Source organism: Stenotrophomonas sp. Bg11-02 (assembly GCF_002836635.1).
GTDB classification, from domain to species: Bacteria; Pseudomonadota; Gammaproteobacteria; order Xanthomonadales; family Xanthomonadaceae; genus Stenotrophomonas; species Stenotrophomonas lacuserhaii.
Window position 1 is genome coordinate 284432 of the sequence record NZ_PJAY01000060.1, and the last position, 50358, is coordinate 334789.

The window sequence follows — 50358 nt, forward strand, 5'->3', positions numbered from 1 at the left end:
GTTGCCCGGCAGCATCTCGCGCTCGCCGAGTTCCAGCTTCAGGTAGTCGCGCAGGCCGTCTTCGTAATGCCAGGTGTCCACTTCGCCGGTGGCTTCGTCGGTCAGCTTGACCGTCAGCCCGGGGCACAGCACGGCCTTGGCGCGCAGCAGGTGCTTGAGCGCGCGCACCGCGAATTTGGGCGTATCGAAGTACTTCGGATCCGGCCAGAAGCGCAGGCGGGTGCCGGTGTTCTTCTTGCCCACGCTGCCGACCACTTCCAGCGGCGAGGCGAGGTCGCCATTGCGGAAGGTGATGCGGTGCTCGGCGCCTTCGCGCTTGATGTGCAGTTCCACCAGGGTGGACAGCGCGTTGACCACGCTCACGCCCACGCCATGCAGGCCGCCGGAGAAGGTGTAGTTGTTGTTGTTGAACTTGCCGCCCGCGTGCAGGCGGGTCAGGATCAGTTCCACGCCGGGGATCTTCTCTTCCGGGTGGATGTCCACCGGCATGCCGCGGCCGTCATCGCTGACTTCCACGCTGCCGTCCTTGTACAGCGTGATCTCGATGGAGCGCGCGTGGCCGGCCAGCGCTTCGTCCACCGAGTTGTCGATCACTTCCTGCGCCAGGTGGTTCGGGCGGGTGGTGTCGGTATACATGCCGGGGCGGCGCTTGACCGGGTCAAGGCCGGACAGGACTTCGATATCGGCGGCGTTATAGCGGGTGTTCATCTATGTTTCAAAGCGTTGGAGCGACGCGCAAGTGTGCGGTCTGGGCAGGGATTTTGCACGCCTGCGGTTCATCTGCCGGGCCAGCGGGGGCGCTAAAATGGCCATAGCTGGGAAACCGACCCCAGCGGCCCCATGTTCAGGGTCGTTACCGCGAGGAGGACTCCATGAAGAAGCTGCTCACTATCGCCATCGTTGCCGCTGCCGTGGTCGCCGTGCCGCTGGCGCTGGCCCAGAATGCCGGCCAGCCGACGCCGCAGCAGGGCGACCAGGTCAATCCGGCGCAGGCCGAAGCCGATGCGAAGGCCAAGCGCCGCGCGCAGGCCAACGCCGAGCTGAAGGCCAACGGCCAGCAGGCGCCGCAGAGCGAGGAAGAAGAGGAAGAAGCCCGCAAGAAGCGCTGATCTGCCGCGCTTGCGTGCCCGGGCCCCGGTTCTGCCGGGGCCTTCTTTTTGCCCGGTTGCCGGCTGCCCCTTGGGCTTGAGGCCTTCAATCTGTAAACTATCGCTTTCCGGGAGTAGTGCGTGTCCACCATCAGCGATTGGACTGGCAAGGCCATGCGTGGCAGCCAGCAAGGCTGGGCGCAGGTGACGGTCTCCACGACCGGCACGGCCAAGCTGACCTCGCTCGCTGGCCACCCCCTTACCTCCCTGCTCGCCGGCCCGGCGAGTCGCCAATCCCCCTTTCTGCCTACCCCCCGCCCGTTGGGCCGGAGGGGCGTGGCCGTTCCTCAATTCAATACAGGATGCTTGCAGCCATGACTCCCTTGATTTTCGTAACCGGCGGCGTGGTGTCCTCGCTCGGCAAAGGCATTGCCGCCGCGTCACTGGCCGCAATCCTCGAAGCCCGTGGCCTGAAGGTCACGATGATGAAGCTCGACCCGTACATCAACGTCGACCCGGGCACCATGAGCCCGTTCCAGCACGGCGAGGTGTACGTCACCGATGACGGCGCCGAGACCGACCTGGACCTGGGCCACTACGAGCGTTTCGTGCGCACCCGCTTGAGCCGCAAGAACTCGGTCACCACCGGGCGCATCTACGAGAACGTGATCCGCAAGGAGCGTCGCGGCGACTACCTCGGCGCCACCGTGCAGGTGATTCCGCACATCACCGATGAGATCCGCCGCTGCATCGACGAAGCCACCGAGGGCTTCGACGTGGCGCTGGTGGAAATCGGCGGCACTGTCGGCGACATCGAGTCGCTGCCGTTCCTGGAGGCTATCCGCCAGGTGCGTACCGAGCGCGGCCCGGAGAAGGCGTTGTTCATGCATCTCACCCTGGTGCCGTACATCAGTGCGGCCGGCGAGCTGAAGACCAAGCCGACCCAGCATTCGGTCAAGGAGCTGCGATCGATCGGCATCCAGCCCGACGTGCTGCTGTGCCGTTCCGAACAGGCAGTGCCGGACTCGGAGCGTCGCAAGATCGCCCAGTTCACCAACGTCTCCGAGCGCGCGGTGATCAGCGTGCCGGACGTGGACGTGCTGTACAGCATCCCGATGGGGCTGCACGCACAGGGCCTGGATGACATCGTGGTGAACCAGTTCAAGCTGGCCGACAAGGCCGGTCCGGTCGACCTGTCGATGTGGGAAGACGCGGTGGACGCCACCCTCAACCCGCTCGATGCGGTGACCATCGCGGTGGTGGGCAAGTACGTGGACCACCAGGATGCGTACAAGTCGGTTGGCGAGGCGCTCAAGCATGGCGGCCTGCGCCAGCGCACCAAGGTCACCCTGAAGTGGCTGGAAGCGCAGGAGCTGGAAGGCAGCGACATGTCCGCCCTGGCCGATGTCGATGGCATCCTGGTGCCCGGTGGCTTCGGTGACCGCGGCTTCGAAGGCAAGGTGCTGACCTCGCAGTACGCCCGCGAGCACAAGGTGCCGTACTTCGGCATCTGCTACGGCATGCAGGCTGCGGTGGTGGATTACGCCCGCCACGTGGCCGGCCTGGAAGGCGCCAACAGCACCGAGAACGACCGCCAGTCGCCGGACCCGGTGATCGGCCTGATCACCGAATGGCGCACCGCCACCGGCGACGTGGAGAAGCGTGACGACAAGAGTGACCTCGGCGGTACCATGCGCCTGGGCCTGCAGGAGCAGCGCCTGAAGCCGGGCACGCTGGCCCGCGAGCTGTACGGCAAGGACGTGGTGGAAGAGCGCCACCGCCATCGTTATGAGTTCAACAACCGCTACCGCACCCAGCTGGAAGATGCCGGCCTGGTGATCGCGGGCAAGTCGATGGACGACACCCTGGTGGAAGTGATCGAACTGCCGCGCAGTGCGCATCCGTGGTTCCTGGCCTGCCAGGCGCATCCGGAGTTCCTGTCCACCCCGCGTGCCGGCCACCCGTTGTTCATCGGCTTCATCCGTGCCGCGCGCGAGCGCAAGGCGGCGGGCCAGCCGCTGGCCGACGCCGTTGCCTGACTTGCAGTGGGGGCGTGCAGCCCCCATGTTCCGCGCTTGAACCCCTGATGCCTGCCGGCCCGTGCCGGCGCCGCGCCACAACAAGGAAACGCCATGAAACTGTGTGGATTCGAGGTCGGGCTGGACCAGCCCCTGTTCCTGATCGCCGGCCCCTGCGTGATCGAGTCGATGCAGCTGCAGCTCGACGTCGCTGGCCGCCTGAAGGAAATCACCGGCCGGCTCGGGGTGAATTTCATCTTCAAGTCCAGCTTCGACAAGGCCAACCGCACCTCCGGTACCGCCTTCCGTGGCCCGGGCATGGAAGAAGGCCTGAAGGTACTGGCCGAAGTGAAGAAGCAGATCGGCGTGCCGGTGCTGACCGACGTGCATGAATACACCCCGATGGACGAAGTGGCCTCGGTGGTCGATGTGCTGCAGACGCCTGCGTTCCTGGTCCGGCAGACCGATTTCATCACCAAGGTCTGTGCCGCCGGCAAGCCGGTGAACATCAAGAAGGGCCAGTTCCTGTCCCCATGGGACATGAAGCCGGTGGTGGAGAAGGCCAAGGCGACCGGCAACGAGCAGATCATGGTCTGCGAGCGCGGCGCCAGCTTCGGCTACAACAACCTGGTCAGCGACATGCGCTCGCTCTCGGTGATGCGCGATACCGGCTGCCCGGTGGTGTTCGATGCCACCCATTCGGTGCAGCTGCCGGGCGGGCAGGGCACCAGCTCCGGTGGCCAGCGCGAATTCGTGCCGGTGCTGTCGCGTGCTGCGGTCGCGGTCGGTGTGTCCGGCCTGTTTGCCGAAACCCATCCCGACCCGTCCAAGGCGCTGTCCGATGGCCCCAATGCCTGGCCGCTGGATCGGATGGAAGAACTGCTGGAGACCCTGATGGAGCTCGATGCGGTGACCAAGAAGCACGGTTTCTCGCGCTTCGCATGAGTCTTGATCCGTGGGCGGCGCTCGCTGCGCGCCGCCAGCGGCGGCAGTGGCGCCACTGGCCATGGGGCTGGACGGCCCTTGGCCTGTCTCTGGCGGCTTGGGCCAGCGTGTTCATGCTGGCCTTCCTGGTGCTCGCCAGTGTCGGCATGCCCGGCGATGGCGACCATGCCCTGCGGGCGACCCGCATTCCCCTGCTGATCACACTTTGCATCGGCGTGCTGGTGACGCTCGGCTGCCTGGTGGCCAGTGTGCTGTCGCTGCGCCTGCCGCAACGGCCGGCCGCAGGCATCGCAGCGCTCGCGCTGCTGGCCCTGCTGGTGGCCTGCCTGCTGTTGCCGCGCCTGTTCTAGATAGCCGCGCTGCAGGCGTGTCGGTACGGGATTCAGCGACCGATTTGGCAATGGGCGGCCGTGCGGGGATAATCACGCGGCATTCGTTTTTGTCGCCTTCCTCTACAGACAGGTAACCGGCCAGCCCATGAGTACGATCCGCAGCATCCACGCCCGTGAAATCCTCGACAGCCGTGGCAACCCCACGCTGGAAGCCGACGTCATCCTGGAGGACGGTTCGTTCGGTCGCGCCGCAGTCCCCTCCGGCGCCTCGACCGGCACCAAGGAAGCGGTGGAACTGCGTGACGGTGACAAGACCCGTTACCTCGGCAAAGGCGTGCGCAAGGCCGTGGAGAACATCAACGGCGCCATTGCCGGCGCACTGACCGGCTTCGATGCCGCCGACCAGGAAGGCCTTGACCGCCGCCTGATCGACCTCGATGGCACCGAGAACAAGGGCCGCCTGGGCGCCAACGCGCTGCTGGGTGTTTCGATGGCCGCCGCGCACGCCGCCGCCGCATCGAACAAGCAGGCGCTGTGGCAGTACCTGGCTGGCAAGACCGGTGTTTCACCGTCGCTGCCGGTGCCGATGATGAACATCATCAACGGTGGTGCGCACGCCGACAACAACGTGGACTTCCAGGAGTTCATGGTGCTGCCGGTGGGCTTCAGCTCGTTCTCCGAAAGCCTGCGCGCCGGTACCGAGATCTTCCATTCGCTGAAGTCGGTGCTGAAGGGCCATGGCCTGAGCACCGCCGTGGGCGACGAAGGCGGCTTCGCGCCGGACTTCCGCAGCAACGTCGAAGCGCTCGACACCATCTTGGAAGCGATCGGCAAGGCCGGTTACACCGCCGGTGACGACGTGCTGCTGGGCCTGGACGTGGCCTCCAGCGAGTTCTACGAAAACGGCAAGTACAACCTGGTCGGCGAGAACAAGCGCCTGACCTCCGAGCAGTTCGTCGACTTCCTCGCTGACTGGTCGAACCAGTACCCGATCATCACCATCGAAGACGGCCTGGCCGAGAACGACTGGGCCGGCTGGAAGCTGCTGACCGACCGCATCGGCAAGAAGGTGCAGCTGGTCGGCGACGATCTGTTCGTCACCAACCCGAAGATCTTCAAGGAAGGCATCGATTCGGGCACCGCCAACGCGATCCTGATCAAGGTCAACCAGATCGGCACCCTGAGCGAAACGCTGGAAGCGATCGCCATGGCCGACCGCGCCGGTTACGCGGCCATCGTGTCGCACCGTTCGGGCGAGACCGAAGACACCACCATCGCCGACATCGCCGTTGCTACCACGGCAACCCAGATCAAGACCGGTTCGCTGTGCCGCAGTGATCGCGTGGCCAAGTACAACCAGCTGCTGCGCATCGAAGAAGCGCTGGGTGCCGGCGCGCGTTACGCCGGTCGTGATGCCTTCGTTTCGTTGAAGCGCTGATCCCATGCGCAACTGGCGGTGGGCGCTGTTGGCCTTGGCCCTGCTGCTGGCATGGTTGCAGTACCGTTTCTGGTTCGGCCCGGGCAATTCAGGCGAAGTGATGACCCTGGAAGCCCAGGTCGAGCACCAGAACCGTGACAACGATGGCCTGCAGCAGCGCAACGATGCGCTGGCTGCCGAAGTCCAGGATCTGAAGGAAGGGCAGGCGGCCATCGAAGAGCGCGCGCGCAGCGAGCTGGGCATGATCAAGCCCGGCGAGAAGTTCTACCGCGTGGTCGAAGATGCGCCGGTGGCCCCGGTGCGTGCCCCTGTGGCCGCGCCGACGCCAGCCGATCACCCGGCCGACGTGCCATGAGCGCGGCGATCTGGGTAATAGTGCCCGCTGCCGGTCGTGGCAGTCGTTTCGGCGCTCCGGTGCCCAAGCAGTACCTGCAGGCAGGCGGCCGGACCCTGCTGGCCCACACCCTGGATGCCCTGCTGGTGCACCCTGCGGTGGCCGGTGCGATGGTGGTGATCAGTGCCGACGATGCGGATTGGCCGGGCTGGACCGAATGGTCCGGCAAGCCCGTCCTGACCTGCCACGGCGGCGAGACGCGGGCGGCGTCGGTGCTGGCCGGGCTGCTCGCCTTGCCCGACAGCGTGCGCGCCGATGAATTCGTGCTGGTGCATGACGCGGCGCGGCCCAACCTGGCGCTGGCCGATCTCAGCCGGCTGCTGGAAGTGGGGCGCGCTGATCCGGTGGGTGCGATCCTGGCCGCCCCGGTGCGCGACACGCTGAAACGCGCCGGCGACGATGGCGGCATCGACGGCACCGAGCCGCGCGCGCGGCTGTGGCGGGCACTGACCCCGCAGCTGTTCCGTCGCCACCAGTTGGCGCGGGCACTGACCGAGGCGGCTGCCGCTGGCATCGAGGTTACCGACGATGCCATGGCCATGGAATGCCAGGGCCAGCGTCCGGTGCTTGTGGAAGGCAGCGAGGACAACTTCAAGGTCACCACGCCCGCGGACCTGGACCGCTTCGAATTCGTACTTTCCCGTCGCGCCGAATGACCGGCGCGCGCGCTGCATAGCAAAGGCTGTTCCGATGACCACGCTTCCTTTCCCGCCTGTCCGCATTGGCCAGGGTTACGACGTCCATGCCTTCGGCCCGGGCGACCACATCATGTTGGGGGGAGTGCGCGTTGCGCATACCGCCGGCGTGCTGGCGCACAGCGACGGCGATGTGATCCTGCACGCGCTGTGCGATGCGATGCTCGGTGCGCTGGCGCTGGGCGATATCGGCCAGCATTTTCCGCCCAGCGATGACCGCTGGAAGGATGCCGACAGCAGCGATTTCCTTCTCCACTGCGACGTGTTGCTGCGCTCGCGTGGCTGGCAGGTCGGCAACACCGACATCACCGTGATCTGCGAACGTCCCAAGGTCGGGCCGCATGCCGCGGCCATGCGCGAGCGCATTGCCGAGCTGCTGCAGCTGCCGGTCGATGCGGTCAGCATCAAGGCGACCACGTCGGAAAAGCTGGGCTTCACCGGTCGCGAGGAAGGCATTGCAGCGCAGGCCATCGTGCTGCTGGTGGCGGCATGATGCCGTTGCCGCTGGCCTTTGGTGAGCCACTGTTCGCACGTGCACTTGTCCGCAGCACGCCCGATGATTTCCAGGTCGATGAACTGCCGTCCTTCGAACCCACCGGCGAAGGCGAACACCTGCTGCTGGAGATCCGCAAGCGCGGCGCCAATACGGTGCACGTGGCCAAGCTGCTGGCGCAGTGGGCCGGCCTGCCGGAGATGGCGGTGAGCTTTGCCGGGATGAAGGATCGGCACGCGGTCACCACCCAGCGCTTCAGCGTGCACCTGCCCAAGCGCGTGGCGCCGGACCTGGGCCTGCTGGCCAGCGACGAAGTGGAGGTGGTGTCCTCGACCTGGCACAACCGCAAGCTGCAGCGCGGGGCGCTGGCCGGCAACCGCTTCAAGCTGGTGCTGCGCGAAGTGGACGGTGATGCCGCAGCGATCGACGCACGCCTGCAACAGATCGCCGAACGCGGCATTCCCAACTGGTTCGGTGAGCAGCGCTTCGGCCGCGACGGTGGCAACGTGCCCGCCGCGCTGGCGATGTTCGGCGGCCGCCGCATGCGCAAGGACCAGCGTTCGCTGCTGCTGTCGGCCGCCCGTTCGGCCCTGTTCAACCGCGTGCTCGCCGCGCGCGTGGAGCAGGGCAGCTGGGACCAGCCGATCGACGGCGAGGTCTGGATGCTGGATGGCAGCCGCAGCGTGTTCGGTCCCGAGCCGTGGAGCGAGGTGCTGGCTGAACGCCTGGCCCGTTTCGACATCCATCCCAGCGGCCCGTTGTGGGGCGTCGGCGACCTGCGCAGCAGCGATGCCGCGCGTGCGCTGGAGCTGGCTGCGATCGACGATGAGCAGTCGCAGGCGCTGCGTGCCGGGCTGGAAGCCGAAGGCCTGAAGCACGAGCGCCGTTCGCTGCGCCTGCGTCCGGCGCTGCTGCAGCACCAATGGCTGCAGGAAGGCGTGCTGGAACTGTCCTTCGCGCTGCCGCCGGGCTGCTACGCCACCGCCGTACTGCACGAACTCGGGCCGGTCACCGACGCTTCGTGACAGAGAGAAGGCGGGGCCAGCACCCCGCCTTTTGCATGCTCTCAGCAGAGCAGGCCGTCACAGTTGCGTAGGGAAGATACCTGCGGGAGTGGCACCGTTCTGCGATTGCCGATGGTCGTGCCGTCGTTGCGCAGGCAATCCACGTAGATCGTACAGTTGGTCTGATCCCAGACTTCCATCCTGGCATTGCTGCAGCTGCTCGCGGCGGATGACGCGTTGAAGGCGTTATGGCATTGCTGCGGGGTTGGACGTGCCAACATCGTCACCGCGTCGATGTCCTGGCCCGATGCGGTAGTGCTTGCCAGAAGGCAGGCGAACAGTGAAGCGTAGGCGAACGTGTTCATTGGCAATTCTCCAGTTGGAAAGATGCCCGTCGCGGACGTGCTTGACGGGCATCGCCATTGAAGGAGTTCGATCGGGGCTGAAACGTGACGTCGTTGGCGGCCCCTCGTATGCGAGCGTGTAACGTCAAAGGGTGGCGTCGTTGGGCAGAAGACGGCGGCACCCCACCTAAAGCGTCGATCTATTTGATACCGCTGGCTTATCACCCAGGGCCTGGGCCGGCCGAAAGCGGCAGCTATCTCGCCAGCAGCACGAGCACGGCGCCGGTGCCGCCCTGGGCGGTGGGCGCGGAGTGGAAGGCCAGCACGTCGTTGCGCAGGCGCAGGTGGCGGTCGACCAGGTTCTTCAGCACCGGCGCACCGCCATCGGACTGCAGGCCCTTGCCGTGGATGATGCGCACGCAGCCATGCTCGTGGTCATGCGCCTCCAGCAGGAACTGACGCAGCAGCTGTTCGGCCTGGCTGGCCGTGGCACCGTGCAGGTCCAGTTCGTCCTGTACCGAATACTGGCCCTTCTTCAGCCGCTGGAACATGCGCGGGGGCAGGTTGTCGCGGCGGTAGCTGAGGGCATCACCGGCATCCAGCGGAGCACCGTCGCGCAGCAGCCGGGCGAACTCTCCCAGCGCTTCCTGTTCATCACGTTCGGCCATCCGGGCACGCGGGCGCGGCTTGGGCCCAGCCGGGGCCGGGCCGCTGCCCTTGCGCAGCGGGGTAACCTGCCCGATGGCTGACCGGAACAGTTCGGCGGGATCTTCGTCATGCGGATGCGACATGCCGACAGGTTAACGCATGCCGCCACCGTCATGAGGATGCCCAATGACCCATGGCAGGGTAGGCCCTGCGAGCCGCATGCGGCACAATACAAGACGCACCTGCGAGGTCGCCGCCGCCGGGGGAGCGCCGTGACCACGTCCATGTCAGCAGTGATTGGAAGCGAAGTCTTGAACGATGAAGTGGTGAAAACCCAGATGCGGGTCCTGGTCAGCAATGACGATGGTGTCGATGCCCCGGGCATCGCCATGCTGGCGGCGGTCCTGCGCCAGGCCGGGCATGAGGTCACCGTGGTCGCCCCTGACCGGGACAGGTCCGGCGCCAGCAACTCGCTGACCCTGGACCTGCCGATCCGCCTCAAGCGCCTGGATCACCACACCGTCTCCGTCGCCGGCACCCCGACCGACTGCGTGCACCTGGCGTTGACCGGATTGCTGGACCAGGAGCCGGACATCGTCGTGTCGGGCATCAACAACGTGGCCAACCTGGGCGATGACGTGATCTATTCCGGCACCGTCTCGGCGGCGATGGAAGGGCGGCATCTGGGCCTGCCTGCGGTCGCCATGTCGCTGGTCAGCCACAACCATGAGCCGAAGCATTTCCAGACCGCCGCGCGCGCGGCGGTGGAGATCGTGGCGCAGCTGAAGGCCGATCCGCTGCCTGCCGACACGATCCTCAACGTCAACGTGCCGGACCTGCCGTGGAGCGAGGTCAAGGGCTTTGAAGTGACCCGGCTGGGCAACCGCCACCGCGCCGAAGGCTGCATCGCGCAGAAGGACCCGCGCGGCAATGCGGTCTACTGGATCGGCCCGGCAGGGCGCGAGCAGGATTCCGGCCCGGGCACGGATTTCCATGCGGTGCGCACCGGCTTTATTTCCATCACCCCGATCCAGGTCGACCTGACGCGCTACCAGGCGCTGGAAAAAGTGGCCAGCTGGGTCGGCGGGCTGAGCGCCGCACTGGGCCGCCCGGCATGACCGCGCGCCTGCGACTGCAGCCCGAAGCGGTAGGCATCGGCATGACCTCCCAGCGCGTGCGCGACCGCCTGGTCGAGCGCCTGCGCGAAGCCGGCATCGTCGATGAGGCCACCCTCAATGCCATCCGCGTGGTGCCGCGCCATCTTTTCATCGATGAAGCGCTGGCCTCGCGTGCCTACGAAGATACTGCCCTGCCGATCGGCCACGGCCAGACGATTTCCCAGCCGTGGGTGGTCGCGCGGATGACCGAGGCGATCGTGCAGGTTGCGCCGAAGACCGTGCTCGAAGTGGGCACCGGTTCCGGTTACCAGGCCGCCGTACTGGCCGCGGTGGGCCTGGAGGTGTTCACTGTCGAACGCATCGGCGACCTGCTGCGGCAGGCGCGCAAGCGGTTCCGCTCGCTGGCCATGAACATCCGCACCAAGCACGACGATGGCCGGGTCGGCTGGCCCGAACATGGGCCGTACGATGCCATCGTGGTCACCGCCGCGGCGCCGGCGCTGGTGGATGCATTGATCGAGCAGCTGGCCCCCGGCGGGCGGCTGGTGGCGCCGGTCGGCGGGCCGGGTGCGCAGTCGCTGGTGCAGCTTGACCGCCAGCCCGACGGCAGCATCACGCAGTCCGTGTTGGCGCCGGTCACCTTCGTCCCGTTGCTGTCTGGCATGCTGGACTGATTTTTCACGGAGCAGGGCATTCATGAAGATTTTCGGGCCGCTGTACGAGCGCGCATTGAAGTGGGCCAACCATGAGCGGGCACCGACCTACCTGACGGTGCTGAGCTTCATCGAAGCGATCATTTTCCCGGTGATGCCGGAAGTGATGCTGGCCCCGATGTGCGTGGCCCAGCCCAAGCGCGGCTGGTGGTTCGCCACGCTCAGCCTGTCCGGTTCGATGGTGGGTGCGGCGGTCGGCTACGCGCTGGGCCATTTTGCGTTCGAGGCGGTCAAGCCGCTGCTGGATACGATGGGCATGCTGCCCGGCATCGAGCGCGGCATTGCGATCGTGCAGGCCAAGATGGCCGAGTCGCCGTGGGCGGTGTTCACCTTCCTGGTGCTGGGCGGCTTCATGCCGATCCCGATGAAGGTCTTCACATGGGCGTCGGGTATCGTCGGCGTACCGATGCCGCAGTATCTGCTGAGCATGCTGATCGGTCGCGGCAAGCGCGTATTCGTGCTGGCTGCGGTGATCCGCATCGGTGGACCGCGCGCCGAGGCGGCGCTGCGTCGCTGGATTGAACCGCTGGGCTGGATCGCCACCGCGATGGTGGTGGCCCTGGTTGCCTGGCTTGTATGGAGGTCGAAGTTCGCATGAGTGCTGATCGTTTCAACAGGGGGCTGCGCCTGGGCGCGCTGGCCATCACGCTGACCGCGTTGACTGCCTGCGGTACCGCCACCGTGGTGCGTCCCTCCGGTTCGGGCGGCAGCGGTGCGTCGGCCACGCCGAAGGCCTCCGTCGCCCAGCCGGGCAAGACAGTGCGCGTGCAGAAGGGCGACACCATCTACGCCCTGGCACGCATCCACAGCATCACCCCGGCGGACCTGATCGCCTGGAACAGCCTGTCCAACCCGTCCACGATCTACCCCGGCCAGGTGATCCGCCTGTATCCGCAGGGAGCGGGCGGTGGCCGCGTGCCGACCACCGTGGTGACCGCGCCGCGGGCGTCCGGTGGCACCGCCACCACGACCCGGCCGGTGGCAACTACACCACCGGTGCGCAGCGGCATCAGCTGGCGCTCGCCTGCTGATGGCGCGGTCGTGGGTCGCTTCGTGGCCGGTGAGACGACCAAGCAGGGCGTGGACATCGCCGGCACCAGTGGCCAGGCGGTCAAAGCTGCCGCCGACGGCGTGGTGGTGTACTCCGGCGCCGGGCTGGTGGGCTACGGCGAGCTGATCATCGTCAAGCATAACGAGCAGTGGCTGTCGGCCTACGGGCACAACCGCAAGCGCCTGGTCAACGAAGGCCAGAGCGTGAAGGCCGGCCAGCAGATCGCGGAAATGGGCCGCACCGGCGCGAACCGGGACATGCTGCATTTCGAGATCCGCTACAACGGCAAGCCGGTGGACCCGCAGCAGTACCTGCCGGCGCGGTGAGCGCGGCTGCCGCCTAGAGCGGTTGCCTTGTTGTCTGCCTGCCTGGCGGGTGGCGGTGGGCCTATCCGGGACACGCCGTGAATCCGTCCCTGGAGGCTCGTCGCCGCATCCATGCGGCTCTAACGGTCCCGGCTAGCCCACCGCCACCCGCCTTCGACACGGTCGCCTCGGCGGGGGGAGAAAGAAAAAAGCAAAGGCAAACGCAAAGCAGCCGATCCTTGGATCGGCTGTCTGCTTTTGCTTTTTTCTTTTCCCCCCGGCCATCGGGGATTGTCGGGGGGCGGGGTAGGGGGCGTTGGCAGGACCGTCTTTTCGCATGGATGCGAAAAGCGAGCCCCCATGGACGGGTTCACGGCGTGTCCTGCCAATGCCCCCTATCCCGCCCCAACACACAAACCCCAGCGGCCGAAGTCGCCCTCAGCGACCAGAATTCACCGTTCGAGAATGAACGCCGCGGCGACCTTGCGGCCCTCGCCGGCGAGGATGTTGAAGGTGCGCGCCGCAGCAGGATTGTTCATCACTTCCAGCCCGATCCCACGTGACAGGCACGCGGCCATCAGCTGCTGCGAAGGAAACACCTGCGTGGCGCCGGTGCCGAGGATGATCAACACCGGTTCCAGCGCCAGGATCGCCTCCAGATGGGCCGGCTGCAGCTCGGCCACCGAACCCACCGGCCAGTCTTCCACCAGCACCTGCGGGGTGACGATGAAGCTCGCGGTCAGTTCGCGGTCGTTGATCCGTGCCGAGCGACCATCCGCACCGCGCAGCGTGTAGGCGTAATCAGGGGCTTGGTGGCTCAGTTGCATGGCAGGACCGGGTTATCAGCCGCGCGGCAGCACGATCTGGCGGTTTTCCTTGCTCGGCCGGTACAGCACGGCCACGTGGCCGATGCGCTGGACCAGCGCCGCCCCGGTGGTACCGACCAGCTCGGCGACCATGGCGTCGCGGGCTTCGCGATCCTCAGCCGCCACCTTCACCTTGATCAGTTCATGGCGCTCCAGCACCTCTTCCAGCTCGGCCAGGAAGGCCGGGGTCACGCCCTTGCCGCCAATCTGGAGCAGGGCTTTGAGGTCGTGGGCTTGGCCGCGAAGGAAACGGGTCTGGGATGCGGTCAGGGCAGTGGACATGCAGGAAAGCGCTGTGACTTGGGGGGTTCAGGGTATCATGGCCACCCCATCCGGCTGTATTTACCATGGTTTCCCGCAGCAAGAGCAGCCAGCGCTGGCTGAAAGAACACTTTTCCGACCCCTACGTGAAGAAAGCGCAGGCTGAAGGCATGCGCTCGCGCGCGGCCTACAAGCTGGAAGAGCTGCTCGAACGTGACCGGCTGCTGAAGCCGCACATGGTGGTGGTGGACCTCGGCGCCGCCCCGGGTGGCTGGTCGCAGCAGGTCCGCCGGCAGATGGGCGACACCGGCCGGGTGTTCGCACTGGACATCCTTGAGATGCCCGCGCTGGCCGGCGTGGACTTCCTTCACGGAGACTTCAGGGAAGAAGCCGTCCTATCGCAGTTCGAGGCCATGGTCGGGGACCAGCCGGTAGACCTTGTACTGTCCGATATGGCCCCCAATAAGAGTGGAATGGACGCGGTGGACCAGCCGCGGATGATGCACCTGGCAGAGCTGGCCATGGATTTCGCCGACAACCACCTCAAGACCGGTGGGGCGTTCCTGATCAAGCTGTTCCAGGGTGTGGGTTTTGACGACTACGTGCGTGAAATGCGCAGGCGGTACGACAAGGTCTCCATCCGCAAGCCGGACGCCTCGCGCAAGCGCTCCCCCGAGGTCTATGCCCTCGGACAGGGCAAGCGCGCCGTGATGAAGTAAGCTCGACAAGCAAGCCCGACCCATGCACCAGCCCGCACAAGAGGAATACCGGAGCCAATGAGGATGAACGACTTGACCAAGAACCTCCTGCTATGGGTGGTCGTCGCCGTTGTGCTGATGGTGGTATTCCAGAGCTTCTCGCCAAAGACGAGCGGCGCCGGTGCGCCGGGCGCGACCTATTCGCAGTTCCTGGACCAGGTAGACAGCGGCGCGGTGCAGAAGGTGACCTTCGCCGGCGACATGCGCGGCGGCACCAACGAAATCACCTACACCACGCGTGGTGGCCAGACCTCCACCATCACCGCACCGTTCGATCGCGACCTGATCAACGTGCTGCGCACCAAGAATGTTGAAATCGTCCAGCAGGAGCCGTCCAGCGGTATCTCGCTGGGCGCGATCCTGATGAACTTCCTGCCGGTGATCCTGATCATCGGCTTCTGGCTGTTCATCATGCGCCAGATGCAGGGTGGCGGTGGCGGGGCCAAGGGCGCGATGTCCTTCGGCAAGTCGCGGGCCAAGCTGCAGGGCGAGGACCAGGTCAAGGTGACCTTTGCCGACGTGGCCGGCTGTGACGAGGCCAAGGAAGAAGTCGGCGAGCTGGTCGATTTCCTGCGCGACCCGTCCAAGTTCACCAAGCTCGGCGGCAAGATTCCGCGCGGCGTGCTGATGGTCGGCCCGCCGGGCACCGGCAAGACCCTGCTGGCCAAGGCCATCGCCGGCGAAGCCAAGGTGCCGTTCTTCTCGATCTCCGGTTCGGACTTCGTGGAAATGTTCGTCGGCGTCGGCGCCAGCCGCGTGCGCGACATGTTCGAGCAGGCCAAGAAGCACGCGCCGTGCATCATCTTCATCGACGAAATCGACGCCGTCGGTCGTCACCGTGGTGCCGGTCTGGGCGGCGGTCATGACGAACGCGAGCAGACCCTCAACCAGTTGCTGGTGGAGATGGACGGTTTCGAAGGCGGCGAAGGGGTGATCGTCATCGCCGCGACCAACCGTCCGGACGTGCTGGATCCGGCGCTGCTGCGTCCGGGCCGTTTCGACCGCCAGGTGGTGGTCGGCCTGCCGGACGTGAAGGGTCGTGAGCACATCCTCAAGGTGCACATGCGCAAGCTGCCGCTGGCCGACGATGTCGAGCCGATGGTGATCGCGCGCGGTACCCCGGGCTTCTCCGGTGCCGACCTGGCCAACCTGTGCAACGAGGCCGCGTTGTTCGCCGCGCGCAGCAACGAGAAGGAAGTCCGCATGGACCACTTCGACCGTGCGCGCGACAAGATCCTGATGGGTGCCGAGCGCCGCTCGATGGCCATGAGCGAAGAAGAGAAGACCCTGACGGCGTACCACGAAGCCGGCCATGCCATCGTCGGCCGCCTGGTGCCCGAGCATGACCCGGTCTACAAGGTCACCATCATTCCGCGCGGTCGTGCGCTGGGTGTGACCATGTACCTGCCGGAAGGTGACAAGTACTCGATCAACCGCGTGGCGATCAATTCGCAGCTGTGCTCGCTGTACGGTGGCCGCGTCGCCGAAGAGCTGATCTTCGGCGCCGACAAGGTCACCACCGGTGCCTCCAACGACATCGAGCGTGCGACCAAGATGGCGCGCAACATGGTCACCAAGTGGGGTCTTTCCGAAACGCTCGGCCCGATCGCCTACGGTGAAGAGGACGACGAGGTCTTCCTTGGCCGTTCGGTGACCCAGCACAAGAGCGTGTCCAACGACACCGCGCGCCGTATCGACGAAGAAGTCCGCAGCATCCTGGACAAGGCGTATGCCCGGACCACTGAACTGCTGACCGCCAACGTCGACAAGCTGCATGCGATGACCCAGCTGCTGCTGCAGTACGAAACCATCGATGCGCCGCAGATCGACGCGATCATGGAAGGCCGCGATCCGCCGCCGCCGATGGGCTGGGGCAAGTCGAATACCGATGGCAAGAATGGCGGTGGCAACGACAAGGGCGGCGATGCCCGTCCGGTGCCGCCGATCAGTGGCCCGGCCGAGCAGATCTGATCACTGCTGCTGCGCGTTGAGGGAAAGGCCGGGGAAACCCGGCCTTTTCCGTTCAGCCAGCCCGTGCATGCAGGGGGCGGCTGCGGGACAATAGGGACTACGTTTGGTTACTGACCGGAAACTGCATGTCGACGCCCCCGCCCGAACCGATTTCCCATACCGCTGAAATGGTCATTGCCACGGTGGTCGGCGTGGCCGTCGGCCTGGGCCTGGACAATCTGCTGCTCGGCTGCGTGGTCGGCATCGCGCTGGGCGTGGTGCTCAGCATCGGCAAGACGCTGTATCTGGATCGCAAGCGTCGCAGACGCTGACCATCACGGCGGGTCGCGCCGCGGCATGCCCGGCGGATCGGTTGAATTTCCTGTTGACGGCCAGCGGCCGTCACTACCTTGAGGGACCGCCATGTTCGACATTTCTCCCCAGCTCGATTGTGCCGGCCGCGTACTGCGCCTTGATCGTGCGCGGGTGATGGGCATCGTCAACGTCACTCCGGATTCGTTTTCCGATGGCGGCCAGCACGACAGTGCCGAGGCTGCAGTTGCGCACGGCCTGAAGCTGGTGGAAGAGGGCGCCGACCTGCTGGACATCGGCGGTGAATCGACCCGCCCCGGCAGTGCGCCGGTGCCGCTGGACGAAGAGCTGCGCCGCGTCCTGCCGGTCATCGAGCAGCTCGCCGCACGCACTACGGTGCCGATCAGCATCGATACCTTCAAGCCGGAGGTGATGCGCGCGGCAGTGGCGGCCGGCGCCGGGATGATCAATGACATCCACGCGCTGCGGCAGCCCGGCGCACTGGACGCTGCGGCCGACGCCGGCGTGCCGGTGGTGCTGATGCACATGCAGGGCGAGCCCGGCAGCATGCAGGCCGATCCGCAGTACGACGACGTGGTGGCCGAAGTACATCGCTTCCTGGTCCAGCGTCTGTTCGCCGCGGAAATGGCCGGCATCGCGAAGAAGAACCTGGTGGTCGACCTCGGCTTCGGTTTCGGCAAACGCGTGGACCACAACATGACCCTGCTCGCGCGTTCGGAACGCTTCCTCGAACTCGGCGTGCCGATGCTGGCCGGCCTGTCACGCAAGCGCACGCTGGGGGAGCTGACCGGCCGCCAGCTGCCTGCCGAACGCGTGGCGGCATCGGTCGCAGCGCACCTGGTAGCGGTGCAGCGCGGCGCGCGTATCGTGCGCGTGCACGACGTGGCCGCCACCGTGGATGCCCTGAAAGTGTGGGCGGCCGTGGAGGCGGTGCCGTCGCCGCGCAAAGACGCCGCGCCTGCGATCCGCTGGCCGGACGAAGGCTGATGGCGGAAGACCGTCGACCCGTTGCGATCGCGGTCATGGGCCCGACCGCCAGCGGCAAGACCGCGCTGGCGATCGATCTGGCGCGGCGGCTGGACGGTGAGATCGTCAGCGTCGATTCGGCGCTGGTCTATCGCCATCTGGACATAGGATCGGCCAAGCCGGATGCCGCCGAGCGCGCGCAGGCGCCGCACCACCTGCTGGACCTGTGCGATCCATGGCAGTCGTTTTCCGCTGCCGAATTCGCACGCGCCGCACGTGCTGCCGTGGATGACATCATCGCGCGCGGCAAGCGGCCCATTCTTGCCGGCGGGACCGGCCTATATTTTCGCGCCCTGCTGGAAGGGTTGTCGCCGATGCCGCCGGCAGACGAAGCCACCCGGCTGCAGCTGTCGGCCGAGGCGGCCGAGCGTGGCTGGCCGGCGCTGCATGCCGAGCTGGCCACGGTGGACCCGGCAGCCGCCGCGCGGATCCATGCCACCGACCCGCAGCGGATACAGCGGGCGCTGGAGGTCTACCGGATGACCGGCCGGCCGATCAGCGAATGGCAGCGGGTGCCGGGCGAAGGCCGGCTGCCGGTACGGACCCTCAAGCTGGTGCTCGCACCGCGTGATCGCGCCGTGCTGCACCAGCGCATCGAGCGGCGCTTCGATGCGATGCTGGCCGGCGGCTTCCTGGATGAAGTGCGGGCCCTGCGGGCGCTGCCCGCGATGGCCACAGTGGCATCACCACTGGACCTGCCGGCAGTGCGCGCGGTCGGCTACCGACAGGCCTGGGAGTATCTGGACGGCAACCAGGACGCCGCCACGTTCCGCGATAAAGCGATCTTCGCCACGCGCCAGTTGGCCAAACGGCAACTGACCTGGCTGCGTGGCGAGCTTGATGCGCGCTGGTTCGATCCCCATGTAGACCAGCAGCGGTTGACGGCGGCGGTTTCCGCGTTCGTCCCGCCCTGACAGCGTGCCGGGCGCCTGCCGTGTACCATCGACCTGTCGGTGGGCGGCTGGGGGGCCGTGGCATCTGCCGACACCCATAAAAACAATAATCAGGAGTTAGCAATGTCCAAGGGGCAATCGCTGCAGGACCCGTTTCTGAATGCACTTCGGCGCGAGCGCGTGCCGGTTTCGGTGTATCTGGTCAACGGCATCAAGCTGCAGGGCACGATCGAGTCGTTCGACCAGTTCGTGGTGCTGCTGCGCAATACCGTCAGCCAGATGGTCTACAAGCACGCCATCTCCACCGTGGTCCCGGCGCGCAACGTCAAGCTCGGTCCGGGCGGTGGTTTCGTGCAGGCCAACGAAGATGGCCAACCAGCGGGTGATGAATCCATTGAATAATCCTGGAGTGGTACGTGTTTGATCGCTCGAAAAAGGGTGAAAACGCCCTGTTGATCCAGCCCCATTTCGGCAAGCTGGAAGAGGACGTGCTCGAAGAGTTCGGCGACCTGGCACGCTCGGCCGGTGCCAGCATCGCGGCTACCATCACCGCGCGCATCGACCGCCCCAATCCCTCCACCCTGATCGGCAGCGGCAAGCTGGACGAGGTGAAGGCGGCTGCCGACGCAACCGGTGCGGACCTGATCCTGGTCAACCATGCGCTGTCGCCCGGCCAGGAGCGCAACCTGGAAAAGTTCCTGGAGCGGCGGGTGATCGACCGCACCGGGCTGATCCTGGACATCTTCGCCCAGCGTGCGCGCAGCCACGATGGCAAGCTGCAGGTCGAGCTGGCGCAGCTGCGCCACATGTCGACCCGGCTGATCCGCGGCTGGACCCACCTGGAGCGCCAGCGTGGTGGCTCCATCGGCCTGCGCGGCCCGGGTGAGACCCAGCTGGAAACCGATCGCCGCCTGCTGCAGAAGCGCGTGGAGCAGCTGCAGAAGCGGCTGGAAAAGGTGGAAGTGCAGCGCACCCAGATGCGCCGTGCCCGCCTGCGCAGCGAGCTGCCGCGCGTGGCGCTGGTCGGCTACACCAACGCCGGCAAGTCAACGCTGTTCAATTCGCTGACCGGCGCGGAGGCGTACGCCGCCGACCAGCTGTTCGCGACCCTGGACCCGACCGTGCGTCGCATCGCGCTGCCCGGTGGCAATGTGGTGCTGGCCGACACGGTGGGCTTCGTGCGCGACCTGCCGCATGACCTGGTGGCTGCGTTCCGCTCCACCCTGTCCGAAGCGCGCGAGGCTGATTTCCTGCTGCATATCGTCGACGCCGCCGATCCACACCGCGAAGAGCGCATCGCCCAGGTCGACGAAGTACTGGCGGCCATCGGTGCGGGCGACCTGCCGCAGCTGCTGGTGTTCAACAAGATCGACCGCATTGAAGGGGCCGAGGTGCGCCACGATGGCCACGACGGCGTGCCCGATGAATCGCGCCGCGAGCGGGTCTGGATCTCCGCGCGCGACGGCCGCGGGCTGGACGTGCTGGAAGCGGCACTGGGCAAGCGCCTGGGGCTGCAGCATGTGACCGGCGAGCTGCGCCTGCCCGCTTCGCAGGGGCGCCTGCGCGCGCGCTTGCACCAGCTGGAAGTGGTCCGCGCCGAAACCGTGGACGAAGAAGGCTGGCTGCTGCAGGTGGAAATCCCGATCGCGGAGGCGGAGAAGCTGGCCGCCGGCGAGGACGGGGCCGCGATCCAGGCACTGCTGCCGGAAAAGCTGCCTGAGTGGTGATTTCACCTGCGGTTGGGGTCAGCGTGCCTTTTCGTAGTAAAAGGACGCTGACCCCGCGTTCCAGGAATGTTCCATGACCCTCCCCACCGACGACATGCTGGCCGGCCTGGCCAGCGAGCTGGGCCGCACGCTGCAGGCAGCGAGCCTGCAGCTGGTTACCGCTGAAAGCTGCAGTGGCGGCTGGATCGCCAAGGCGATGACCGATATCGCCGGCTCATCGGCGTTCTTCGATTGCGGCATGGTGGTGTACAGCTACGAAGCCAAGCAGCGGCTGCTGGGCGTACGCGCGCAGACGCTGGAGGCGTTCGGCGCGGTCAGCCGCGAAACCGTGCTGGAGATGGTATCCGGTGCACTGGTCAACTCCGGCGCGGGCATCGCGGTGGCGGTGACCGGCATCGCCGGCCCTGGCGGCGGCAGCGACGATAAGCCGGTGGGCAGTGTATGGATCGGCTGGAAACGCCGTGGCGGGTATGCGCAGGCACAACTGTTCCACTTCCATGGCGACCGCGATGCGATCCGCCGGCAGACCGTTTCGGCGGCATTGAACGGACTGCTCGCCCAGCTGTGAGATGCTGCGCGCTCGCACAGCCTGGAGCATGCATCGATGTGGGAAACGCTCGGCACCGTCCGTGATCTCGGCCGGCTGCAGGAAATCGCATCGGTATTGATCCGCAACGGCTTCGGCGACTTGGTGCGGCGGATCGGCCTGGCCGACGTGCTAGAGCGGGCGGGGCGCCTGCTGCACTGGGGCGACGACACCCAGCGCACGCCGCTGACCGCCCCGATGCGCGTGCGCCGGGCGATGGAAGAACTGGGGCCCACCTTCGTCAAGCTGGGCCAGGTGTTGGCCACCCGCGTGGACCTGTTCCCGCCCGACTGGATCGCCGAATTCTCCGAATTGCAGAACGCGGTGCCGGCACTGCCGTACGCGCAGATCCGCGAACAGCTGGAGCGGGATGTCGGCGGCGATCCGGCGCAGGTATTTGCCTGGCTGGATGAGGTGCCGATGGCGGCGGCCTCATTGGCGCAGGCGCATCGTGCGCGCCTGCACGACGGCCGCGAGGTGGTATTGAAGGTGCGCCGCCCCGGTATCCGCGACGTGGTGGAAGCGGACCTGCGGCTGCTGGCGCGGCTGGCGGAGATCATCGAGGCGCGGTTGCCCGACCTGCGCCGTTACCGGCCAGCAGAGGTCGTTCAACAGTTCACCGGCTCACTGCGACGTGAGCTGGATTTTGCCGCCGAATGCCGCAATGCCGAGCGCATCGCGCGCGACTTCGGCGGCCGCACCGACATCCTGATTCCTTCCGTGCACTGGCAGTGGACGTGCGAAAGCCTGAACGTGCAGGACTTCGTCGATGGCATCGCCGGGCGGGACCTGGCGGCGGTGGACGCGGCCGGACTGGATCGCCGCCAACTGGCAGCGCGGGGTGCCGACATCGTGCTGAAGATGGTGCTGCAGGACGGCTGTTTCCACGCCGATCCGCACCCGGGCAACATCATCTACCTGCGCGATGGCCGGATCGGCGTGATCGATTTCGGCATGATCGGCACGTTGTCCGAGTCGCGTCGCTTCCAGGTGGCGCAGCTGCTGCACGGGCTGGTGGAGCAGGAACCCGAAGCGGTTGCCGACATCCTGCTGGACTGGGCGGGCGGGGTGGCGGTGGACGAAGGGCGGTTGCAGCAGGACATCAGCCAGTTCGTCGACCGCTATCGCGGCGTGCCACTGAAGGACCTGCGCATCGGCCTGATGCTGAGCGACATCACCCTGTTGCTGCGCAGCTACAACCTGATGCTGCCGGCCGACCTGGCCTTGATGATCAAGGCGTTCCTGACGCTGGAGGGCATGGGCCGCCAGCTCGATCCCGAGTTCGACATGGCCAGCGCGGCACGCCCGTTCCTGGAGCAGGTGGTGCTTCAGCGCTATGCACCCCGGGCGCTGCTCAAGCGTGGCCGCCGCAGCCTGTTGGGGATGATCGAGCTGGCCGGCGAACTGCCGCGCGACCTGCGCCGACTGGTGCAGGCCGCACGCCGCGGGCGCCTGCAGATCAAGGTCGAAACCAATGCGCTGAAAGGCTTCGGCGACCAGGTGAACCAGGCGGCCAACCGCATGGTGGTGGGTATCGTTACGGCCGCGCTGATCATCGGCTCATCGATCGTGATGCACAGCGTAGGCGGGCTCTCCAGCCGATGGCTGCTGGTATTGGGCGTGGGTGGTTTCATCGGGGCCGGGTTGTGCGGGGTGTGGATCCTGTTCTCGATCTGGCGCAGCGGCCACAGGCGCTGAGGCGGCTGGTTTGGAGCTGCAGCTGGGGGCGGGCGGGGAGGCTATGCGGGGCACGCGCAAGTACGTCCATGTAGCTCTTCGCGGCTCCTGCCGCTCAAGGCCCCGCAGAAAAGAAAAACAAAAGCGGTAGCGCCGACCCATGGTCGGCGAGCGCAGCGGGCCGTAGGCGGGAACATTCCGCCGACCATGGGTCGGCGCTACCGCCTTTTTTCCTTTCCTTTACCGTGGTGGGCGCACGCAAAATGTCACAGGGCCGGGCGGTGGGGCTGGGCGGGGGCGTTGAGTGCCATGGATGGCACGAAACGAGGCCCGCAGGAGCGGCTTTTGCCGTCCCCCGACCAGCCCCACCGCCCGGCCCAGACCCAATAAACCGGTTCACAACGAGGGGCTCAGCCGTTCGCTGCAATCCAGCACGGCACTTGCGACGCGAATGAGTTAGTAGTATTACTACTAACCATGGACACGACGAACCTGACCGAAACCCAGCAGGCCATCCTGCAGCTGATCGCCGAGCGCATCGAATCCGAAGGCGCACCGCCTTCGCAGACCGAAATCGCCCGTGCCTTCGGCTTCAAGGGCGTGCGCGCCGCGCAGTACCACCTTGAAGCGCTGGAAGCGGCCGGCGCCATTCGCCGCGTCCCCGGCCAGGCCCGTGGCATCCGCCTGGTGCAGGCACCGCCGGTGAAGCAGATCGCCGACCCGACGCGGGACGACAGCGTGCTGCGCCTGCCGGTGCTGGGGCGTGTCGCGGCCGGACTGCCGATCGGCGCGGATATCGGCTCGGACGATTTCGTCGTGCTCGACCGCGTGTTCTTCTCCCCGGCACCGGATTACCTGCTCAAGGTGCAGGGCGATTCGATGATCGACGAAGGCATCTTCGATGGTGACCTGATCGGCGTGCACCGTACCCGCGACGCCCGTACCGGGCAGATCGTGGTGGCGCGTATCGACGAAGAGATCACCGTCAAGCTGCTGAAGATCGGCAAGGACCGTATCCGCCTGCTGCCGCGCAATCCGGATTACGCCCCCATCGAAGTGTTGCCGGACCAGGATTTCGCCATTGAAGGCCTGTACTGCGGCCTGCTGCGACCCAACCGTTGAATGCCCGGGGGCGGCTGCCGCTGACGTCTGCGGCGATAATGTTCGACTTGCCCGGCGCGCGTCTCATCCTGTGCGATGCGCTGCCGCTACAGTCACCCCCGAACCCGAGTTGACCACGATTAAAAAGATGACCACTTCCCCAAGGACCAAGACGATGGACGAGAACAAGAAGCGTGCCCTGGCCGCCGCCCTGAGCCAGATCGAAAAGCAGTTCGGTAAAGGCTCGGTGATGCGGATGGGCGATCGCGTTGTCGAGCCCGTCGAGATCATCCCGACCGGTTCGCTGATGCTGGATATCGCATTGGGCATCGGCGGCCTGCCCAAGGGCCGGGTCGTGGAGATCTATGGTCCGGAGTCCTCGGGCAAGACCACCCTGACGCTGCAGGCCATCGCCGAGTGCCAGAAGAAGGGCGGCACGGCAGCCTTCATCGATGCCGAGCACGCCCTGGACCCGATCTACGCCGCCAAGCTGGGCGTCAATGTAGACGACCTGCTGCTGTCGCAGCCGGATACCGGTGAGCAGGCGCTGGAAATCGCCGACATGCTGGTGCGCTCCAACTCGGTGGACATCGTGGTGGTCGACTCGGTCGCCGCGCTGACCCCGAAGGCCGAAATCGAAGGCGAGATGGGTGACCAGCTGCCGGGCCTGCAGGCCCGTCTGATGAGCCAGGCGCTGCGCAAGTTGACCGGCAACATCAAGCGCTCCAACACCCTGGTGGTGTTCATCAACCAGCTGCGCCACAAGATCGGTGTGATGATGCCGGGCCAGAGCCCGGAAGTGACCACCGGCGGCAATGCGCTGAAGTTCTACGCCTCGGTGCGCCTGGACATCCGCCGCATCGGTGCGATCAAGAAGGGTGATGAGATCATCGGCAACCAGACCAAGATCAAGGTCGTCAAGAACAAGCTGGCGCCGCCGTTCAAGCAGGTCATCACCGAGATCCTTTACGGCGAAGGCATCAGCCGCGAGGGCGAGCTGATCGACATGGGCGTGGAAGCCAAGCTGGTCGAGAAGGCCGGCGCCTGGTACAGCTACGGCGAAGAGCGCATCGGCCAGGGCAAGGACAACGCCCGCGGCTACCTGCGCGACAACCCTGCCGTGGCCCAGCGCCTGGAAGCGGAGCTGCGCGAGAAGTTCCAGCCGGCGGAAGCACCGAAGGAAGCCGGCGACGAAGACGACGCCGACGAAGCGTAAGACATGCTGTGGGGCAGGGCGGCGCCGTCAGTGACGTCGTCCTGCCCCGCAGGATTTTCACGCCGATCAAGGGCGTGGCGTCAGGGACGGCGCTGAGTGAAGGATGAGCATGCACGACGAATCCGATGCCCCACCGGGCGCACGTAAACGCCGCCGGCCCGAATTGACACCCCTGCAGCGGGCGCTTGGCCTGCTGGTGCGGCGCGATCATTCGCGCAAGGAACTGGGGCGCAAACTGGTCGCGCGCGGCATCGAGCCGGAGCTGGCGCAGGCCGCGGTGGACAAGCTGACCAGCGAGGGCTGGCAGGACGATGAGCGCTTCGCCGAGTTCCTGGTGCGCAACCGCGCCAATGGCGGGTATGGACCGCGCCACATCCAGGCCGAACTGGGCACCCATGGGCTGGACAGTGATGCCATAAGCGCCGCGATGGACAGCTACGAGGGCGATTTCCTCGACAACGCCCGTGACCTGGTACGCCGCCGGTTTGGCGAGGAAGGACCGCAGGACCTGCCGCAGCGGCGCAAGGCCGCCGACCTGCTGGCCCGTCGCGGGTTCGATGGCGACACGATCCGCCGCGCCACCCGCTTCGATGCAGAGGACTGAGCGGCGCTGGCCTGTTACCCTTCAACGTTTCGGAGGTCCGAAACCCGACCCTGGCCAGTGTGGCTGGAGGCGGTGGCGCCTCCGGCACGCAGACTGCCAGCCCCCATGACCGCATCCGCCAAATTCACTACTTCACAGATCCGCAGCGATTTCCTTGAGTTCTTCAAGGGCAAGGGCCACACCATCGTGCCATCGGCACCGCTGGTACCGGGCAACGACCCGACCCTGCTGTTCACCAATTCCGGCATGGTCCAGTTCAAGGACGTGTTCCTGGGCGCGGAGAAGCGCAGCTACGTGCGCGCTGCCGACGTCCAGCGCTGCCTGCGCGCAGGCGGCAAACACAACGATCTGGACCAGGTGGGTTACACCGCCCGCCACCACACCTTCTTCGAAATGCTGGGCAACTGGTCCTTCGGCGACTACTTCAAGAAGGACGCCATTGCCTGGGCCTGGGAACTGCTGACCCAGGTCTGGAAGCTGCCGGCCGAGCGCCTGCTGGTCACCGTCTACCAGACCGATGACGAGGCCTACGCGCTGTGGCGCGACATGGTCGGCATCCCGGAAGAGCGCATCGTGCGGATCGGCGACAACAAGGGCGCCCCATACGCTTCTGACAACTTCTGGCAGATGGCCGACACCGGTCCGTGCGGTCCGTGCACGGAGATCTTCTATGACCATGGCGACCACATCGCCGGTGGTCCGCCGGGCTCGCCGGATGAAGATGGCGACCGTTTCATCGAAATCTGGAACCTGGTGTTCATGCAGTTCGATCGCCAGCCCGATGGCAGCCTGGTGCCGCTGCCGGCGCCCTGCGTGGACACCGGCATGGGCCTGGAGCGCCTGGCGGCGATCCTGCAGCACGTGCACACCAACTACGAAATCGACCTGTTCCAGGCGCTGATCCGCAAGGCCAGCGAACTGACTGGCATGGCCGACCTGGAGAACAAGTCGCTGCGGGTGATCGCCGACCACATCCGTGCGTGTTCGTTCCTGATCGTCGATGGCGTGCTGCCGTCCAACGAGGGCCGTGGCTACGTACTGCGCCGGATCATCCGTCGCGCGCTGCGCCATGGCTGGATGCTGGGCGTGCGCCAGCCGTTCTTCAGCAAGCTGGTGCCGACCCTGGTCGAGCAGATGGGCGTGGCCTATCCGGAACTGCCGGCCACCGCCGACACCGTCACCCGCGCCCTGCAGGCCGAAGAAGAGCGCTTTGCCGAGACGCTGGACGCCGGCATGAAGATCTTCGAAGACATCGCGGGCAAGGCCAGCAACAAGATCATTCCCGGCGTGGATGCGTTCCGTCTGTATGACACTTACGGTTTCCCGCTGGACCTCACCGCTGATATCGCGCGCGAGCGTGACATGACCGTGGACACCGCCGGCTTCGACGTGGCGATGGAACAGCAGCGCGAAACCGCGCGTGCGGCGGGCAAGTTCGGCGGCGGCGTCAGCCTGCCGGCCGATCTGGTCGCCACCCTGAAGCCGACCGTGTTCCTCGGTTACGACGCGCTGCAGGCCGATGGCCTGCGCGTGGTGGCGCTGCTGAAGGACGGCCGTCCGGTGCAGGCCGCCGCTGCCGGTGATGCGGTGATCGTGCTGACCGAACAGACCCCGTTCTACGCCGAATCCGGCGGCCAGGTCGGTGACACCGGCGTGCTGTCGGCCGCTGGCGTGCGCGTGGACGTGACCGAGACGCAGAAGTTCGCCGGCCAGTTCCATGGCCATGTCGGCACCCTGGCCGAGGGCAGCCTGAAGATCGGTGACGTGCTGGCCGGACAGGTCGATGCCCAGCGCCGTGGCGCAACCATCCTCAACCACTCCGCCACCCACCTGCTGCATGCGGCCCTGCGCGAAGTACTGGGCACCCACGTGCAGCAGAAGGGTTCGCTGGTCGCGCCGGACCGCCTGCGTTTCGACTTCTCGCATTTCCAGCCGATCAGCGCCGAGGAACTGGCGATCATCGAGCGCAAGGTCAACCAGCAGGTGCGCATCAACAACGCCGTGGAAGTGCACAACATGGCCATGCAGGAAGCGCTCGATTTCGGCGCGATGGCTCTGTTTGGCGAAAAGTACGGCGAGAACGTGCGCGTGCTGAAAATGGGCGATTACTCCACCGAACTGTGCGGCGGCACGCATGTCAGCCGCACCGGTGACATCGGCCTGTTCAAGATCACCTCCGAAGGCGGTGTGTCCGCTGGCGTGCGCCGCATCGAGGCGGTCACCGGCCAGGGTGCGCTGGATTTCGTCGCCGACGAAGAATCGCGCCTGTCCGAAGCGGCCAGCCTGCTCGGCGGCAGTGCGGGCGAGGTGGTGGAGAAGATCCGCACCCAGATCCTGCGCCAGAAGCAGCTCGAACGTGAACTGGAATCGCTGAAGGCCAAGCTCGCCGCCGGTGCCACCGCGGACCTTTCCACCCAGGCCGTGGACGTGTCCGGGGTGAAGGTGCTGGTCGCCCGGTTGGAGGGCTTTGACGCAAAAGCCCTGCGCGATGCGGTGGATCGCCTCAAACAGCAGTTGGGTGATGCCGTGATCCTGCTGGCCGGTGCGCAGGACGGCAAGGTCGCCTTGGTTGCTGGCGTGAACGGCAGTGCAATGGGCCGGGTCAAGGCCGGGGAACTGTTGTCCCACATTGCCAGTCAGATCGGGGGCAAGGGCGGTGGTCGTCCCGATCTCGCCCAGGGTGGTGGCGAGGACGGGCCCGCCCTTGCGACTGCCCTGGCTGCGGCGATCGACTGGGTCCGTCCGCGTCTGGGATGAACCGCAGCCCTTCCGCGCCTTGAAGCTGCGGGAGGGCTGACGGTACCATTGGCAATCTTTTTCCCTTCGTAGTGGGGCGGGCCTTTACGGCGCGCCAGGCCGGTGGGGGATACCCTTCCACACGGTTTCATGGAGAATTACCACAATGTTGATCTTGACCCGCCGCGTTGGCGAAACCCTGATGATTGGCGACTCGGTCAGCGTGACCGTCCTGGGCGTCAAGGGAAACCAGGTCCGTATCGGCATCACGGCGCCGAAAGACGTGGCCGTGCATCGCGAGGAAATCTACCAGCGCATCCAGCGCGGTGATGAAGCTGCGACCAGCAGTGAAGATTCTGCTGAATAAGGCTTTACCTCCGGCCGCGAAAAAAGCTATTATTCGCGTCCCCGCTGCGGAGTACTTCTCCACCAGCGGTTGCAACACCCCGGAGCGATGCCCGAGCGGCTGAAGGGGCTCCCCTGCTAAGGGAGTATAGGGTCAAAAGCTCTATCGAGGGTTCGAATCCCTCTCGCTCCGCCATACACTCAGAAAAGCCCCTAGAAATAGGGGCTTTTTTGTTGCCCGCTCCCTTGCTACCCGCCCGGTTACCCACCCACCTGCAGGCGCCGATTTTGGGCAATTTGCCGCCTGATCCAGCCCTGCACTTCGGATTGTATCCACAGTGCGCGCCTGCCCACACGGATGGACTTCGGGAAGCGGCCAGCCTTGATCTCCCCGTAGATGAATGTGGTGCCCATCCCGGTGGCCGCGCGGACGCGCTCAAGGGACAGAAGTTCTTCAAGGGTTTCAGCTGCGCCCATCGCGGTTCTCCTTCGTTGTGTCTGATGCTGCGTGATGCCTGCCTACTTCCAGGGGACGGAAGCCGACCACCCATACCCACGGATTGCTCTCCCAGTCGCCACCGGTGTCGCCCCAGAGGTAGCGGAACGCATCGCGGTGCGTGGGCTCCTTCGCCGCTACCGGGTTGGTGCCCTCGGCCTCCGCATCGGCCTCGGTTATCGCCTGCAGCCGCTCCACGCGGACGGCGGTGATCTCCAGCACCAGGCGGCAGGCGTCGCGCGGCATGTGGATGCTGGGGCGCCAGCGCGCCGCGCTCGGGCTATATCGATCGTCGGCGGCGTAGAAGATGTTCGACCGTGGCGGCACCTCACGCGGAGACAGGTGATCGAACGTGCTGTGCGTCTTCCACCTCTCCCGAACCCACAGCCGGTCGCCGGGCTGGCCGAAAGGGCAGAAGTGCGCGGTCGTCGGGCCGTGGGGGTGACGCAGCGACGACCGCCAACCGTGCGCGGATGGGTTCGGAAAAGTCGCCTGCGCAATGTCATCGGCCGGCTGGGGCTTCATCGCCCGCCGCGTCTGCGTTTTCGCGCCCGACAGGATGGCGCGCACCATGGCGCCGTTGAACAGGATGGGGCGCTCAGTCATTGATCTGCTCCTGTGGGATCAGCTTCTGCTGCTGGACGTGTTCGATGACCGTCTTGCCGCTCGGCAAAAGGATGTGCGAAAGGAACGCGGCTTCGAAGGTGAGCATGCCGATCTCGATCGCGGTGACCTGGCCTTTCACCCAGTCGCGCAGGATCGAATAAACCGCGATGCCGCCGATCTTCAAGGCCTTGGATTCGTGCTCAGCCTTGGTAGCGCGCACGCGCGGACCGTGAGGGTGCGCCTTGAGCCAGGCAGCCGCATAGCCCCGGGCGCTGGCCTTCAGCTGCACCTGCCGGCCGCGGTGCTCGAATTGGATGAACAGCTCCCCGGTTTCGTAATCCTCGCCGGTGGCGAAGCGCTGGCAGCCAAAGGCGCGCAGCATCTTCTGGATATCGTTGATGGCGTTGCTGCCGCTGGTGGCGTTCTCGTAGGGCAGGCTCACAAAGCCACCCCCGACTGCAGCAGCGCCGCGCGCGTCTTGGCCCAATTGCCCTCGTGCTTGACGGCAATTCCGCCCGCTTGCGCCCATGCGAGGCAGTTCTTGCCGAAGTCATCGACCAAAATGTCCCCGGGCTGGTGCATGAAGAGCGGCTTATGGCGGCCGCCCAGCACCGGCAAAACCAGGCAAGTCTGCGACAGATGCTCGCGGACCCATGCCCGCTTCTGGGCAGCAACGTGCGGATAGTTCGACTTGGGGCAGGCCGTCAGGATCACCGGGTTCAGGTGCTCAACGCTGCGGAAGAAATCCAGCGCGCCGGCCATCGGAGGCAGGTCGCGGAAGAACGACGGATGCGAGTTGATGTGTCCCCACATCTCATCGTCAGCGAGCGAGCGGTGGTCCAGGCCGAAGACCTGCGGGAATGCTCCGTCGAAGTCGGCCATCACTCCGTCCAGATCGATGTAGAGCGTGCGGCCGGGATCGTTCGGCTCGTCCACGGCCTGCGCGGGCGGGGCTTCGTGCTCGGATGCGCGACGCGCCACAGATTCCACGTATAGGTGGGCCGCAGCACGCTCCCGTGCATCATTCTGCTTCTTGTCATTTGCGGAGAGGGCCACAACCACGGCCGCCACCACCACGGCATCCGCCAAGTCGTGCTGGCCCTCGCCGCGCAGGAGTTTGATCGCGTCCTGCAGTGAGTCATTAAGGTTCATTGGATTTTCCTTTCTGATGCTGGTCGATGCGCTCGATCAGGTAGTTGGCTTCGTTCGTTAACTTCGCGGCGTCGAATCGGTTTATGCGTGCGGTCTTCGCGAGCTGGATCAGTTCCTCAAGCGGCTGCCGGAACCACTCGAGGCTGATGGCGTCGCGATCGCGGAAATTGATGACCTTGCTGGGTGGTACACAGTCCGGGCCTGACAGGAACATCGGCTCCTGGCAGTCCCGGCAGACGTTCTTGTCGTCCCACCGGTGTTCCTTGACTGGTTTGGTCGGCGGCGGGTGCAGGTACAACGCCCGAACGTCTAGGCGTCGACGTGACGCGTAGGCCACATCGCCTTCGCCGGGATTTCCCCAGCCGTTGATCACACCCTTGGGCCGCACCTCGAAACGCACGGGCTTCTGCTTCCCGTAGAGCTCCGCCATGAAGGTTTCGGCCCAGATCCCGATCAGCGCTGCATCGACGGGCTCGCCGCGCGCTGCAGCCCGGCGCATCTCCCTGACACAAGCGGCTACGGTCTTTGGCTCGGCGGGCGCCGGCGCGGCATCAGTCTTCACCAGGCTCACTTGGGCACCTTCTCGAGAAACCCCGGGTCGATGTTCCAGCCGGCCTCGCGCGCACCGAGCAGCCGCAGCTCATTGGCGTCGAACTCGTCCAGCCGAAGGAACACCGCGGCGGCATTGATGTGCTGGGGCCCGAGGGGGCTTGAGCGGTAGAACAGGTCGTAGACGTTCTGCGTGGTGCATTTCCACGGCCCAGCGAGCGCCTGCATCCGGTGCCCTTCCTCCCGCAGATGGCGCCGCAGGTGCGCGCGCACGCTATCGACAGAGCGTGGAACACGGATGGGGCGGCCACCGCATGCCATGCCGTTGTTGGCGTGCTGACGGCGTCCAGTCACGTGCTCACCCCGGCGGTCATCGGCGTGAAGCCTTGGCGGGAGGGAGCGCGAAGCGATGGCGACGGCCCGAACTCCAGGGGGGGCTGTGGCATAGCGCTGGCAGCTGCAGGTGAGATCCACAGCGACTCGATGCGTGGCTGATTGGACTGGGCGCGCGCGTGCACGTCGACCCTGCGCCAGCCGACAAGGGCCTCGTCGTACAACGGATGCCGGTACCCACTGAGCAGCACCATGCCGCGCACCTGCAGCAGCTGGTCCAGCAACGCCACGTGGTCGGCGTCCTGCAGCTCGTGGGCGTAGACCTTGCGGTGGTCGCCGGCACGCGTTTTCAGCACGTAGGGTGGGTCGACGTAGAACAGGGTCGACGGCGAATCGAACTGGGTGATCAGGTCGGTGGCCGGCTGCTCATCGATCAGGACGTCGCGCAGGCGATCGACATAGGCGGGGATGTGCTGTGGCCAGCCCCGCCACATCGATGTCGGCGTGTGGTGAGTCGGGCCGGCACGCCAGCCATTCCGCGCCAGGCGCTTCTTGGCGCCAATGGACTGCGCCGTGCGGACCACCATCCGGCGCGCAGCCTCCACCGGGTCCGTGCAGTCCTGCCATGCCAGCACGAACTCGGCGCGGGAGTAGGGCGTTGTTTCCAGAGCCCGGCGCAGCTGCTCGGCCAGCACCGGGTCACGCAGCACCCGGAAGAACGCCACCACGTGGCTGTCCAGGTCGTTGTAGACCTCGATCGCTGACGGCGGCTTGCGCAGCAGCACCGACATAGCCCCGCCGAAGGGCTCGACGTAGCAGTGGTGCCGGGGCATGTGGCCGATGATCCAATCGGCCAGCCGCCATTTCCCACCGTGGTACCGGAGTGCGGGCCGGGAGATCATGCGAACAGGTCCTGTTGGGCCGGAGTCCGCGTCTGCCGATCCTCTTCCAGCGCTTGGGTGATGACCGCCGCCGCGCGCTGCCGCGCATTCCCCGCCCAGCGGAGCAGCACGTCGGAGAACGGTGCGCCCCGACGGACGCGGGCCTCGTGCAGCAGCACGCGCGCGGTGTGCTTGTGTTGGATGGCGACCGTGTTCATGCAGCCGCCTTCAGCGCAAGGATGACTTCGCGTTCAACTGTCGGGCAGACCGCATTCCCAAGCATGTGCATGGCGTCCCGCTTGTTTGCAGGAAGCTTGTAGTCAGGTCGGAAGCTCATCGCGGCACGCGCCTCGTCGACCGTTATCATGCGCATGCGGTTGCCATCGATCACGGCCCACCGGTCCCGCGTGGTGATAGTGCCAATCGGACGAGCCAGGCTGCGTCCGGTCAGTCCAGAGCCTTTACCGAAGTACGGGGCAATGAACTGATCGCCGAATGCGGCGCGTCCCGCCTTGATACGGGCCAAGGTCGCGGCAGACCTGCCGGGCTGCTCGATAAGCGACCAGTTGCCTGCGCTGAAGTCGATGAACGAACTGGCCGGCACATAGTTGCGCCGCTCAAGGCGCAGTTCTAGCGGGTGCTTGCTCTTCGTCAGAATCACGAACACCCGCTTCCGGTGCTGCGGCACGCCGAAGTCGGCAGCGTCCAGAATATGGGGACTTACCGCGTATCCCAGTGCCACCAACGCAGCGCACCAAGCCGGGAACAGCTTCCATTTCAGAAACTCAGGCACGTTCTCGACGACCGCGGCCTCGGGCAGCCACAGCTCCATTGCTGCAATCACTGCCCACGCGGTAGCCCGAGTGGCGTCGTGGTGCGGCCGCTCTTTACCACGGGCATGGGTGTGGCCTTGGCATGCGGGCGAGGCCAAAAGCAGGTCGAAGTGGGGCAGCAGTGAGAAGTCCATCTGCTGCAGGTCCTGGCAGAAGTGCTTGGTCTTCGGGTGGTTGGCGGCGTGGATATCGATGGCAATAGGCGAGTGATTCGCCGCTGCCACCACTTCACATCCGGCCTGCTCGGCGCCCTCGGTGGCACCACCGCCGCCGCAGAAGAAGTCCGCGGCCTTCACGAGCGCCGTTCGCTGCGGTGCCGGGAAGTTGAAGGAACGGGAGCCGTCAGCCACGGGCGGTCTCCGCACCTTCAGCCAGACCGAACGGTGGCCTCAGCGGCCCCGGCCCACTGCAGGCCAGGGCCATGGTGCGGATAGCGTGGGCACTGGCAGCGTGTGCCGCCTCAGCGATGGCGGCGAGATCCTTGGCCAGCTGGTCGCGGGTAGCGGGGCGCATGGTCTGGAGGATCGGCCCGCCGCGCTGCTGCGCCTCTACGGCGCACTGGGCGACCAGGTCGATGAGCAACCGCGGCGCAATGATGCTGCTCTCGCCGTTGAGCGACAGGTCCAGCTGCTTGACCAGCCGGGCGTGCGCCTGCGATGCGAGCTGCACGTGCTCGGACCGGCTTACCAGTGGCAGCGCTGCGGCCAAGCCGGCGCGGATGTGGTTCGCATAGCCCAGGTTGCTGTCGCGGCTGGCGAACGCGGCTCGGAACGCTTCAACCGCTGCGTCGCTGATCGAGGGGGTGTCCGCCGTGGCGGGAGTGGGGCTGGTCTGCTTCATCGGGAGGTTTCCGCAGGATGCGCGTGAGGCGCTGATTGAGGGGATAGCGGGCGTGGAAGGGGCCGGCGTGATCAGGTCTGTGGTGCTGCAGTTGCTGCCAGGCGCTCGAGGCGCTCGGCTTCGCCGGCATGGAAGTCGTGGCGCTCGCGGGCGGTGAAGTGGCCCTGGTCAACGGAGCGAAGTGCGTGCTCTGCTGCTTCGCGGTGCTTGGCGGCGAGCTGAGCCAGCCCAAGAGGACCGTCGTTGAAAATGTCCAGCTGGTTCCGGATGTCGAGGGGCTTCCGCACTGCGCGTTCTCCGTGGCGCGATTGAAGGGGTGCTGGGCGGTCAGGCCCGATCAGCGTTTGATGCGTGGCCAGAGCTCGGGCAGCGCGCGCTGCCAGCGCTTGAAGTCGACCCGAATGCCGGCGCGCATCGCGCGCTGCAGGGTTGTGCCGAACTGGATTCGGTAGCCGAGCCACGGGCAAGGCACCCGTTCCTTGGCAACTGCATAGCGGGCGAGTCGTTGCTGCTCCGTCATGCGGGCCGTGCCAACGATCACCGCATCGAGCCCACCGCCCAGGCAGCGCAGGTCCGCCATCACCGCACCAGACGGTGCGCGCGAGGCGCGATCCGCTCCTGGGACTCGGCGAGGCGCTGGATGTCTTTACCGTGGCCGTGCCAGACGCGGTAGGGGTGCGTGCGCGGCGCCTTCGCGCGCTGCAGGGCGGCCACCTGGTCAGGCGTGGGGTCAGGAGCCGGCAGGCGGATCGCGGGTGCCTTCATGCTTGCGTTCCGACAGGCTGGTGCAGGCGGTAGCCAACGCCGCGGATGCTTTCGATGCGGTGGCCCGGGAACGCCGCCAGTTTCTGCCGCAGGCGGCAGACGACGACCTGTGCGACGTTGGACTTGGGCCGCGCGGCCTCCGCGCCGTGCAGCACGTCGGCCATCGTGGCCAGCAGCACGGTGGCGCCGCCGGCGCGGATCAGGCGCGCCAGTACTTTTGCTTCTGCCGGGCTCAGCTTCACTCGTCGGCCATCGGCCACCGCCAGCAGGCCATCGAGCACAACGTTGCCGCCGCTCACGGGGTGACCTCAACGAATGCCAGGTTGGAGATGACGCACTGCGACCGGGCCACCACAGGGGAGTTGGCCGGCTCATCGCCGTCGGCAGTGGACAGGGGGACCACCGCGTTGGCCCGGACGCAGGCGTCGGGGGAAATCATGAAAGAGCCGCTGGTGACCGCATCGACGGCGTCCAGCGAGGCCTGCCAGCGACGCGGCTCAAAGCCAGCGCTCACCGCCCGGGCGACGCCTGGCGAGCAATCCGGCACGCGGTCCGCATCACGGGAAGCGTTGAGTGCGGTGCTCGCGACGGTGGCGCGCAGGCCGAAGTCATCGGCGGGAGCCAGCTCGTACACGGCCAGAGCCGCACACACACGCGGGCTGGCAACCACAAGCCCGTCCGGAACATGGGCTGGCTCGGCGGCAGGCGCTCCAGGTGAAGCTGCGATGCCCGCGACAGCCAGGGCGGCAAAGCAGGCGAGGGCAGCGATGCCGATCTGGCAACTGCGTTTGATACGGGGCGTCAGGGGCATCTTGTGGCTCCGGAAGAAATGTGTGCTTACAAATATAAAAGCACGCTTATATCTGGAATGCAAGCACACTTATTCAGCAGCCTTCTACGCTTAGGCCGAACGGTCCTCTGGAAGTTAGATATGAAACGGATGTCGTGCGCTTTCGCGCTGTCCTTCCTCAGCGTTGGCGGAACCGCGCTGAGTCAGAACGTGGCGTGGGATGGCCAGATGGCTCCGCTGCGCGAGCGTGCGCGAGAAGAGTTCATGGGGATCACCTTGGGAGACGGCCTCTTCAGGGAGTGTCCGGTGGACGGGCGCATCAGTTACCGGCCGACCTACAGGCTCGATTCCACCGATGGCCCTTGCTGGATGGCACCGAGCATGCAGCCAGGCTCGATCACTCAGCCTCAAGAATACGAATACCTGCCGGTGCACGTGCGGGACGGTAAACGTCCAACTGGCACGCGAGCTGTCCAGGTGACAGTGAGCGGCGGCCGCATCAATGCGGTTCACGTGTCTACCGACGGATTCCGCCATCAAGGCGCGCTTTTTGGGCAGCTTAAAGAGAAGTACGGTGACCCGACTTCCTTCGAGACACGGGAAATGATCAGTGGGACCGGCGGTAAGTTCGACGCATTGAGTGCCCGCTGGGAAAAGCCGAACCTACACGTCACCTTCAGTGGATTGGCAGACCAAATCGATCAAGGGCTGATCTCTGTCTACACAGATTCGGGCAAAGCTGCAGCTGAAGCACGCGTGCAGCGAGGACGCAGCACCTTCTGAGCTGCGGCTCTTGATTCACACCTCATGCGCGCTGCGCAGCAGCGCCAGGCCCAGGATCTTGCCGCCGACGTGAAGCTGATCAGCTTCGCTGGCAGGAATGACCTCGCTCAAGTATTTGGGGTTGGTGCTGATGACGTGCAGGCCGTCGCGCAGGATCTGCAAGCGCTTAACGTAAGTCAGGCCGTGCAAATTGATCAGGTAAAGCCCATCTCCGTCGAAGTAGTTCTTAGACGCATCGACGAACACGACATCACCGTTCTTGATATCGGGATACATCGAATCGCCGCGGACGGTGACGAGGCGGACCCGATCAGCTTCTGGAACGAAGCCTATCTGTTGGCGTAGCTGCCACTCGGCGATGTCTAGCTCGCGCACAACTTCCGGAAAATCCTGATTCATCGCACCGAAGCCTCCTGATGCCTCGCCATCCATCACTCGGAGGCGAACATATCCGGGAGGAGTCTCATCACGTGATATCACCGTGTTCTGAGATTCAACGCCGCGCTCTGGCAAGTCACCCGCAATCAGCCATTCAACGCGGAACGGTCGGTAGATACGCGCGAGTTTGACTGCAGTCTCGCCGCTGAGAGACTTCGTCTTCCCGTCTTCCAGTTGGTAGAGGGCTGACGCGGTAATGCCAGCGCGCCGCGCCGCTTCCGCTGGCTCGGTGTAGCCGCTTTCGATCCGGGCGTGCTTCAGGCGCGTGGCGAGGGCTGTTGTCATGTTAGCGAGCTTATGTCCTGTCCATAGAAGTGTGCTTGCATGGTTCGAATAAGCGTGCTTATACTTGGGCCATGAACATGCCCTCGATCAGCAAAGCAGACGCAATATCGGCGTACGACGGAAATGGCGCTGCCCTTGCACGGGCGCTGCAGATCACGCCGTCGGCGGTCTACCAGTGGCCTGAAGGGCCCATCGACGAGAAGTGGGCTCTCAAGCTCCGCTACGTGTTGATGCCGGACTTCTTCATCGCCCTCGAGGCGTCGCGGGATCCGGACGCTGATCGCATCGTAGCCGTGGAGGGGTGCTGAGCCATGGCACGTAAAGCCGCCGCCCAGGCGCCGAAGAAGAAGCGCACTGCGGCCCAAGTCTGCACGGCGCTGGCCCGTTCAAACCAAGTGATCGAGGCGCTGCGCCAGAGGCAGGAGGCGCAGGAAGCGCGCGAGAGCCTGGCCGCCGCAGTGGCCGATGAGCATGACCCCGACATCAACCGAATCGTCCCCGTGGAGGGGTGCTGACCCATGGCTATCGAGAATCTTCCGACTGTTTCCCACGTGCTTGCCGGCGGCGCTGGCGCAGTCATTGCGCTGTCGATCGCATGGTCAGTGACGCGTCTGCGTAGAGCACTCGCCCGCGCGGAGCTGGATGCGCTCGCCACACGTATTTCTGCACTTGAGAGCAGCGCGATAGTGCTCGCCGGTCGGGGTGCTGGCAGTTCTTGGGCTCGCGGAGCTGCGGTTGCGTTCGAGCAGGAATCGAAATCCCGCGCGGAGGCCCTCTCAGGAGAGCGTTCCGCGCGAGATGGCTCTCTTAGGAGCCCACGAGGATCTTGACCGATTTCCGGAGCGACTCTGCCTCTTCTGGCGGAAGGTTCGCTGCCATGCCCTCCAGCACCACGCGAACCATCTCGTGGAACCGCTCGTCGTTCTTGTGCGAACTGCACAAGGCAGAAACAACGATCTGCAAAGCCGAAATCTGATTCGACGTCGCATTGTTTGAACCACTCATGTCGCCCTCCTTGCGGGCTGTGTTGTTGGCACATCCAGCTTAACGCGGGGAGGGCGACACCCGCTTCCTTATTCATCGGCTTCCTGTCCATGGAGCCACTTTGCATCGCCTCCCGAGGTGCGTAAATGAAGTCACAGTCTCAGTTCCACGAACCCCGTTCCACGACGGTCTTCCGCCACACGGCCGAAGCCATCCGCAACAGCAGCCATACCGATGCCAGTCTGGCGCAGGTCATCGCGGACCAGTACATGCGCGATGTCGCGCCTGGCGAACGAATCCTGACGTTCCACGTCGGTACCGACATGGACTCGATGGACAAGGCGCACAAGGCGAATGCCCAGATCGTGGCCCGCATCCGCAACGGTACGGTGAAGATGCCGACCGATCTTGAAGAGTCATGGGTGCGCGCGCTGCCGCAGCCGTGGAGCGACAACTGCGCCCGGGAGCTGGCCAACCGCTACGGGTTCATCGGGGCCCGCATGCCCAAGCTGAGCCCCCAGGCGGGCGTGCTTTGCGTTGGCCGCATCTCGGTCGAATACGGCCAGACCATCGAGGCTCTGGCGAACGTCCTGGCCGATGGCCGGGTCTGCGTGCAGGACGTGCCTGAGCTGCGCACCGCGCGCGAGGAGCTGGCGCAGATGCGCGCGGCGATGGAGACGCTTGCTGCGTACGTGGACGGTCACCTCTACATGTTCGATCCGTCCATCGGCGCGCCGTCGGCCGGGGTGCTCCAATGAGCAGCTGCGCGGTGATGGCCTGGGCACTGACCCTGGTCGACGAGTTCGAGAAGGCGGGCGAGCCCGTTCCCGAGAATGCGGTGCCCATGCTGCCGCTGGTGGACGTCGTGCTGTGGGTGAAGCAGCAGGACGTGCCGGTCACCCCGCAGGACCTAGCCACACGCTACAACGTCTCGCGTGCGACGGCGTTCCGCTGGGCAGCTGCCCTGAAGGCCCACGCAGGCCACGCGCCAGCGTGCCGAGCCAGCGGCCTCAGCCTCCGTGCAACCCTCGGCATGCGCCAGCAGCACCGCGATGCAGCGCTTGCTGCGCGCAAGGCATCGGTGCAGGCATGAACCTGGCTCACACACTCGGGACGCCCTGCGACGTCGCCGGGAACGCCGAGCGCGCCGACGACGAACGCGTGCCTGTCATGCCTCCACCGAGGCGCAGCAATGCCGCCAAGCACGTGCTCAGTGGGTACGGCAGCACCAGGATTGTCATGGAGTTCACGCGCTGGGCCGTGGAGCGGGATGAGTTCCCGACCATGGAGGCGATCGTGCGCCGGTTCGACGTAAGCAGGGCCACCGCCTACCGCTGGCGGAACGCGCTCGGCGAAACCTACATGCTGGACTCGCTGCCCCCCAACGAGCATGAGCGCTTCGTGATCGCAAATGCTCGTCGGCGCAAACCCGCTGCCACGGGCACTGGGGCCGGCTGATGATCTACTTCGAGCTGTATCCCGGCGACTACCTGCGTGACACCAGCAGGCTGTCGCTCACTGAGCACGGCGCATACCTGCGGCTGATGCTCGCCTACTACGCCGAGGAGGAGCCGCTGCCGGCTTCCTTCAGCGAACTCTTCGTGATTGCCGGAGCGACGACCACTGCAGACAAGGCGGCGGTGAAGAAGGTTGCTGAGCGCTACTTCCCGACAGGTGAAGACGGCCTGCGACGTAATGGCCGGGCCGACGAAGAGATCGTCAAGGCGCAGGAGCGGATGGCTGGCGGCAAGGACCGCAAGTCCGCCAAGAAGGGCAATGAGGCGGAGCGCCAGGCACGCACCCGGGCCCGCCGCACCATGTTGTTCGAAGACCTTCGTGCAGTAGGTGTGGTGCCGGATGGCATGGCGTCGATGGATGAGCTGCGCGCGCTGCATGTCACGCACGTCACGGGCAGTGACAGGGAGACAGGGGCCGCGCTGTCACGCGTGACCGGGTGTGACATGTCACGCGTGACTAAGGGTGTGACGCAGGGTGTGAACACGGGTAACCAGACCTCAGACCCCACTTCTACCCCAGTTACATCACAGCACTCTCCAGGGTTCCCTGACGGTGTGACGGATGCAGGGCGAGCGTGTGTGCTGATGCGCCAAGCCGGTTGTCACACCACCAACCCGAGCCATCCCGACCTGGTGACGGCGATCAAGGCCGGCGTCACGCCTGAAGTGCTTCGGGACACGGTCACCGAAGGCTTGGATCGCGGCGTCAGCAATCCCTTCAGCTGGGCCATCACCACGGCCCTGAACCGACACAAGCAGGGCGCCAGCCCGTCCAATTCCAAAACGCCCGGAGCCTCCAATGCAACGCTTCACCACGGTTCTGCCGACCACGTCCGACTCCTCCGCGAGCAATTCCAGCGCAACCAAGCAGGCAGTGGCAGCTCTGGCGGCGAAGGCGGAAGGGGCGGAAACGTCATCGATGGCGATTTCGCCGTTGTCGGCTGAGCCTCTGAACCCCCGCGCCGGCGACGCCTTGTGGACGCTGTGGGAGCGCATGGCAGCGATGTTCCCGGGCAAGTGGGGACGTGACAACGGCCCTGCGCCCATGAAGCAGGACGGGCAGCTGACCATAGCCGGTGAGACGTGGCTGCAGGTGATCACTGGACTGCGGCCCAGCCAGATCGCCACGGGGATGGCTGCATGCATGCGCGAGTCGCGGGAATGGCCGCCGAACGCACCGCGGTTCCTCGCCATGTGCCACGACATCCCGTCGCTCTCCCTGGTGGAGCAGGAGCTGGGCCCAGGCCGCGACCGCTGCGGGTTCACCACGCTGGTCCGGTCAAAGCTCGACCTGCACGTGTATGCAACAGCAGACGGTCAGCACCAGGCGCGCCTCGCCCGCGATGCCTACGAGCGCGCCGTGCGCCACGTGCTGGACGGTCTGCCGATCCCGGCGGCTGTCCCGGCGCTGCCGGCGCCGCCGCCGACGGTAGAGCCGGTGCGCGATCGCGATGCCGCCGCTGACGCAATGGCGCGCGCTGCGGCTGAGCTTGGCTTCGGGAGGGTTGGTTGATGTCTGCCACGGAACGCGACTACCAGCTTGATCTGGCTCTGCACTGCCTGTGCCGGATCGGTGATGCCACGGCTTCCGAGTTGCTGGAGGCCATGGGCAGCGCCGCGCTCGACGCTGGCCACCCACGCCATCTGCTGCCTGTGACCCCAGCGGCCGTGGCCGGCCTGCTGCGGGACCTGGACCGGCGGGGCGAAGTGGCTCGGAAGGAGAACAGGCCCAGCTCGCGCGATGGCCGGGTAGTTGCCGCGTGGGGCCTGACCACTGAACGCGAGTGCGGAACGCTCCCGATGCCGCCGCGCGCCGGCCAGGCAGGCATGAGCGCGGCTATGGCTGTTGCGCCCCTCGGCACGCCGGAAAGGGCTCGCGGCCTCACTCCGGAGCTGCGCATGGGCCTGCTCGAAATGGAGTTCCAAGCGCTGCTCGAGCAGATGGACCGCGACCACCAAGCCAGCCAAGCGCGCGCGCGCCGCGAGTTCGAAGCGTTCCGCGTCAGGGTCGGCAAGGTGCTGGCGTTCACCGAGGCGCAGCCGGCATGACCAAGCCCAAGAGCAGCCGTTCCCTGCGCTATCGGACCGAGCAGGACATGCCGCCTGGCATGCGGCAGCTGGTGCAGCGCGCGCCGGCCGCCGCCACGCCAGCGCAGCCATCCGGGTACCGGCCGGCCAATGCTGCAGCACTGCTCAGCACCGACGCGAAGCCCGGCCGCGGGCGGACCAGGCACGTGGCTGGTGAGATGAACAAGACCGAGGGCGCCTATGCAGCGCACCTGGAGGCACGGAAGCGCTGCGGCGAGATCCTGTGGTTCGGGTTCGAGTGCTGGACGTTCAAGTTGGCAAAGGACACCCGCTACACGCCGGATTTCGTGGTGCAGCTGGCAGATGGCGTGCTCGAGCTGCACGAAGTGAAGGGGCGCAAGCGCGGGAACGGCAAGTACTTCGCCGAAGACGACGCGAAGGTGAAGGTCAAGGTGGCGGCAGCGGTGTTTCCGATGTTCGCCGTAAAGGTTTGCTGGCCCGACGGCGCCGGCGGTTGGAATACGGAGGATTTCTCTTGAGCGAGATGATGATTGGCAGCGCCGCGGTGCGCCGCGATGAGGCCGGGCGCTTCTGCCTTAACGACCTGCACCGCGCGTCGGGCGGGGAGCGGCGGCACCAGCCGGGTGAGTGGATCCGCCTGGGCCAGACTGAAGACCTGGTCGAAGAACTGGCCAAATCCGCAGATTCCCGTAGTTACCCGATCGACACCCGCGTCGGCCGCGGCGGCGGCACCTACGTGGCGCGTGAGCTTGTGTACGCCTACGCGATGTGGATCAGCGCCGCGTTTCACCTGCAGGTGATCCGAGCTTACGACCAGCTGCAGGCGGCGCCGGCTGGGCCCAGCCCGCTGGTGGCGTTGGACGACCCGGCGACGTTGCGTGGCCTCCTGCTGACCTACACCGAGCGGGTCGAATCGCTGCAGGCGCGGGTGCACCACCAGGAGCCGCAGGTGCGCGCGCTGCAGCAGCTCGCAGGCGCCGACGGTACGTTCAACATCACCACCGCGGCGAAGATGCTTCAGATCAAGCCCCGCCAGCTGTTCGCGTGGCTGGAGCAGAACGGCTGGATCTATCGCCGGGCCGGCAGCCGCAACTGGCTCGCGTATCAGCCTAGGCTCAATACGGGCGTGCTCAGCCATAAAGCCGTCGTCACCAGTGGCACCGACGACGTCCAGCGTGTGCACGAACAGGTGCTGGTGACCGCCAAAGGCCTGACCAGGCTCGGTGAGCTGATCAACCGCGACCAGCTCGGCTGGACGCCAGCGGACCACACCCGCGCGCAGCAGCTGGCGGTGTCGGCGTGAACCAGAGCACCTGTCCCTTTGTGAATGAAGCCCGGTTCCTCGCGCGAGAGGCGCATGCGCACCAGGTCGACAAGGCTGGCCGGCCCTACATCGAGCACGTGGCTCGGGTAGCGAGCGCCGTGCAGGGTGACGATGAGGCCGAGGCAGTCGCCTGGCTGCACGATGTGATCGAGGATGCCCCTGCGATGGGTACCCAGGTGCTGCTGTTCCCGCAGCCCATTCTGGAGTCCGTGCTGGACCTCACCCGGGCGAAGGGGAGAGGCGAAGCGTTTTATTACTGGCGTATCAGGAATAACCCGCTGGCACTGAAGGTGAAGTTGGCCGATATCGCCGACAACAGCGACGAGGCGCGGCTGGCGTTGCTGGATCCGCGCACCGCCGACCAGCTCCGGGCCAAGTACGCCAAGGCGCGAGCCGCATTGGGGGGCGCATGACGCGGGCAGCAGGAGCCGGTGATGGCTTACTTCCTGATCGCCGACAGCGGTAGCGACCCGATCGTTTCAGAAGTTCTGGGCGTGAAGCGTGCGCAGATCGAGGGAGTCCGTAATCCCGGCGAGCACCTGGTGGAGCGCCGGGATGTAGGCGAGCACCAGCTGCGCGCGCTGGCCCAGCAGTTCCTGAAAGACCACGGGCACGCCATCGCGCCCGCCAACGTTTCGACTATCGAGGTAACACCATGAGCGATATCCCCAAGTTCCAGAGTCTGGACGAGGCAGCCCACCACCTCTACCTCGCCGGCGATGCTGGGCCCATCCTGTGCAGCGTAGATGGGAGCCGCTGGCTTGCCTGGCAGGACGGTCGTTCGAAGCTGGTAGCGGACGAGGTGGACGACATGGACGGATGCATCGCCGCATGAACCAGCTCACTCCATGTGCCAACTGTGGCGAACGTCGAGTTGGTGTGCGCGTACATGCGGCGAAGCGTGGTGCATCGACCGCCCAGGTGGCATGCACCATGTGCGGGGCCAAGGGACCGCTGATCTCCTCAAACGACGGCAGCGCCGTTGATGAGGCAGCCCGGCAGTGGAACGCCCTTCCTGCGGCAGTGCTGCCTGAGGTGTCAGCTCGCGCTGGGGCCAAGTCCATGAAATGGCCCGGACCCGAAAGCACGAGGGATCCGCTCGAACTGCTGGCACGCATGGTTGTATCGGGCAGCTACCGTGTGCCCGTAGAGGGCAGGGCCACACTACCCCCGTTGAGTTCGGCCGACGTTGCCGGTGCGCTGGGGATGATGCGCGATCCGCTGGCGAAGGTGGCGGCATTGGCGGTTGCGCTGCGCGCCGAGGGTGTGGACCTCGCTCGGTTCGGGCGGCTGGCGCTGCAGCGGGTGGTGCGCGCGCTGCACCATTTCGACGGCCACGTGCCTCTGCAGCTGGATTGCCCGGCAGATCGGTGGCGACTGCGGCTGGTGCTGCAGGACGCAGCCGATGACCTGGTGTGGCCAGAGCGCAAACGTCCCTCGGCGGAGGCAGCGCGCGCTGTAAAGATGCGGAAGGGCGACTACCTATTGGTATACAAGATTGCGCATGGAACTGTAAGGCAGGCGCTTGAGGACGGGCGCCGCGAGTTCCGGCTCAGGCTCTTCTCTTTCGGATGACTGCCCAGAAGGGCTAGTCCAATTCTGCGAAAGCGGACCAATCCTGCGCCCGTATCGTTCGGGCGTCCATTGGTCATCGCAGACCGCACAGGCGGATACCCCGTCTTGGGCGGCAAGGGCAACGCCTCGAACACGCGCTCTTAAGTCAAGACGGATTCCAGATTTCCCCTAGAACGCGATGCCGGTCTACAATAGACACTCAAACACCAAATGGATCGGCCAGCGATGACTCCACCCTGACGCTTGATTGATGAAGCGATCCAGACACTGATGTCTGGAAGGGTGCCTGTTTATTTCTTTTGGCGCGCACGTTTGTGCGCGGAGATCATTTCATATGTCTGCAATTTTTCCTCTCCGCCAGCAATGGCTGGGCAACATCCGTGGTGACCTGCTTTCCGGCATAGTTGTTGCACTGGCCCTCATCCCGGAAGCAATCGCGTTCTCCATCATTGCAGGCGTCGACCCCAAGGTGGGTTTGTATGCCTCGTTCTGCATCGCGGTCATTACCGCCATCGCCGGAGGTCGTCCTGGCATGATCTCTGCTGCGACCGGTGCCATGGCCTTGTTGATGGTCACATTAGTAAAGGATCATGGCATCCAGTATTTGTTCGCGGCGACGATCTTGGCTGGCGTGCTGCAGATGCTTGCCGGCGCCATGCGACTGGGCTCGCTGATGCGGTTTGTGTCGCGATCAGTGGTTACCGGTTTCGTCAACGCGCTGGCTATCCTGATTTTCCTTGCACAGTTGCCCGAGTTGATCGGAATGCCTTGGCTGGTCTATGCGATCTGTGCTGCGGGTTTGGCGATCATCTATCTATTGCCGTTGCTAACCAAGGCAATTCCTTCGCCCTTGGTGGCCATCGTCGCGTTGACTGCTGCGTCCATTTACTTCGGGTTTGAGGTGCGCACCGTCGGCGACATGGGCGAGCTGCCGGACAGTCTTCCTGTGTTCCTTATCCCTGACGTACCGCTAACTTGGGAGACGCTGCAAATATTGCTGCCAGTTTCGGCGACGTTGGCGGTGGTCGGCCTGCTGGAGTCGCTGATGACGGCGCAGATCGTGGAAGACATGACCGAGACGCCGAGCCAGAAAAATCGCGAGTGCGCAGGTCAGGGGTTGGCCAACACGGTCACGGGATTCTTCGGTGGCATGGCAGGCTGCGCAATGATCGGGCAGTCCGTCATCAATATCACGTCGGGTGGCCGCGGCCGGCTTTCCTGCATGGTAGCCGGCGTGGTTCTGCTGCTGCTGGTGGTGTACGGTTCCGGCCTGGTGAGTCAGATTCCGATGGCAGCGTTGGTGGCGGTGATGATCATGGTCAGCATCGGCACGTTCAGCTGGCGGTCGCTGCGTGAGCTGGCCATCCATCCCAAAAGCTCCTCGGTGGTGATGATTGGGACTGTGGTCGTCACCGTGGCCACTCACGACCTTGCCAAGGGCGTCCTGACAGGCGTCGTGCTGTCAGCAGTCTTCTTCACGCGGAAGGTGGGCAAGATGCTCACCATTGCCGAGACCCAAATAGATGCGGATTCGCGCGTCTATCTGGTAAAGGGGCAGGTGTTCTTTGCGTCTGCCGGTCAGTTCGTGAGCAGCTTCAACTATCTGGATGTTCCTAAAGACGTCATCATCGATCTGAACGATGCGCACTTCTGGGACCTTACCGCTGTAGACGCACTCGACCGGGTGGTGATGAAGCTGCGTGAGCACGGGGCCACCGTCGAGGTCTATGGTCTCAACGATGCGAGTGAGACCCTGGTAGATCGCTTGGGCAAACATCGTACGCCGGGGGCGACGCTGTCGTCCGGCCATTAAGCAGCAGGCAGGAAGGCGGTCGCCGACGGGGTGTCCGCCTTCCTCAACCGGATGCCGCGCGAGCGATCGGGACGGACGCAGTGACCTGTTTCGTCATTTGTCCGCTTGTGGCCGAGAGCGAACGTCTTTTCCGAAGTGGGCAGGTCAATCGAGCGCACTGCAGCGAGACTGCGGTAATGAACATTACCGCAGTTGCCGCAGTCGGCACGGTTTGGTAGCAGCGGGGGGCAGTTGATGGCCTTGTCTGTCGGGCCATGCGCCGCAATGGTTTCGCAATGTGTGGTAGGCCGATCCTCTTGCAACCGAAAGCTTAATTTCTGCGCACTGACGGGAGACTGCGGTAAGCAACATTACCGCACTTGATTTGGGAACCAGAAGTAGTTCAGTCTTGCTACCGTGGGCGAGGGAAGTAACCCGCCATATGAAGCCGCAGGCTCGAGCTCGGGAGGCTCGATCACCTGCGGCTTCGCTCTTTTCGTGCACCAGCAGAGGGGCGAGTTGCCAGATGGGCGCTGGGCCGGACTGTAAATCCGGTGTCTGAGACTCGCGTGGTTCAACTCCACGTCGCCCCACCATTCCGAACTACGGGGATTCCCGTAGTTTCCAGAAGATGACAATCAGGCCCACGCCACCGGCGTGGCCTTTCCATTTGCGGGCCTGGCCGATTGGTCAGGCATCACCCTTCCAAGGTGACCAGGTGGGTTCGATTCCCACGGCCCGCTCCACCATCAAACAGGGCGGCGCCCTGATGCTTGCAGGCATCAGGCCGCCGCCGCAGTACACGCGTTTCAGCCGCGTGCCATTGACCTAGGCCCTGCCGCTCTCCGGAGAGCGCGTGCAGTTTGCTTAACGAATGTCGCAACAGCTGAGACTTTGAAGACAAAAACCCTTTTCCCGTGGCCGGGTGGCAAGACACGCCTGGCGAAGAACCTCCTGCCGCTGATCAATGAGCGGCCCCACACCTGCTATGTCGAAGCCTTCGCCGGAAGCGCAGCGATGCTTTTCGAGCGGTCACCGGCAAAGATCGAAGTCCTGAATGACACGCACGGCGAGCTGGTCCGGCTCTTCCGCGTCGTGGCCAACCACCTAGACGAGTTCGTCCGCCACTTCAGGTGGTCCCTCACTAGCCGAGAGATGTATCGGTGGGCACACCTCCAAGACGTGGAGACGCTGACCGACATCCAACGTGCGGCCCGGTTCTACTATCTCCAGAAGCTGAGCTTCGGCGCCAAGTTGGAGGGACAGACGTTCGGCGTCGGCCCGACCTCCACGAAACGAATCAACTTGATGCGGCTGGAGCAGGACCTGAGCGACGCACACCTCCGGCTCCAAGGGGTCGTGGTTGAGAACCTTGGTTGGCAGCGATGTGTCGAGAAATACGACCGTGCTGAGACGCTGTTCCTCCTGGATCCCCCGTATTGGGAAACCACCGGTTACGGGGAACCCTTTCCCCTGCAGCAGTACGAGCAGCTTGCCTCCACGATGGCGGGATTGAAGGGCAGGGCGATCCTGACCATCAACGACCACCCCGAGATGCGCCGGCTGTTTGACCAGTTCGAGCGGAGGGAGGTCCCCATCCGCTACACCGTCGGTGGCGGCGCCGGCGTGGCTCGCACTGAGCTGATCTACACCACATAGCTGAGCCTCGGCTCGAACGTCCATTGCCCGCCCCGTGACCGGAACAAACCTCGTGCCTAGCCGGCAGGGGGGCGGGCATCTTGTAGGAGACCCCATGGTGAGCATCGAAACAGTCGCCGCCGGCATGGGGTTCCCGCCGGCGCTGGCGCTGGCCCTCGAGCAGGCCTGCCATCGCTTCGGCATCGACACCGAGCTTCGCGTCTGCCACTTCTTGGCGCAGGTAGCGCACGAGAGCGGTACCGGTCGCTGGCTGAAGGAGCTATGGGGGCCGACCCCCGCGCAGAGCCGGTACGAAGGCCGCAAGGATCTGGGCAACACGCAGTCTGGCGATGGCTTCCGCTTCCGTGGCCGTGGTGGCATCCAGCTGACCGGCCGATTCAACTACGAAAAGTACAGCCAGGCCATCTACGGTGATGACCGTGCCGTACGGAATCCGGACATGGTCGCCTCACTGCCTGATGCCGCACTGGCGGCTGGGTACTTCTGGAACCGGGACGGGATCAATGCCGTCGCCGACCGGGACGACGCGCTGGCAGTGAGCCGCGCTGTGAACCTCGGTTCGCCCACCAGCAAGGCCATGCCGAATGGCCTGGACGACCGCAAGCAGAAGCTGAAGCTGGCCAAAGCTGGCTATGCAAGGTTGGTAGTCCGATGAGCGAGCCCCTGACCATTGCCAAGGCCTTCGCCTTAGTCCTGGCTGCCGCCGCGGCTCCAACCGCTATCGCCCCTGGGTCGGTCCACGTGGAATGGCTGCACCTCGAGATCACCACGGCCTACTTCGGCGTGCCCTTCAACGTGCTGTTCGCCGCAGCGCTGGGCAGCTTGGGTGGCGTGTGGAACCAGAAGCTGCCGACCCGGCGGGAGCTTGGCATTGCCTTCCTGGGCAGCACCATCCTTGCGGTAACCATGAGCGTGCTGGGGCCGGAGGTGCTGAACGCACTGGGCCGCTGGACGCTCGGCGACGGCTATCAGCCGATGGGCTGGTCCAGCACCGGGGTGCATGCCTCCGCGGCCATGCTGCTGGGATTCACTGCTCAGAACTGGGGGCCTGAGCTCATTCGTGGCGTTGGCCCGTTCTTCAAGGCCCTGCTGCGTCGCTACTTGCCCCGTAAGGAGGGCCAGCCATGACTTACTCCCTTTGGTCGCTGGCAGCAGTGCCAGCGTTGGTCGTGATCTTCCTGACTGCCCTGTATGGGCTCAATGACGTTCGGATCCGTAAGGTCCGGCAACTGGCGCGCGGCCAAGGGCTGGTCGAGCTGGCCCTCGGCGCCTCGTTCGCTCTCATGGCCTCGATGAGCTTCCTGATGGGAACCGCCTGCGTGATGGGGGCCAGCCTCTACACTTGGCGCGGAACACTGCTGATGTGGGGTGTCGCGGGGGTGTTCGGGCTGGTCGGGAGATTCGCCCCGTGGCGTAACTGGATCCAGCGAATCGCCGCGGCTGAGGCTGCGGCCACCGGTGCGCAGGCATGAGCCGCCCGCTTATTCTCCTCCTCGCATTTGCGACATGGTCTGCTGGCATGTTCGCTACCGGGTGGGCATGGCGTGGCGATCGCGCCGAGGGCGACGAAGCCCTGGAACAGGCCTCAGTAGGTAAGCAGCACTTGACCGCTGAGCAAGGCGCGCGCGCGACCGAACACCAACAGGCCAGTACCCTGGCCACCATCGGAGCAAAGCATGAAGAAGATCGCGCTGCGGCCCCGGCCGTCGCTGATGCTGTTGTGGCTGACCTGCGCTCTGGCGCTCTCCGCCTGCGCAACGACCTCGCCGCGTGCCACACCGACCGCCTGTCCCATGCTGCCGCCAGCGCCGGCCAACGTGATGCGGCCCCCGACCTCGGAGTCACGCTTGCGGGCCCTGCTGTTCGAATCGGCCGAGACGCCGACGACCAGCTCCGCGCCTGTCAGGCCGTAGTCGCGGCGGATCGTGGGACGGAAGTGGAGGTCCCGGCCGGGTCGTGGAACATTCCTGTGAAACCCCGTGATCCATTGATATCAACGGGTTATCCACAGAAAGCTGAACGGGCGGGGCCCCTGACGACAT

The 50358-nt window shown here is 65.5% G+C and carries 70 protein-coding genes and 3 tRNA genes (1 of these 73 running past the window's edge); 51 read left to right on the forward strand and 22 right to left on the reverse strand.

Translation table 11 applies throughout. The annotated features are described in order from the left end of the window. Positions 1-708: the 5' portion of a DNA topoisomerase IV subunit B gene (parE, locus tag CXG43_RS11500; RefSeq protein ID WP_042613022.1), read on the reverse strand. It extends 1182 nt beyond the left edge of the window; only the first 708 of its 1890 coding nucleotides appear in the window; its start codon is at positions 706-708; its stop codon lies beyond the left edge, outside the window. 164 nt (positions 709-872) lie between these two features. Here parE and CXG43_RS11505 point away from each other — a divergent pair, with 164 nt between their 5' ends. The 9 genes from CXG43_RS11505 to truD all read left to right on the forward strand — a co-directional run bounded on the left by CXG43_RS11505 (position 873) and on the right by truD (position 8428). Further along, entirely contained in the window at positions 873-1109 is a 237-nt protein-coding gene (locus CXG43_RS11505) for a hypothetical protein (RefSeq protein ID WP_101100053.1), read from the forward strand. 353 nt (positions 1110-1462) lie between these two features. After that, complete coding sequence (locus tag CXG43_RS11510) at positions 1463-3127, forward strand: CTP synthase (RefSeq protein ID WP_101100054.1); 1665 nt, start codon at positions 1463-1465, stop codon at positions 3125-3127. A 93-nt stretch (positions 3128-3220) separates the two neighbouring features. Next, positions 3221-4051 (forward strand): 3-deoxy-8-phosphooctulonate synthase, encoded by an 831-nt coding sequence (gene kdsA, locus CXG43_RS11515; RefSeq protein ID WP_101100055.1) that lies wholly within the window; start codon positions 3221-3223, stop codon positions 4049-4051. Then, positions 4048-4401 (forward strand): hypothetical protein, encoded by a 354-nt coding sequence (locus tag CXG43_RS11520; RefSeq protein ID WP_101100056.1) that lies wholly within the window; start codon positions 4048-4050, stop codon positions 4399-4401. The genes kdsA and CXG43_RS11520 overlap by 4 nt, the downstream gene beginning before the upstream one ends. A gap of 127 nt (positions 4402-4528) precedes the next feature. After that, on the forward strand, positions 4529-5821 hold the full coding sequence (gene eno, locus CXG43_RS11525; RefSeq protein ID WP_101100057.1) for a phosphopyruvate hydratase: 1293 nt from the start codon (positions 4529-4531) through the stop codon (positions 5819-5821). A 4-nt stretch (positions 5822-5825) separates the two neighbouring features. Further along, entirely contained in the window at positions 5826-6176 is a 351-nt protein-coding gene (ftsB, locus tag CXG43_RS11530; protein WP_042613028.1) for a cell division protein FtsB, read from the forward strand. Further along, positions 6173-6871, forward strand: coding sequence for a 2-C-methyl-D-erythritol 4-phosphate cytidylyltransferase (ispD, locus tag CXG43_RS11535; RefSeq protein WP_042613029.1), 699 nt, complete (start codon positions 6173-6175; stop codon positions 6869-6871). The genes ftsB and ispD overlap by 4 nt, the downstream gene beginning before the upstream one ends. A 34-nt stretch (positions 6872-6905) precedes the next feature. After that, positions 6906-7403 (forward strand): 2-C-methyl-D-erythritol 2,4-cyclodiphosphate synthase, encoded by a 498-nt coding sequence (gene ispF, locus CXG43_RS11540; RefSeq protein WP_101100058.1) that lies wholly within the window; start codon positions 6906-6908, stop codon positions 7401-7403. Next, a complete protein-coding gene (gene truD / locus CXG43_RS11545; RefSeq protein WP_101100059.1) occupies positions 7400-8428 on the forward strand; it encodes a tRNA pseudouridine(13) synthase TruD in 1029 nt (342 codons plus the stop codon). Before ispF ends, truD begins: the two co-directional genes overlap by 4 nt. A gap of 41 nt (positions 8429-8469) precedes the next feature. On the opposite strand, the gene CXG43_RS11550 is transcribed toward truD, so the two are convergent. Both CXG43_RS11550 and CXG43_RS11555 read right to left on the reverse strand, forming a co-directional pair. After that, on the reverse strand, positions 8470-8772 hold the full coding sequence (locus CXG43_RS11550) for a hypothetical protein (RefSeq protein ID WP_101100060.1): 303 nt from the start codon (positions 8770-8772) through the stop codon (positions 8470-8472). Between the two features lie 233 nt (positions 8773-9005). Beyond that, complete coding sequence (locus CXG43_RS11555) at positions 9006-9542, reverse strand: Smr/MutS family protein (protein WP_101100061.1); 537 nt, start codon at positions 9540-9542, stop codon at positions 9006-9008. 195 nt (positions 9543-9737) lie between these two features. On the opposite strand from CXG43_RS11555, the gene surE reads away from it, so the two are divergent. From surE to CXG43_RS11575, 4 genes are read left to right on the forward strand one after another with little or no spacing between them, the layout of a single operon-like run. Next, entirely contained in the window at positions 9738-10517 is a 780-nt protein-coding gene (gene surE, locus CXG43_RS11560; protein WP_042613041.1) for a 5'/3'-nucleotidase SurE, read from the forward strand. Then, on the forward strand, positions 10514-11191 hold the full coding sequence (locus tag CXG43_RS11565; protein ID WP_101100062.1) for a protein-L-isoaspartate(D-aspartate) O-methyltransferase: 678 nt from the start codon (positions 10514-10516) through the stop codon (positions 11189-11191). The genes surE and CXG43_RS11565 overlap by 4 nt, the downstream gene beginning before the upstream one ends. A 22-nt stretch (positions 11192-11213) precedes the next feature. Continuing rightward, on the forward strand, positions 11214-11828 hold the full coding sequence (locus tag CXG43_RS11570; protein WP_101100063.1) for a YqaA family protein: 615 nt from the start codon (positions 11214-11216) through the stop codon (positions 11826-11828). After that, positions 11825-12607 carry a peptidoglycan DD-metalloendopeptidase family protein gene (locus CXG43_RS11575; RefSeq protein ID WP_101100064.1) on the forward strand — a complete coding sequence of 261 codons (783 nt, stop codon included), beginning with the start codon at positions 11825-11827 and terminating at the stop codon, positions 12605-12607. The genes CXG43_RS11570 and CXG43_RS11575 overlap by 4 nt, the downstream gene beginning before the upstream one ends. 431 nt (positions 12608-13038) lie before the next feature. Here CXG43_RS11575 and CXG43_RS11580 read toward each other — a convergent pair whose 3' ends face one another. Further along, entirely contained in the window at positions 13039-13413 is a 375-nt protein-coding gene (locus tag CXG43_RS11580; protein ID WP_101100065.1) for an Mth938-like domain-containing protein, read from the reverse strand. A gap of 15 nt (positions 13414-13428) precedes the next feature. Then, a complete protein-coding gene (gene yhbY, locus CXG43_RS11585) occupies positions 13429-13734 on the reverse strand; it encodes a ribosome assembly RNA-binding protein YhbY (RefSeq protein ID WP_042614911.1) in 306 nt (101 codons plus the stop codon). 65 nt (positions 13735-13799) lie between these two features. On the opposite strand from yhbY, the gene rlmE reads away from it, so the two are divergent. The 15 genes from rlmE (at position 13800) to CXG43_RS11660 (ending at position 28861) form a co-directional block, all read left to right on the forward strand. Further along, the gene (gene rlmE / locus CXG43_RS11590; protein ID WP_101100066.1) at positions 13800-14432 is read left to right on the forward strand and encodes a 23S rRNA (uridine(2552)-2'-O)-methyltransferase RlmE; all 633 of its coding nucleotides are present in this window, start codon (positions 13800-13802) and stop codon (positions 14430-14432) included. A 63-nt stretch (positions 14433-14495) separates the two neighbouring features. Next, positions 14496-16442: an ATP-dependent zinc metalloprotease FtsH gene (ftsH, locus tag CXG43_RS11595; protein ID WP_182655496.1), complete on the forward strand. Its 1947-nt coding sequence runs from the start codon at positions 14496-14498 to the stop codon at positions 16440-16442. 125 nt (positions 16443-16567) lie between these two features. After that, positions 16568-16753 carry a hypothetical protein gene (locus CXG43_RS11600; protein WP_042614908.1) on the forward strand — a complete coding sequence of 62 codons (186 nt, stop codon included), beginning with the start codon at positions 16568-16570 and terminating at the stop codon, positions 16751-16753. Between the two features lie 91 nt (positions 16754-16844). Then, the gene (folP, locus tag CXG43_RS11605) at positions 16845-17741 is read left to right on the forward strand and encodes a dihydropteroate synthase (protein WP_101100068.1); all 897 of its coding nucleotides are present in this window, start codon (positions 16845-16847) and stop codon (positions 17739-17741) included. Continuing rightward, complete coding sequence (gene miaA / locus CXG43_RS11610; protein WP_101100069.1) at positions 17741-18694, forward strand: tRNA (adenosine(37)-N6)-dimethylallyltransferase MiaA; 954 nt, start codon at positions 17741-17743, stop codon at positions 18692-18694. The genes folP and miaA overlap by 1 nt, the downstream gene beginning before the upstream one ends. A 102-nt stretch (positions 18695-18796) precedes the next feature. Beyond that, positions 18797-19075, forward strand: coding sequence for an RNA chaperone Hfq (hfq, locus tag CXG43_RS11615; RefSeq protein ID WP_042614905.1), 279 nt, complete (start codon positions 18797-18799; stop codon positions 19073-19075). Positions 19076-19089: 14 nt separating this feature from the next. After that, positions 19090-20400 (forward strand): ribosome rescue GTPase HflX, encoded by a 1311-nt coding sequence (gene hflX / locus CXG43_RS11620; RefSeq protein WP_042614904.1) that lies wholly within the window; start codon positions 19090-19092, stop codon positions 20398-20400. 73 nt (positions 20401-20473) lie between these two features. Then, positions 20474-20968 carry a CinA family protein gene (locus tag CXG43_RS11625; RefSeq protein WP_101100070.1) on the forward strand — a complete coding sequence of 165 codons (495 nt, stop codon included), beginning with the start codon at positions 20474-20476 and terminating at the stop codon, positions 20966-20968. Positions 20969-21004: 36 nt separating this feature from the next. Beyond that, positions 21005-22684 (forward strand): AarF/UbiB family protein, encoded by a 1680-nt coding sequence (locus CXG43_RS11630; RefSeq protein WP_042614902.1) that lies wholly within the window; start codon positions 21005-21007, stop codon positions 22682-22684. Between the two features lie 456 nt (positions 22685-23140). After that, positions 23141-23785 carry a transcriptional repressor LexA gene (gene lexA, locus CXG43_RS11635; protein ID WP_101100071.1) on the forward strand — a complete coding sequence of 215 codons (645 nt, stop codon included), beginning with the start codon at positions 23141-23143 and terminating at the stop codon, positions 23783-23785. Between the two features lie 154 nt (positions 23786-23939). After that, on the forward strand, positions 23940-24980 hold the full coding sequence (recA, locus tag CXG43_RS11640) for a recombinase RecA (RefSeq protein WP_042615466.1): 1041 nt from the start codon (positions 23940-23942) through the stop codon (positions 24978-24980). Between the two features lie 109 nt (positions 24981-25089). Next, positions 25090-25584 (forward strand): recombination regulator RecX, encoded by a 495-nt coding sequence (recX, locus tag CXG43_RS11645; protein WP_101100133.1) that lies wholly within the window; start codon positions 25090-25092, stop codon positions 25582-25584. Positions 25585-25689: 105 nt separating this feature from the next. Then, positions 25690-28341 (forward strand): alanine--tRNA ligase, encoded by a 2652-nt coding sequence (gene alaS / locus CXG43_RS11650; RefSeq protein WP_101100072.1) that lies wholly within the window; start codon positions 25690-25692, stop codon positions 28339-28341. 145 nt (positions 28342-28486) lie between these two features. After that, positions 28487-28687: a carbon storage regulator CsrA gene (csrA, locus tag CXG43_RS11655; RefSeq protein ID WP_042615469.1), complete on the forward strand. Its 201-nt coding sequence runs from the start codon at positions 28487-28489 to the stop codon at positions 28685-28687. Positions 28688-28768: 81 nt separating this feature from the next. Further along, positions 28769-28861, forward strand: a tRNA-Ser gene (locus CXG43_RS11660). Between the two features lie 65 nt (positions 28862-28926). Here the strand turns inward: CXG43_RS11660 and CXG43_RS11665 are convergent. The 15 genes from CXG43_RS11665 to CXG43_RS11735 all read right to left on the reverse strand — a co-directional run bounded on the left by CXG43_RS11665 (position 28927) and on the right by CXG43_RS11735 (position 35931). Further along, positions 28927-29142 carry an AlpA family phage regulatory protein gene (locus CXG43_RS11665; protein WP_101100073.1) on the reverse strand — a complete coding sequence of 72 codons (216 nt, stop codon included), beginning with the start codon at positions 29140-29142 and terminating at the stop codon, positions 28927-28929. Then, complete coding sequence (locus CXG43_RS11670) at positions 29129-29767, reverse strand: hypothetical protein (RefSeq protein ID WP_101100074.1); 639 nt, start codon at positions 29765-29767, stop codon at positions 29129-29131. Before CXG43_RS11670 ends, CXG43_RS11665 begins: the two co-directional genes overlap by 14 nt. Beyond that, entirely contained in the window at positions 29760-30209 is a 450-nt protein-coding gene (locus CXG43_RS11675; RefSeq protein ID WP_101100075.1) for a hypothetical protein, read from the reverse strand. The genes CXG43_RS11670 and CXG43_RS11675 overlap by 8 nt, the downstream gene beginning before the upstream one ends. Continuing rightward, positions 30206-30919, reverse strand: a complete 714-nt coding sequence (locus CXG43_RS19450) for a hypothetical protein (protein WP_232767741.1) — start codon at positions 30917-30919, stop codon at positions 30206-30208. Before CXG43_RS19450 ends, CXG43_RS11675 begins: the two co-directional genes overlap by 4 nt. Beyond that, entirely contained in the window at positions 30909-31490 is a 582-nt protein-coding gene (locus CXG43_RS11685; RefSeq protein WP_157825201.1) for a hypothetical protein, read from the reverse strand. The genes CXG43_RS19450 and CXG43_RS11685 overlap by 11 nt, the downstream gene beginning before the upstream one ends. Next, entirely contained in the window at positions 31487-31741 is a 255-nt protein-coding gene (locus tag CXG43_RS11690) for a hypothetical protein (protein ID WP_232767743.1), read from the reverse strand. Before CXG43_RS11690 ends, CXG43_RS11685 begins: the two co-directional genes overlap by 4 nt. Positions 31742-31818: 77 nt before the next feature. Continuing rightward, positions 31819-32703 carry a DNA adenine methylase gene (locus CXG43_RS11695; RefSeq protein ID WP_101100078.1) on the reverse strand — a complete coding sequence of 295 codons (885 nt, stop codon included), beginning with the start codon at positions 32701-32703 and terminating at the stop codon, positions 31819-31821. Continuing rightward, positions 32700-32900 (reverse strand): hypothetical protein, encoded by a 201-nt coding sequence (locus tag CXG43_RS11700; RefSeq protein WP_101100079.1) that lies wholly within the window; start codon positions 32898-32900, stop codon positions 32700-32702. Before CXG43_RS11700 ends, CXG43_RS11695 begins: the two co-directional genes overlap by 4 nt. Continuing rightward, entirely contained in the window at positions 32897-33865 is a 969-nt protein-coding gene (locus tag CXG43_RS11705; RefSeq protein ID WP_232767745.1) for a DNA cytosine methyltransferase, read from the reverse strand. Before CXG43_RS11705 ends, CXG43_RS11700 begins: the two co-directional genes overlap by 4 nt. Continuing rightward, the gene (locus CXG43_RS11710) at positions 33858-34355 is read right to left on the reverse strand and encodes a hypothetical protein (RefSeq protein ID WP_101100081.1); all 498 of its coding nucleotides are present in this window, start codon (positions 34353-34355) and stop codon (positions 33858-33860) included. Before CXG43_RS11710 ends, CXG43_RS11705 begins: the two co-directional genes overlap by 8 nt. A 71-nt stretch (positions 34356-34426) precedes the next feature. Further along, entirely contained in the window at positions 34427-34642 is a 216-nt protein-coding gene (locus CXG43_RS11715) for a hypothetical protein (RefSeq protein WP_101100082.1), read from the reverse strand. 50 nt (positions 34643-34692) lie between these two features. After that, a complete protein-coding gene (locus tag CXG43_RS11720) occupies positions 34693-34935 on the reverse strand; it encodes a hypothetical protein (protein WP_232767747.1) in 243 nt (80 codons plus the stop codon). Continuing rightward, positions 34935-35120 (reverse strand): hypothetical protein, encoded by a 186-nt coding sequence (locus tag CXG43_RS11725; RefSeq protein WP_101100084.1) that lies wholly within the window; start codon positions 35118-35120, stop codon positions 34935-34937. Before CXG43_RS11725 ends, CXG43_RS11720 begins: the two co-directional genes overlap by 1 nt. Next, entirely contained in the window at positions 35117-35419 is a 303-nt protein-coding gene (locus CXG43_RS11730; RefSeq protein ID WP_101100085.1) for a helix-turn-helix domain-containing protein, read from the reverse strand. Before CXG43_RS11730 ends, CXG43_RS11725 begins: the two co-directional genes overlap by 4 nt. After that, positions 35416-35931 carry a hypothetical protein gene (locus CXG43_RS11735; protein ID WP_101100086.1) on the reverse strand — a complete coding sequence of 172 codons (516 nt, stop codon included), beginning with the start codon at positions 35929-35931 and terminating at the stop codon, positions 35416-35418. Before CXG43_RS11735 ends, CXG43_RS11730 begins: the two co-directional genes overlap by 4 nt. 120 nt (positions 35932-36051) lie before the next feature. Between CXG43_RS11735 and CXG43_RS11740 the strand changes: the two genes are divergently transcribed. After that, positions 36052-36693, forward strand: a complete 642-nt coding sequence (locus CXG43_RS11740) for a hypothetical protein (protein ID WP_101100087.1) — start codon at positions 36052-36054, stop codon at positions 36691-36693. A 15-nt stretch (positions 36694-36708) separates the two neighbouring features. Here CXG43_RS11740 and CXG43_RS11745 read toward each other — a convergent pair whose 3' ends face one another. Next, the gene (locus tag CXG43_RS11745; protein ID WP_101100088.1) at positions 36709-37416 is read right to left on the reverse strand and encodes a helix-turn-helix transcriptional regulator; all 708 of its coding nucleotides are present in this window, start codon (positions 37414-37416) and stop codon (positions 36709-36711) included. Positions 37417-37487: 71 nt separating this feature from the next. Between CXG43_RS11745 and CXG43_RS11750 the strand changes: the two genes are divergently transcribed. Next, entirely contained in the window at positions 37488-37724 is a 237-nt protein-coding gene (locus CXG43_RS11750) for a hypothetical protein (RefSeq protein ID WP_019182725.1), read from the forward strand. 3 nt (positions 37725-37727) lie between these two features. After that, positions 37728-37931, forward strand: coding sequence for a hypothetical protein (locus CXG43_RS11755; RefSeq protein ID WP_101100089.1), 204 nt, complete (start codon positions 37728-37730; stop codon positions 37929-37931). Between the two features lie 292 nt (positions 37932-38223). On the opposite strand, the gene CXG43_RS19145 is transcribed toward CXG43_RS11755, so the two are convergent. Continuing rightward, positions 38224-38421: a hypothetical protein gene (locus CXG43_RS19145; protein ID WP_101116070.1), complete on the reverse strand. Its 198-nt coding sequence runs from the start codon at positions 38419-38421 to the stop codon at positions 38224-38226. A gap of 125 nt (positions 38422-38546) precedes the next feature. On the opposite strand from CXG43_RS19145, the gene CXG43_RS11760 reads away from it, so the two are divergent. The 20 genes from CXG43_RS11760 to CXG43_RS19460 all read left to right on the forward strand — a co-directional run. Beyond that, on the forward strand, positions 38547-39158 hold the full coding sequence (locus CXG43_RS11760; protein WP_101100090.1) for a hypothetical protein: 612 nt from the start codon (positions 38547-38549) through the stop codon (positions 39156-39158). Next, a complete protein-coding gene (locus CXG43_RS11765; RefSeq protein ID WP_101100091.1) occupies positions 39155-39493 on the forward strand; it encodes a hypothetical protein in 339 nt (112 codons plus the stop codon). The genes CXG43_RS11760 and CXG43_RS11765 overlap by 4 nt, the downstream gene beginning before the upstream one ends. After that, positions 39490-39858: a hypothetical protein gene (locus CXG43_RS11770; protein ID WP_101100092.1), complete on the forward strand. Its 369-nt coding sequence runs from the start codon at positions 39490-39492 to the stop codon at positions 39856-39858. Before CXG43_RS11765 ends, CXG43_RS11770 begins: the two co-directional genes overlap by 4 nt. After that, positions 39858-40862 (forward strand): YdaU family protein, encoded by a 1005-nt coding sequence (locus CXG43_RS11775; protein ID WP_101100093.1) that lies wholly within the window; start codon positions 39858-39860, stop codon positions 40860-40862. The genes CXG43_RS11770 and CXG43_RS11775 overlap by 1 nt, the downstream gene beginning before the upstream one ends. Further along, the gene (locus CXG43_RS11780; protein WP_101100094.1) at positions 40837-41430 is read left to right on the forward strand and encodes a hypothetical protein; all 594 of its coding nucleotides are present in this window, start codon (positions 40837-40839) and stop codon (positions 41428-41430) included. Before CXG43_RS11775 ends, CXG43_RS11780 begins: the two co-directional genes overlap by 26 nt. Next, a complete protein-coding gene (locus CXG43_RS11785) occupies positions 41430-41966 on the forward strand; it encodes a hypothetical protein (RefSeq protein WP_101100095.1) in 537 nt (178 codons plus the stop codon). Before CXG43_RS11780 ends, CXG43_RS11785 begins: the two co-directional genes overlap by 1 nt. Next, positions 41963-42484, forward strand: a complete 522-nt coding sequence (locus CXG43_RS19455) for a hypothetical protein (protein WP_101100096.1) — start codon at positions 41963-41965, stop codon at positions 42482-42484. The genes CXG43_RS11785 and CXG43_RS19455 overlap by 4 nt, the downstream gene beginning before the upstream one ends. Before the next feature lie 5 nt (positions 42485-42489). Further along, positions 42490-43269: a phage antirepressor KilAC domain-containing protein gene (locus tag CXG43_RS11795; protein ID WP_101100097.1), complete on the forward strand. Its 780-nt coding sequence runs from the start codon at positions 42490-42492 to the stop codon at positions 43267-43269. After that, the gene (locus tag CXG43_RS11800; RefSeq protein ID WP_101100098.1) at positions 43266-43703 is read left to right on the forward strand and encodes an HD domain-containing protein; all 438 of its coding nucleotides are present in this window, start codon (positions 43266-43268) and stop codon (positions 43701-43703) included. Before CXG43_RS11795 ends, CXG43_RS11800 begins: the two co-directional genes overlap by 4 nt. Before the next feature lie 21 nt (positions 43704-43724). Continuing rightward, a complete protein-coding gene (locus CXG43_RS11805; protein WP_198551380.1) occupies positions 43725-43949 on the forward strand; it encodes a hypothetical protein in 225 nt (74 codons plus the stop codon). Beyond that, on the forward strand, positions 43946-44125 hold the full coding sequence (locus CXG43_RS11810; RefSeq protein ID WP_101100099.1) for a hypothetical protein: 180 nt from the start codon (positions 43946-43948) through the stop codon (positions 44123-44125). Before CXG43_RS11805 ends, CXG43_RS11810 begins: the two co-directional genes overlap by 4 nt. Further along, a complete protein-coding gene (locus CXG43_RS11815) occupies positions 44122-44865 on the forward strand; it encodes a hypothetical protein (RefSeq protein ID WP_157825200.1) in 744 nt (247 codons plus the stop codon). The genes CXG43_RS11810 and CXG43_RS11815 overlap by 4 nt, the downstream gene beginning before the upstream one ends. Before the next feature lie 334 nt (positions 44866-45199). Continuing rightward, the gene (locus tag CXG43_RS11820; protein ID WP_101100101.1) at positions 45200-46678 is read left to right on the forward strand and encodes a SulP family inorganic anion transporter; all 1479 of its coding nucleotides are present in this window, start codon (positions 45200-45202) and stop codon (positions 46676-46678) included. 490 nt (positions 46679-47168) lie between these two features. After that, positions 47169-47253: transfer RNA gene (locus CXG43_RS11825), tRNA-Tyr, on the forward strand. Between the two features lie 76 nt (positions 47254-47329). After that, positions 47330-47403, forward strand: a tRNA-Gly gene (locus CXG43_RS11830). Positions 47404-47551: 148 nt separating this feature from the next. Then, on the forward strand, positions 47552-48316 hold the full coding sequence (locus CXG43_RS11835; RefSeq protein WP_019182740.1) for a DNA adenine methylase: 765 nt from the start codon (positions 47552-47554) through the stop codon (positions 48314-48316). Positions 48317-48410: 94 nt separating this feature from the next. Beyond that, positions 48411-48971, forward strand: coding sequence for a glycoside hydrolase family 19 protein (locus CXG43_RS11840; RefSeq protein WP_101100102.1), 561 nt, complete (start codon positions 48411-48413; stop codon positions 48969-48971). Next, positions 48968-49444, forward strand: coding sequence for a hypothetical protein (locus tag CXG43_RS11845; RefSeq protein WP_101100103.1), 477 nt, complete (start codon positions 48968-48970; stop codon positions 49442-49444). The genes CXG43_RS11840 and CXG43_RS11845 overlap by 4 nt, the downstream gene beginning before the upstream one ends. Next, positions 49441-49788, forward strand: coding sequence for a holin (locus CXG43_RS11850; RefSeq protein WP_101100104.1), 348 nt, complete (start codon positions 49441-49443; stop codon positions 49786-49788). The genes CXG43_RS11845 and CXG43_RS11850 overlap by 4 nt, the downstream gene beginning before the upstream one ends. Continuing rightward, positions 49785-50358: lysis system i-spanin subunit Rz (locus tag CXG43_RS19460; protein ID WP_232767750.1), on the forward strand; the 574-nt coding region annotated here is incomplete at its 3' end. The genes CXG43_RS11850 and CXG43_RS19460, both read left to right, overlap by 4 nt.

What these genes read in the sequence shown, in the direction of transcription:
- CXG43_RS11795 (WP_101100097.1), top strand. Translation starts at nt 42,490, where the DNA reads ATGATGATTGGCAGCGCCGCGGTGCGCCGCGATGAGGCCGGGCGCTTC.
- csrA (WP_042615469.1), top strand. Translation starts at nt 28,487, where the DNA reads ATGTTGATCTTGACCCGCCGCGTTGGCGAAACCCTGATGATTGGCGAC.
- CXG43_RS11665 (WP_101100073.1), bottom strand. Translation starts at nt 29,142, where the DNA reads ATGGGCGCAGCTGAAACCCTTGAAGAACTTCTGTCCCTTGAGCGCGTC.
- CXG43_RS11725 (WP_101100084.1), bottom strand. Translation starts at nt 35,120, where the DNA reads ATGAAGGCACCCGCGATCCGCCTGCCGGCTCCTGACCCCACGCCTGAC.
- hfq (WP_042614905.1), top strand. Translation starts at nt 18,797, where the DNA reads ATGTCCAAGGGGCAATCGCTGCAGGACCCGTTTCTGAATGCACTTCGG.
- ftsB (WP_042613028.1), top strand. Translation starts at nt 5,826, where the DNA reads ATGCGCAACTGGCGGTGGGCGCTGTTGGCCTTGGCCCTGCTGCTGGCA.
- CXG43_RS11575 (WP_101100064.1), top strand. Translation starts at nt 11,825, where the DNA reads ATGAGTGCTGATCGTTTCAACAGGGGGCTGCGCCTGGGCGCGCTGGCC.
- kdsA (WP_101100055.1), top strand. Translation starts at nt 3,221, where the DNA reads ATGAAACTGTGTGGATTCGAGGTCGGGCTGGACCAGCCCCTGTTCCTG.
- CXG43_RS11720 (WP_232767747.1), bottom strand. Translation starts at nt 34,935, where the DNA reads ATGGCGGACCTGCGCTGCCTGGGCGGTGGGCTCGATGCGGTGATCGTT.
- CXG43_RS11520 (WP_101100056.1), top strand. Translation starts at nt 4,048, where the DNA reads ATGAGTCTTGATCCGTGGGCGGCGCTCGCTGCGCGCCGCCAGCGGCGG.
- CXG43_RS11775 (WP_101100093.1), top strand. Translation starts at nt 39,858, where the DNA reads ATGATCTACTTCGAGCTGTATCCCGGCGACTACCTGCGTGACACCAGC.
- CXG43_RS11845 (WP_101100103.1), top strand. Translation starts at nt 48,968, where the DNA reads ATGAGCGAGCCCCTGACCATTGCCAAGGCCTTCGCCTTAGTCCTGGCT.
- CXG43_RS11630 (WP_042614902.1), top strand. Translation starts at nt 21,005, where the DNA reads ATGTGGGAAACGCTCGGCACCGTCCGTGATCTCGGCCGGCTGCAGGAA.
- alaS (WP_101100072.1), top strand. Translation starts at nt 25,690, where the DNA reads ATGACCGCATCCGCCAAATTCACTACTTCACAGATCCGCAGCGATTTC.
- CXG43_RS19145 (WP_101116070.1), bottom strand. Translation starts at nt 38,421, where the DNA reads ATGAGTGGTTCAAACAATGCGACGTCGAATCAGATTTCGGCTTTGCAG.
- CXG43_RS11815 (WP_157825200.1), top strand. Translation starts at nt 44,122, where the DNA reads ATGAACCAGCTCACTCCATGTGCCAACTGTGGCGAACGTCGAGTTGGT.
- CXG43_RS11785 (WP_101100095.1), top strand. Translation starts at nt 41,430, where the DNA reads ATGTCTGCCACGGAACGCGACTACCAGCTTGATCTGGCTCTGCACTGC.
- CXG43_RS11580 (WP_101100065.1), bottom strand. Translation starts at nt 13,413, where the DNA reads ATGCAACTGAGCCACCAAGCCCCTGATTACGCCTACACGCTGCGCGGT.
- CXG43_RS11820 (WP_101100101.1), top strand. Translation starts at nt 45,200, where the DNA reads ATGTCTGCAATTTTTCCTCTCCGCCAGCAATGGCTGGGCAACATCCGT.
- CXG43_RS11510 (WP_101100054.1), top strand. Translation starts at nt 1,463, where the DNA reads ATGACTCCCTTGATTTTCGTAACCGGCGGCGTGGTGTCCTCGCTCGGC.
- CXG43_RS11755 (WP_101100089.1), top strand. Translation starts at nt 37,728, where the DNA reads ATGGCACGTAAAGCCGCCGCCCAGGCGCCGAAGAAGAAGCGCACTGCG.
- CXG43_RS11555 (WP_101100061.1), bottom strand. Translation starts at nt 9,542, where the DNA reads ATGTCGCATCCGCATGACGAAGATCCCGCCGAACTGTTCCGGTCAGCC.
- CXG43_RS19455 (WP_101100096.1), top strand. Translation starts at nt 41,963, where the DNA reads ATGACCAAGCCCAAGAGCAGCCGTTCCCTGCGCTATCGGACCGAGCAG.
- CXG43_RS11695 (WP_101100078.1), bottom strand. Translation starts at nt 32,703, where the DNA reads ATGATCTCCCGGCCCGCACTCCGGTACCACGGTGGGAAATGGCGGCTG.
- CXG43_RS11740 (WP_101100087.1), top strand. Translation starts at nt 36,052, where the DNA reads ATGAAACGGATGTCGTGCGCTTTCGCGCTGTCCTTCCTCAGCGTTGGC.
- lexA (WP_101100071.1), top strand. Translation starts at nt 23,141, where the DNA reads ATGGACACGACGAACCTGACCGAAACCCAGCAGGCCATCCTGCAGCTG.
- ispD (WP_042613029.1), top strand. Translation starts at nt 6,173, where the DNA reads ATGAGCGCGGCGATCTGGGTAATAGTGCCCGCTGCCGGTCGTGGCAGT.
- CXG43_RS11700 (WP_101100079.1), bottom strand. Translation starts at nt 32,900, where the DNA reads ATGAACACGGTCGCCATCCAACACAAGCACACCGCGCGCGTGCTGCTG.
- CXG43_RS11850 (WP_101100104.1), top strand. Translation starts at nt 49,441, where the DNA reads ATGACTTACTCCCTTTGGTCGCTGGCAGCAGTGCCAGCGTTGGTCGTG.
- CXG43_RS11770 (WP_101100092.1), top strand. Translation starts at nt 39,490, where the DNA reads ATGAACCTGGCTCACACACTCGGGACGCCCTGCGACGTCGCCGGGAAC.
- CXG43_RS11710 (WP_101100081.1), bottom strand. Translation starts at nt 34,355, where the DNA reads ATGAAGCAGACCAGCCCCACTCCCGCCACGGCGGACACCCCCTCGATC.
- CXG43_RS11780 (WP_101100094.1), top strand. Translation starts at nt 40,837, where the DNA reads ATGGCGATTTCGCCGTTGTCGGCTGAGCCTCTGAACCCCCGCGCCGGC.
- ftsH (WP_182655496.1), top strand. Translation starts at nt 14,496, where the DNA reads ATGAACGACTTGACCAAGAACCTCCTGCTATGGGTGGTCGTCGCCGTT.
- recA (WP_042615466.1), top strand. Translation starts at nt 23,940, where the DNA reads ATGGACGAGAACAAGAAGCGTGCCCTGGCCGCCGCCCTGAGCCAGATC.
- CXG43_RS11750 (WP_019182725.1), top strand. Translation starts at nt 37,488, where the DNA reads ATGAACATGCCCTCGATCAGCAAAGCAGACGCAATATCGGCGTACGAC.
- CXG43_RS11765 (WP_101100091.1), top strand. Translation starts at nt 39,155, where the DNA reads ATGAGCAGCTGCGCGGTGATGGCCTGGGCACTGACCCTGGTCGACGAG.
- folP (WP_101100068.1), top strand. Translation starts at nt 16,845, where the DNA reads ATGTTCGACATTTCTCCCCAGCTCGATTGTGCCGGCCGCGTACTGCGC.
- CXG43_RS11760 (WP_101100090.1), top strand. Translation starts at nt 38,547, where the DNA reads ATGAAGTCACAGTCTCAGTTCCACGAACCCCGTTCCACGACGGTCTTC.
- CXG43_RS11810 (WP_101100099.1), top strand. Translation starts at nt 43,946, where the DNA reads ATGAGCGATATCCCCAAGTTCCAGAGTCTGGACGAGGCAGCCCACCAC.
- CXG43_RS11735 (WP_101100086.1), bottom strand. Translation starts at nt 35,931, where the DNA reads ATGCCCCTGACGCCCCGTATCAAACGCAGTTGCCAGATCGGCATCGCT.
- eno (WP_101100057.1), top strand. Translation starts at nt 4,529, where the DNA reads ATGAGTACGATCCGCAGCATCCACGCCCGTGAAATCCTCGACAGCCGT.
- ispF (WP_101100058.1), top strand. Translation starts at nt 6,906, where the DNA reads ATGACCACGCTTCCTTTCCCGCCTGTCCGCATTGGCCAGGGTTACGAC.
- rlmE (WP_101100066.1), top strand. Translation starts at nt 13,800, where the DNA reads ATGGTTTCCCGCAGCAAGAGCAGCCAGCGCTGGCTGAAAGAACACTTT.
- yhbY (WP_042614911.1), bottom strand. Translation starts at nt 13,734, where the DNA reads ATGTCCACTGCCCTGACCGCATCCCAGACCCGTTTCCTTCGCGGCCAA.
- truD (WP_101100059.1), top strand. Translation starts at nt 7,400, where the DNA reads ATGATGCCGTTGCCGCTGGCCTTTGGTGAGCCACTGTTCGCACGTGCA.
- CXG43_RS11505 (WP_101100053.1), top strand. Translation starts at nt 873, where the DNA reads ATGAAGAAGCTGCTCACTATCGCCATCGTTGCCGCTGCCGTGGTCGCC.
- CXG43_RS11600 (WP_042614908.1), top strand. Translation starts at nt 16,568, where the DNA reads ATGTCGACGCCCCCGCCCGAACCGATTTCCCATACCGCTGAAATGGTC.
- surE (WP_042613041.1), top strand. Translation starts at nt 9,738, where the DNA reads ATGCGGGTCCTGGTCAGCAATGACGATGGTGTCGATGCCCCGGGCATC.
- CXG43_RS11565 (WP_101100062.1), top strand. Translation starts at nt 10,514, where the DNA reads ATGACCGCGCGCCTGCGACTGCAGCCCGAAGCGGTAGGCATCGGCATG.
- CXG43_RS11840 (WP_101100102.1), top strand. Translation starts at nt 48,411, where the DNA reads ATGGTGAGCATCGAAACAGTCGCCGCCGGCATGGGGTTCCCGCCGGCG.
- CXG43_RS11805 (WP_198551380.1), top strand. Translation starts at nt 43,725, where the DNA reads ATGGCTTACTTCCTGATCGCCGACAGCGGTAGCGACCCGATCGTTTCA.
- miaA (WP_101100069.1), top strand. Translation starts at nt 17,741, where the DNA reads ATGGCGGAAGACCGTCGACCCGTTGCGATCGCGGTCATGGGCCCGACC.
- CXG43_RS11550 (WP_101100060.1), bottom strand. Translation starts at nt 8,772, where the DNA reads ATGAACACGTTCGCCTACGCTTCACTGTTCGCCTGCCTTCTGGCAAGC.
- CXG43_RS11570 (WP_101100063.1), top strand. Translation starts at nt 11,214, where the DNA reads ATGAAGATTTTCGGGCCGCTGTACGAGCGCGCATTGAAGTGGGCCAAC.
- recX (WP_101100133.1), top strand. Translation starts at nt 25,090, where the DNA reads ATGCACGACGAATCCGATGCCCCACCGGGCGCACGTAAACGCCGCCGG.
- CXG43_RS11670 (WP_101100074.1), bottom strand. Translation starts at nt 29,767, where the DNA reads ATGACTGAGCGCCCCATCCTGTTCAACGGCGCCATGGTGCGCGCCATC.
- CXG43_RS11745 (WP_101100088.1), bottom strand. Translation starts at nt 37,416, where the DNA reads ATGACAACAGCCCTCGCCACGCGCCTGAAGCACGCCCGGATCGAAAGC.
- CXG43_RS11625 (WP_101100070.1), top strand. Translation starts at nt 20,474, where the DNA reads ATGACCCTCCCCACCGACGACATGCTGGCCGGCCTGGCCAGCGAGCTG.
- CXG43_RS19450 (WP_232767741.1), bottom strand. Translation starts at nt 30,919, where the DNA reads ATGAACCTTAATGACTCACTGCAGGACGCGATCAAACTCCTGCGCGGC.